This is a genomic window from Rhizobium pisi, from assembly GCF_003938655.1.
Lineage (GTDB): Bacteria > Pseudomonadota > Alphaproteobacteria > Rhizobiales > Rhizobiaceae > Rhizobium > Rhizobium pisi.
In genome coordinates this window covers 111003-167588 of the sequence record NZ_RJJT01000015.1, presented here as the reverse complement: position 1 = coordinate 167588, position 56586 = coordinate 111003, and the positions used below count along the sequence as shown (strand labels likewise).

Below are 56586 nucleotides of genomic sequence, written 5' to 3'. Positions count from 1 at the left end.
GCCAAACTCGAGGCCGGCAATCGCTATCGTGCCCGAATCGAGGAGAAGCTCGGCGAGATCATCCGCACGGGCATGGCAGAGGGATGTTATCATTGCAGCAATCCCGAGCGCGCAGCACATACCGTTGCCGACGTGCTCGCCTGCGTGCTGCATCCCATCCTCATTGCCCGCGACGACAAGGACACGCTCGTGCACCGCGCCGAAGAAATCGTGTGCCTGGTTGATGCCGCACTGCAAAATAAAGCTTGCTAAGTGACGGTTGCTGACTTACGTCACTTCGTAAAGCTTTTCTTAAATTCGGATCGTGGCATTTGAGGCCAAATCAATCCTGACGCTTATATAAGCCTGCGCTCGGCCCTGCCGAGCCCGTGGATCGAACGGCGATTGCCAACGCACAGGGATTCAGAATGATACGGCGTGCCCTCCTCATCTCCTCGGCCCTGGTGGTCGGCGCATTGCTTGGCGCCTGCAGCGACAACGCCGGCAAGCCTGCCGGCAACGCGGGCGCGGCGCAGCAGGCGGCCCCGGTCGGCGTGATCACGCTGAAGAAAGATAATTTCCCGATCACGACGATCCTTCCCGGCCGCGCCGAAACCTTCCAGACGGCCGACATCCGGCCGCAGGTGAGCGGCCTCATCCGCGAGATCGCCTTCAAGGAAGGCGGCGAGATCAAGAAGGGCGACCTTCTCTATCAGATCGAGGATGCGCCCTATATCGCTGCCGTCGAGCAGGCCAAGGCGGCAATCTCCAAGGCCGAGGCGAGCGTGCCGAGCGCTGAAAGCAATCTCGAACGATACCAGCGCCTCGTCGGCAGCGGCGCGACCCAGATCGAATTCGAAACGGCCAAGACGACACTGCTTCAGGCGAAGGCCGAAGTCGAATCGACAAAGGCAGCGCTTTCCGCCGCACAGATCGACCTCGACCATACGAGGATCATCGCCCCCTTCGACGGCGTTATCGACCAGACCGTCTATAATGTCGGCAACGTCGTCTCGGCCAACCAGTCGACGGCGCTGACGACGATCCGCCAGCTCGATCCGATCTATATCTCGCTGACCGAATCGAGCACCAATCTCCTCAAGCTGCGCGATGCGATGACTGCAGGCAACATCAAAGGCGCAGACAATGTCCCCTTCCACCTGATCCTGGAAGACGGCAAGGAATACAATCAGCAGGGCAAGCTCGACATGTCGAAGCAGGTGGTCAGTGAGACCACAGGCACCTTCATCATCCGCGTGCTCTTTCCCAATCCGGACCGTATCGTCCTGCCCGGCATGTATGTCCGCGCAACGGTCGAGCTTGGCGCCGAGGCTGGCTATGCGTTGCCGCAGCTGGCGACGAGCCGCGATGCCAACGGCCGGCTGACGGCGCAATTCGTGTCCGCCGACGGCAAGGTCGAAACCCGCGCCTTCGAGAACAGCTCGCCCTCCAACAATTCCTGGCTCGTGACCGAAGGCATCAAGGACGGCGATCAGTTGATCGTCAGCGGCCTGCAGTCGATCACATCAGGCATGCCGGTGAAGCCGGTTCCGATGAAGATCAATGACAACGGCGTGGTCGTGCCTGCCGAGCAGCCCGCGGCCGGTGACGGTGGGAAGCCCGCAGCGAAGTAATCGCTGAAGGCCCCGCATCGTTACCGTCTCAGCCGCACAGGAACAACCGATGGCCAAGTTTTTCATCCGACGTCCGATTTTCGCCTGGGTCATTGCGATCACCATCATGCTCGCCGGGCTCTTGGCGATCTTCACGCTGTCAATCTCGCAATATCCCGACATCGCGCCGACGACGGTCCGCATCAATGCCACCTATCGCGGCGCCAGCGCCGAGACGGTCGAGAAATCGGTCACGACGATCATCGAGGACGGCATGACCGGCCTTGACGACCTCACCTACATGACCTCGACCTCGTCAACCGGTTCAGCCAGCATCCAGCTCACCTTCGGAACGAGCGTCGATCCCGACATCGCCCAGGTGCAGGTGCAGAACAAGCTGCAGCTGGTACAGTCGCAGCTTCCAGGCGACGTCATCGATGCCGGCATCAGCGTGACGCGCTCGACCTCGAGCATCCTTCTCGTCGGCTCGCTGGTTTCAACCGACGGCAAGCGCAATTCGGTCGACCTCGGCAACATCATGTCGACCTCGATCGAGGATCAGATCCAGCGCCTGGAAGGCGTCGGCAGCATCAATGTCTTCGGCTCGGGATATGCCATGCGCGTCTGGCTCGATCCCTACAAGCTCCTGAAATACCAGCTGACCCCGAGCGACGTCACATCGGCGATCCAGGCGCAGAACACCCAGGTCTCCGTCGGCTCACTCGGGGCTCAGCCGACGATTCCCGGCCAGCAGATCAACGTCACCATCACCGCGCAAAGCCAGCTGACCACCGTCGCCGACTTCGAGCACATTATTCTGAAGGTCGAAAAAGACGGTGCGACAGTCCGCCTGAGCGACGTCTCGCGCATCGAGATCGGCCAGGAAAGCTACGGCGGCAGTTCACGCTACAACAGCCAGCCGTCGACCGGCTTCGCCGTCAATCTGGCGATCGGCGCCAACGCCATCGATACAGCCACCCGCGTGCGCTCCGCGCTTGAAGTCATCGGCCGCGGCCTGCCGGCGGGCGTCGAGATCACCTATCCCTACGACACGACGCCGTTCGTGGAACTGTCGATCGAGAAGGTCGTACATACGCTGATCGAGGCGATCGTCCTCGTCTTCGTGGTGCTGCTCGTCTTCCTGCAGAATCTGCGCGCAACGCTGATCCCGACGATCGCCGTTCCCGTGGTGTTGCTCGGCACTTTCGGAGTGCTCGCCATCACCGGCTACTCGATCAATACGTTGACGATGTTCGCCATGGTGCTGGCAATTGGCCTTCTCGTCGACGACGCGATCGTCGTCGTCGAAAACGTCGAGCGCATCATGTCCGAGGAAAAGCTGTCGCCGCTGGAGGCGACGGAAAAATCGATGGGCGAAATCACCGGCGCGATCGTCGGGATCGCGCTCGTGCTGACCGCCGTCTTCATTCCGATGGCTTTCTTCGGCGGTTCGACCGGCATCATCTATCGCCAGTTTTCGATCACCATCGTCTCGGCGATGCTGCTGTCGGCACTCGTCGCCATCGTGCTGACGCCCGCACTTTGCGCCAGCATGCTGAAACCGGTCAGCGAGCACAGGAAGCATCGCGTAGGCGACTGGTTCAATCGCAACTTCACGCGCTCGACCAAGGGCTATGTCAGGGCCATCGGCTATCTGCTGCAGCGTCCGATCCGCGTCATGCTGGTCTTTCTCCTCGTCGGTGCCGGCTGTGCCTATCTCTTCACCCGCTTGCCGAGCTCCTTCCTGCCGCAGGAAGACCAGGGCGTGCTGCTGACCATCGTCACCACGCCGCCGGGCTCGACCACCCAGCAGACCCAGGCGGTCGTCGAGAAAGTGGAGAAATATTATCGCGAGAATGAAAAGGACGCCGTCGAGTCCGTGTTCGGCGCGCTGGGCTTCGGCTTCAACGGTTCCGGCCAGAACAGCGCCATCGTCTTCACCAAGCTCAAGGATTTCTCAAAGCGCACCGATCCGCAGCTGAGCGCCCAATCGGTCGTCAACCGCGCGCTGCGCAGCTTCTTTGCGATGCGCGAAGCGCAAGTCTTCGCGCTCCTGCCGCCGGCGATCCAGGGTCTCGGCGTGTCGAGCGGCTTCTCCATGTATCTCGTCGACACCGGCGGCCATGGCAACGATGCGCTGACGGCGGCTTCCAAGCGGCTGATCCAGATGGGCAATACATCAGGCAAGATCGTGGCGCTGCGCAGCAGCAGCAAGGAAGTCGAGCCGCAGATGCGCATCGTGCTCGACCAGGAAAAGATCGGCGCCATGGGCGTCGATATCGCCTCGGTGAATTCGATGCTGTCGATCATCTTCACCGGCCGTGACGTCAACGACTTCACGCTGAACGGCGAGATCAAGCCGGTCTACGTCCAGGGCGATGCGCCCTTCCGCATGCAGCCTGATGATCTTGACCACTGGTATGCCCGCAACGCCACCGGCGAAATGGTGCCCTTCTCCGCCTTCACCAAAACCGAATGGGTGAAGGGCGCGCCTTCGCTTGCCCGCTTCAACGCCGTCAGCGCGATCCCGCTCGACGGCGCCTCCGCACCCGGCGTTTCCTCCGGCGATGCGATGAACGAGATGGAAGCGCTGACCGAGCAACTGGGCGGCGGCTACACGGTCGCCTGGCAGGGCATCTCCTATCAGGAGCGCCTTTCCGGTTCGCAGGCGCCGATGCTCTACGCGATCTCGGTTCTCGTTGTCTTCCTCTGCCTGGCAGCGCTTTACGAAAGCTGGTCGATCCCCTTCTCGGTGATCATGGCGGTGCCCGTCGGCATTCTCGGCGCGCTGACGGCGGCAACGTTTTTCGGCCAGGCGAACGACGTCTATTTCAAGGTGGGCTTGCTTACCACGATCGGGCTGGCGGCGAAGAACGCGATCCTGATCGTCGAATTCGCCAAGGACCGCATGGAAAGCGGCATGGGGCTCTACGAAGCAACGCTGGAAGCGGCGCGATTGCGCCTGCGGCCGATCATCATGACTTCGCTTGCGTTTATTCTCGGCGTCGTGCCGCTGGCGATCGCGACGGGCGCGGGCTCGGCGGCGCAGAATGCCATCGGCATTGGCGTTCTCGGCGGCATGCTGTCGGCGACGATGCTGGGAATTTTCTTCGTGCCGTCGTTTTTCGTCGTCATCCGACGCATCTTTGCCACACGCGGCAAAAATGCGGCAGGAGTGTGATATAAATGCACTGTGATAATGCTGTTCTCGTTGCTACATTGCGCCCGACTGCTTCGGTGTGTGTTTTTGTGGGACGAGGCGCGGCGGCCGATTGTGAAGCATGAAGCTTCGGACAAGAATTGACTTGCTCGAGTACAGGATGAAATGAATGGTATCTCTTCGTTTTGCCACACCGGCATTATTGTTATTGTTGTCGGGCTGCGTCGTAGGCCCTGATCATGTTCCTCCTGAAATGCCATTGCCCGCCAAATTTGGAGAGGGTGGGACCAAGAGTGATGGCGATGTTGCTACTGCCGCATGGTGGACCGCCTTCAAGGATTCAAGACTGAACGGCTACGTCAAGGCCGGCCTCGATCAGAACCTGACAGTTCAGCAGGCGATCGAAAGAATCAATGCAGCTTCCGCAAACGTCACCACCGCCGGCGCCGGCGGCCTGCCGAGCCTGACGGTCGGCGGCTCGCACACGGTCAGCGGCCAGAGGGGCGAGCTGCGCACGCAGCTCGACACGCGCAACACCAGTGCCGGCGACGTCCAGCTGAGCTGGCTGCTCGATCTCTTCGGGCTCTACAAGCGCAACACGGAGAGCGCGCTTGCTTCGCTCGATTCTGCTTACGCATCGGCTGACGTTGCCAGGCTGACCCTCGTACAGGACCTTGTCTCGAGCTATATCGACGTTCGCTTCTATCAGCAGCGCCTGGCGCTTTCGAAGGCCAACCTGAAGTCTCGCCAGGAAACCTACGAACTGACCAAGTTCCAGCTTGAAGCTGGCGCTGCTTCGCGTCTTGACGTCGTTCAGGCCGAAGGTCTCGTCCAGTCGACGCTCGCCGAAATTCCCGGCCTCGAAACCAATATCCGCATATCAGCCCATCACATCGCCACGCTGCTCGGCCTGCCGGCTTCGGCTCTTGTCGATGAATTGCTGAAGGGCTCCGGTCAGCCGGTATTCCGCGGCGGCATCACCTCCGGCATCCCGGCCGATCTGATCCGCAATCGTCCGGACATCCGCGTCGCGGAACGTGATCTTGCTGCAGCAACGGCCAATATCGGCGTTGCCCAGGCACAGCTTTATCCGAGCATCTCGCTTAGCGGCTCGATCTCGCCGTCCTACATCAACCAGCGTGGCATCCATGGCGGCCTGACGCCCTGGTCCTTCGGCCCGACGCTCAACCTGCCGATCTTCGATGGTGGCCGCCTTCGCGCCAACGTCAAGTCGGCACAGTCCAATGCCGCGACCGCCTATCTGAACTGGAAGTCGACGGTGCTGACTGCGGTCGAGCAGGTCGAAAACGCACTTTCGGCCGTCCGGCGTGACGCTCAAACGGTCGCGGCACTTCAGGCCCAGGTGAAGACCACGCAGGAAACGCTCGAACTTTCGACGGCGTCCTACAAGGACGGCGCCTCCTCGCTGCTCGACGTTCTCGACGCGCAGCGCCAGGTTTCGCTCGCCCAGGCAAGCCTTGCCCAGTCCGTCCAGCAGATGGCCAAGGACTATGTCTCGCTGAACATCGCGATCGGCGGCGGCTATGCTCCCGACGGCAAGATCGCTGCGCCAGTGAAGCCTGCGCCCGCAAAGCCCGCCAAGAGCTGATCGGCTTTGCCTTTCTGGAACATACAGAGCCCCGCGATCATCTCGCGGGGCTTTTTTCATACCGCTCCGCATTGGATAGTTGCGCACAAGAGGAATTTGGATTCGACAAGCGGTGGTGGCTGATATAAGCCTGATTAAACGATTAATCAAAACGCGCTAGATCATGGCTTCACCACGCCCGGGTCCGAACCTCAGCAAGATAGCGACGTCGCTCGGCGTCTCCGTCGCCACGGTTTCCAATGCGCTTTCCGGCAAGGGCCGGGTCTCCGGCCAGCTGGTCGAAAGAATCCGGGAACATGCCGCCGAATTGGGCTATGTCCCGAGCCAGGCCGGCCGGGCGCTCAGGACCGGCCGTAGCGGCGTTCTCGGCCTGGTCCTGCCCGATATCGCCAATCCGTTGTTTCCGAAGATCGCGCAGGCGATCGAATTCGCCGCCTCCGCCGCGGGTTACGGCGTGCTGATTGCCGATTCCCGCGGCGATGTCGCCACCCAGACCGAGGCGATCAATCGGCTGATCGAGCGCGGCGTCGACGGTATGGTCGTCATCCCCCGCCGCGCCACGCGCATTTCTTCCGCCGCCTGTCCGGTCGCCGTCATCGATACCCCCTCGACACCAGGCAATACCGTGGCCGCCGACCATTGGCAGGGCGGCCAAGCGATCGCCGAGCATCTCGCAGGGCTCGGCCACCGCCGCATCCTCATCATCGGCAACAATCAGGAATCCAACGTCCAGAACGATCGCGCCGGTGGCATCCGCTCCGGCATGCGCCCGGATATGCATTCCGAAACATTGTGGATCGAGAGGCTGGAGCAGAATATCGGCAGCGGCTGCCCGCTCGGCCTCGCCGAAAAAGTCAGGCAGGGCTTTACCGCCTTCGCAGCCCTGTCCGACCTGCAGGCGCTACGCGCGCTGACCGAGCTGCAGCAGGCCGGCATCACCGTCCCCGCGGATGTCAGCGTCACCGGCTTCGACGATCTCATCTGGTCGCCCGTCGTCACGCCGTCGCTGACGACGGTGCGGATGGACATGGACAGGATTGCCGGGATTGCCGTGTCAGCGCTGGTGGATACCATCAGAAGAAACAGCATCCGCGAGGGCATGCTCGTTACCGCAGAAACCGAGCGCGTCGCCATGCAGCTGATCGTCCGCCAATCATCCGGGCCTGCGAACCCGGCACCAAAAACCTCAGAGATGGAGAACATGTAAAATGAAAAAAATTCTCATCGCCTCGGTGGCGCTTGCCGCTCTATCCCCGCTCGGCGCAGCCGCGGCGGAGCGGACACTGACCATTTCCGTCTATGCCTTTGCCCAGGACGATTTCAAGACGCTGGTCTACGATCCCTTCGAAGCCCAATGCGGCTGCAAGCTGGTGGTCGAGACCGGCAACAGCGTCGAGCGCTTGGCCAAGATGGAGGCCAACAAGACCAGCCCCGTCGTCGATCTTGCCGCCGTTTCCATGGCCGATGCCTTGGCCGCATCGCGCGCCGGCCTGATCGACAAGATCGATACCGCCAAGCTCGCCAATTTCGCCAAGCTCTACGAGCTGGCCAGGGATCCGAATGGCGACGGCATGAGCGTCGGCTATACTTTCTATGCCACCTCGATCGCCTATCGCTCCGACAAGATGAAGATCGACTCCTGGGCCGATCTCCTGAAGCCGGAATATGTCGGCCACGTCGCCTTCCCTAATGTCACCACCAATCAAGGGCCGCCGGCCCTCTATATGCTCGGCCTGGCGCTCGGCAAGGACACGCCTGACCTGAAGGGCTCTATCGAGGCGGTAGGCGAGAAGAAGGACGACATCGTCACCTTCTACGAAAAATCCTCGCAGCTCGTGCAACTCATGCAGCAGGAGGAGATCTGGGCAGCACCGATCGGCCGCTTCTCCTGGGCTGGCTTCACCAAGCTCGACGTCCCCATTGCCTGGGCAACGCCGAAGGAGGGACAGACCGGTGGTATGAACGTGCTGGTGCTGACCAAGGGCTCCAAGAACCAGGATCTCGCCATGCAGTTCATGGATTTCTGGCTCTCGACCGAGATCCAGACCAAGCTCGCCGAAAAGCTGGTCGACAGCCCTGCCAATAGCGAGGTCAAGCTTTCCGAAGCCGCCGCCAACAACCTCACCTATGGCGAAGCAACGGCCAAGAGCCTCAAGCTGATCCCGTCTGCCATCGCCCTCGACAACCGCGCCGGCTGGCTGAAGACGTGGAACGAGAAGGTCGGCCAGTAAACGCCTCTTGAAAACCGGTCCCGGCGCCGGCCGGGACCTCCCTCCCCTCGTGTAAAGGCGCCTCATGTTCCAGAACCGCGCAGAAGCCCTGGCGCTTGCCTTGCCGGCAGCCGTCTTTGCGACGCTGGTCTTTCTGCTGCCTGTCGCAATCCTGCTGTCGGAGGGTTTTCGCGCCGGCGGCGCCTGGACGCTGTCGGCCTATACCCACTTCTTTTCCGAGACGCTGAACCGCACCGTTTTTCTGCGTTCCTTCCGCCTCGGTCTCGAAGTCACTGCCGTCTCGGCTGTTATCGGCTATGCCGCGGCCTTTGCCATCGTCAACCTGCCGCCAAATGGCAAGGGCCGGATGATCGGCCTCGTCACCCTGCCGCTGATGATCTCGCCGGTGGCCCGCACCTACGCCTGGATCGTCATTCTCGGCCGCACCGGCATCGTCAACCAGGCGATCACGGGTCTCGGCCTCAGCGCCGAGCCGGTGCGCCTGCTCTTCACCGAAACCGCCGTCTTCATCGGCCTCCTGCAGCTCTTCCTACCGCTGATGATCCTGTCGCTAATCAGCGCGCTCGAAAATATGCCGAGGGATGCGATCCCGGCTGCCCGCGTGCTCGGCGCCAACTGGTTTCAGGTTTTCTGGAAAGTCGTCCTGCCGCTGACCCGGGAAGGACTGGTCGTCGGCGGCACGCTTGTCTTCACCGGCTCGCTTACCGCTTACATCACCCCCGCCGTCCTTGGCGGCTCGAAAGTGCTGATGCTGGAAACACTGATGTATCAGCAGGTTTCCGTCGCCAATGATTTCGTCTCGGCAAGCGTCATCGCCTTCATCCTGATCGTCATGAGCTTTGCCGCCAATATCCTGCTGAAACGCCTTGCGACGGCGAGGAATCGCAGATGAGCATCCGTCTGTTTTCGCCTGTTGTCCTGTTCCTGCTGCTGGTCTTCCTGATCGGTCCGTTCCTGATCATCATCGCGGCTTCGCTTTCGGCGGGCGATACGCTGGCCTTCCCGCCGCAAGGCCTGTCGCTGCGCTGGGTCATGAAGGTCTTCACCGTCGAAAGTTTCCGCGACAGCTTCGCCATGTCGATGTTCCTCGCCGTCTTCGGAACGCTTGCAGCCCTCCTCCTCGGCATCCCCGCCGCTTACGCCCTGTCCCGCTACCGGCTGCCCGCGGCCGAGACCATCCGCACGATCGTCTCGCTGCCGATCATCGTTCCCGGCATCATCGTCGGCCTGGCATTGCTGCGTTATCTCGTCGTGCCCTTCGGCTTCAACATCACACTCGCCCTCTTCTTCGCCCATGCGGCCCTCGTGCTGCCCTATGCCGTGCGCGTCGTCTCAGCCAGCCTCGACAATTTGCGCTCCGATATCGAGGAAGCAGCCGTCCTGCTCGGCTCCTCGAGGTTCGGCGCCTTCTTCCGCGTGGTGATGCCGAATATCCGCGGCGGCATTCTTGCCGCCTTCATCCTCGGCTTCGTCACCAGCTTCAACCAGGTGCCGGTCTCGCTCTTCCTCTCCGGCCCGGGTGTGAGAACGCTGCCGATCGACATGCTGGGTTACATGGAAACCACCTACGATCCCTCCATTGCGGCGCTTTCCGCCCTTCTCGCCTTCCTCTCGATCGGCATCGTCTTCCTCGCCGAACGCTTCCTGGGATTTTCGCGTTATGTCTGATGCCTATCTTCAACTCGACAAGCTGACGCTTGCCTATGGCGATACGGTCGCGGTGAAAAACCTCGACCTTGCGATCGGCAAAGGCGAGCTCGTCGCTTTCCTCGGCCCCTCCGGCTGCGGCAAGACGACGACGATGCGCGCCATCGCCGGCTTGCTGACGCCGGCTTCCGGCCGCATCGGTCTCGACGGCGCCGATATCACCCGCGTCTCCGCCAACAAGCGCGCCGTCGGCCTCGTCTTCCAGTCCTACGCGCTCTTCCCGCATTTGACGGTCTACGAGAACGTCGCCTTCGGCCTGCGCCTCAAGGGGATCTCCGGCGCGGATCTCGATGCCCGCGTCGGCGCCGGCCTGAAATCGGTCGGCCTCTCGGCTTTCGCCGGCCGCAAGCCCGCTGAGCTCTCCGGCGGCCAGCAGCAGCGTGTGGCGCTTGCCCGCTCGATGGTCATGGAGCCGAAGGTGCTGCTGCTCGATGAGCCGCTTTCCAATCTCGACGCGCGCCTTCGTCTTGAAATGCGCGCCGAATTGCAGCGCGTGCAGAAGGAGACGGGCGTCACCATGATCTTTGTCACCCACGACCAGGTGGAGGCCCTGGCGCTCGCCGACCGCATCGTCGTGATGCTGAACGGCGGCATCGAGCAGATCGGCACGCCGGAGGAGATCTACAATAATCCCGTCTCATCTTTCGTTGCCGATTTCGTCGGTTTCGACAATGTCTTCGCGCTGAAGGAAGGAAAGCTTATGACGCCGAATGGCCCGATCGCGCTTTCCGGTCCCGCGCCGCAAGCTTCGGCGGGCCTGGCCTGGCGTCCGCGTGCAGTAACCCTCGGTGCTGGTCCGTTCCAAGGCACCGTGCGCGGCACATCTTTCGCCGGCAATAGCCGCGAATATCTCCTCGATACGCCGCTGGGAGCCATCAAGGCCGAGATCGATGCCAGCCTGCCGCCGCACGAGATCGGCAGCGCGCTCGCCTTCGATCTGCCGGTCGCCGGCGCGGCTAACCTCAAGCGCTTCGGGTGATATCATGGGCGTCTGGATCGATACCGATATGGGCTTTGACGATATCGCCGCCATTCTGGTGGTGGCGCAGTCGGAATATGAAATCGACGGCATATCGCTGGTTTTCGGCAATGCGCCGTTGCCGCAGGTGAGAATGAACGCCGCCGGGGCCGCCAGCGTCTTCGGCTGGGCGTTTCCCATCCATACCGGCCGCGCCGTGCCCGTTCTCGGCAGGCTCGAAACCGCCCAGGCGATCCTCGGCGAAACCGGCATCCCGACAACGGGCAAGAGCCTGCCGAAGGCCCCAGCCCTTGCCGAAAGCGATGCCTTCACCGCGCTCTGCCGGTGGCTGGAAAGTCAGGGCCCGCACCGCATCCTGGCGCTCGGCCCGCTCACCAATATCGCCGCCGTAGCGCTCGCCCGTCCGGATCTCGCGGCCCGCACCACCGAACTCGTCTGGATGGGCGGCGGCGTCACATCAGGCAACCATACGGCCTCTGCCGAGTTCAACGCGCTCGCCGATCCGGAGGCCCTGTCGATCATCATCGCCCATGGCCTGCCGCTGCGCATGGTCGATCTCGACCTCTGCCGCAAGGTGCTGGCTAGGCCGGAAGACGTCGAGCCGGTGCGCAATGCCGGCGGCGCCAATGCCGAGCTGATTGCCGATATGTTTTCCGGCTATATCAATATCGGCACCAGCCGCGGCCGCCCCGGCATGGCGGTCTACGACCCCTCCGCCGCCGTCGCCTTTATCGCACCCGATATCGTGAGCTTCCGCCCCGCGCGCATCGATGTCGAGCTGCAGGGCACATTCACCCGTGGCCGCACCGTCGTTGAGACCCGCGCGACGCACGCCACTTTCAATGCGCAATTCGCCGCCGATATCGATCCCGACATGGCGCGCGTCATCATTCTCGCCGCCCTGGTCAACGAGGCCCGCAAATGACCGTCATTCCTCGCCAGGAACCTTTCGATCTCAACGATCCCGTCTTGCGCGCCCGCGCTGTCACCGCCGCCCGCGGCGATGCACCCTTCGATATGCTGATTACCGGAGGACGGCTGCTCGATGCGGTGACGGGCCTGATCCGGGAGGCGGATATCGGCCTGGTCGGCGCGCTCATCGCAAGTGTTCATCCCCCGGCAAGCCGCACCGATGCCGTCGAGATCATCGATGCAACGGGCAGCATCCTGACGCCGGGTCTGATCGACACGCACATGCATGTCGAAAGTTCGATGGTGACCCCCGCCGAATACGCGAGCGCCGTATTGCCGCGCGGCGTCACCACTGTTGTCTGGGATCCCCATGAATTCGGCAATGTCCATGGCCTCGACGGTGTGCGCTGGGCGGTCGAGGCCGCCCGCACGCTGCCGCTGCGCATGATCCTGCTCGCACCCTCCTGCGTGCCATCGGCACCAGGTCTGGAATTGGCAGGCGCCGATTTCGATGCCTCTGTCATATCAGAGATGTTGCGCTCTCCCGCCGTTGGCGGCGTTGCCGAAGTCATGAACATGCGCGGAGTCATCGACGGCGATCCGCGCATGAGCGCCATCGTCAACTCAGGCCTTGCCTCCGGCAAGCTTGTTTGCGGCCATGCCCGCGGCCTGGAGGGCACCGATCTCAACGCCTTCATGGCAGCTGGCGTCACCTCCGACCATGAACTCACCTCAGGCGCCGACCTCGCCGCCAAACTTGCCGTCGGCCTGACCATCGAGTTGCGCGGCTCTCACGACCATCTGTTGCAGGAATTCGTCGAGATGCTGAACGGTCTCGGCCATCTGCCTGCAACCGTGACACTCTGCACCGACGACGTCTTTCCCGATGAACTCTATGAGAGTGGCGGTCTCGACGACGTTGCGCGCCGGCTGGTGCGCTACGGCATGAAACCGGACTGGGCATTGCGCGCCGCGACCTTCAACGCCGCTCAGCGGCTGAAGCGCTCCGATCTCGGCCTTGTCGCCGCCGGCCGCCGCGCCGACCTCGTTCTCTTCGAGGATCTTACAGAATTCCGGGCGCGGCTCGTCATATCGGGCGGCCGCATCGTCGCCCGCAACGGCAGAATCGAAGCGGCCATCCAGCCGCTCGACACAGTGCCGCTGCGCAATTCCGTGAAGTTGCCCCCATTCACCGAGAGTAATTTCCGCATCCCCGCGAAAGGCGAGCGCGTCCGCGTCGCCACCATCGACCGCCCCCGCTTCACGCAATGGGGCGAGGCCGAAACAGAGGTCAGGAACGGCTTCGTCGTACCGCCGGCCGGCAGCACGATGATTGCCGTCGCCCACCGCCACGGCAGGGCCGACGGTATCACACGCGTCGGGTTCCTCACCGGCTGGGGCGAGTGGCGCGGCGCCTTCTGCACCACAGTCTCGCATGACAGCCACAACCTCACTGTCTTCGGCGGCAATGAACGCGACATGGCGCTCGCTGCCAACGCCGTCATATCGGCAGGCGGCGGCATGGCGGTCGCCAAGGACGGCCGCATCGAAGCGATCCTGTCGCTGCCGCTCTCCGGCCTGGTGACCGACGCACCGCTGAAGGACACTGCTCTAGCCTTCGCCGCTATCCGCAAGGCCATGGAAAAGATCGTCGACTGGAAACCGCCCTACCGGGTCTTCAAGGCCTGCTTCGGCGCAACGCTCGCCTGCAATGTCGGCCCGCACCAGACGGACCGCGGAATTGCCGATGTGGTGACGGGGAAGGTACTGGAAAGCCCGGTGCTGGAGGTTTTGTAAGCCAGGACGCACAGATCGTGTGACGAAGGCAGTGCTGTGTAACCCCTCAAACTCCAGCTATACCTTCAACTCCCGCTCCACCAACGCCACCCAGTAAGCCGCCCCATAACCCAGCGCCTCGTCCTTGAAATCATAGGCCGTATTGTGATGCAGCGCCCCGTCCACCGCAGGCCCATTGCCGAGCCAAACATAACAACCCGGCGCATTCTCAGCGAAGAACGCGAAATCGTCTCCGGCCGTCGACGGTGGAAAGTTTGTCCGCACCTTCCCGCCGAACACCATGCCGGCTGCCGCGAGCGCCCGGGCGGTCGCGTCCGGATCGTTGACGACAGGCGGTATCCGCCGCTCGAAACGATAGTCGACAGCAACATCGTACATGGCAGCCGTTCCGCTTGCCAGTCGCCCGATCTCGGCCTCCAGCTGGTCGCGCACCTCGGGCGAATAGGCTCGCGCCGTTCCGCCGATCTCGACCGTATCGGGAATGACGTTCAGCGCCTTCGGGTCGCCCGCCTGCAGGAAACAGGCGCTGACGACGGCCGGCTGCAGCGGATCGACCACACGCCCGACGATCGTCTGCAGCGATGACAGGAAGGTGCCGGCCGCGGTGATCGGATCGCGGCCGAGATGCGGTTTGGCGCCATGCGTGCCGATCCCCCGAAAGGTGATCCGCCAGCTGTCGGAAGAGGCAAGCTGCGGCCCCTCGACCACAGCGATTTCGTCAACCGCAAGCCCCGGCATATTGTGCAGGCCAAAAACGGCATCGCAGGGGAAAAGCCGGAAGAGCCCCTCCTCCACCATGCGCTTCGCCCCACCACGGCCCTCTTCCGCCGGCTGGAAGATGAAGTGCACCGTACCGGAAAAATTCCGTGTCGCCGCAAGATGCCGCGCCGCGCCGAGAAGCATCGCGGTATGACCGTCATGGCCGCAGGCGTGCATCTTCCCCGGTATGGTCGATTTATAGGGCCTCTCCGCCATTTCAGGCATGGCGAGCGCATCCATGTCGGCCCTGAGCCCGATCCGGCGCGTGCCGTTGCCAAGCTGCAGCGTGCCGACCACGCCGGTGCCGGCGAGCCCGCGATGCACTGCGATCCCGGCCTCTTCCAGAAGCCCCGCGACGATGCCGGCCGTGCGCTCCTCCTCGAAACCGAGTTCGGGATGGGCGTGCAGATCGCGGCGCAAAGCGGTGAGGAACGGCAGATCGTCCTTGATCCGGGCGGGAATGCTCATGGGCCTGGATATCCCTTCATGCGAAACGGGCGCCCAAACGGCGCCCGCGTCAGATCATCCGTTGTTCATCAAACAGCCCATAAGTTCAACCCCTCAGGCCTCTTCCACGAACACCTCCTCGCGCTTCCTCCTGAAGCTCGGCAGGAAGAGACGATGAGGACGGCAAGTGCGATCGCCAGAAGCGCCGCTTTCGAAAGACAATTCTGCGACGGTGCGATGCAGCATGGGTCGATTTGGAAACAAACGGCTGATGCGATGGGTGGAAATCCACCCATCGTGCCGTGGTGACCTCCCTATTTTTTGGGCGGCAGCACCACCTCGCCGGTCTCGATCAGCGACTTGAGGTTGGAGAGAATGCGCGGCCAGCCGCCGGAGACGGCATTGATGAGCTTGGAATTCTCGACGGCGATGGAATGGGTGACCGTCAGCTTGGTGGCCGTTTCGGTCGCCGCCTCGATCTCCATCACGCATTGCGAATAGCCCTCCGCCTTCAGCTCAGGCATGAATTCGTTGCGCCACTTCAGAACGAGCCGTTTCGGCGGATCACATTCCAGGATTTCGCCGGTATCGGCGACTGATCCGTCCTCGAACAGAAGCTTCCAGGCAGCACCTGCCCGCCATTCGGTTTCGAAGTGGGCGCCGAGCCAGAACTTCTTCATGAACTCGGCTGTCGTCAACGCCGCCCAGAGCTGCTCCGGCGTCGTGCGGATAAAGGTGACGTAGTTATATGTACTGCCAGCCATGATGATACTCCTTTTGGCCAAGTGTCAGCACTCCTGATGGCAGGGCCGTCAGTTGCGGCCCTTGCCTTCGAGGGTTTCCTTCAGGTCGGCCAGCGCATTCAGGTGCTGCCGCTCGAATTTGCTGATCCAGCGCTGCGCGATCGCGTTGATCGGCACCGGATTGATGAAATGCAGCTTCTCCCGGCCCTGGCGCTCGGACGAAACCAGATTGGCCTCCTCCAGGATCGCGACATGTTTCGCCACCGCCTGGCGCGTCATGGCGAGCCCCTGGCAGAGTTCGCCCAGCGTCTGGCCGTTCCTCGCATGCAGCCGATCCAGCATCTGCCGGCGGCTCGCATCCGCCAAAGCGCGGAAAACCGCATCATCATCCATGTCTTTATACGGAACCATTTGGTTGCCTGTTACTCTATTTATAGGCAACCAAATGGTTGCATGTCAAGTCCGCAATTGCGGTTTGGGAAGCATCCGCAGAGGCGCTAGCTCTCGGTGATCAGCATCCGAGGCGGGCGAGGATTTCCAAGGGCCTGTCGAAACTTGACACCCGGTGGGGCCGGATGTCCTATTGCTGCACGGCAAGGAGACCACACATGAGCGACGACCAGACCCCGGCTGACAGCAAGCTCACCAGCTCCAAGCGCCGCTGGGCGGCAGAGGGAAAATTTCTGACCGGCCGCATCAGCCGGCCCGAGGCCGAGCGTCTGCCGCCCGGCCAGCACCTCGTCAAAAACTGGCCGGTGCTCGATCTCGGCCAGCAACCGGTCGTTTCCACAGACAGCTGGCGGCTTGAGGTGCGCGGCCTCGTCGAAACGCCGCTCACGCTCGCCTGGGGCGATTTTCAGGCGATCGAGCAGAGCACTGGGATGAGCGATATCCACTGCGTCACCACCTGGTCGCGCTACGACAACAAATGGAAGGGCGTTTCGACCCGCGATCTGCTCGATCTCGCCATGCCGAAATCGACGGCAGCGTACATCATGCTGACGAGCTACGACGGCTATACCACCAATTTGCCGCTCTCCGATTTCGCCGCCGAAGATGCGATCCTCGCGACCTCCTGGGAGGGCCTGCCGCTGACGCCGGATCACGGCGGCCCGATGCGCCTCGTCGTACCGCATCTCTATTTCTGGAAAAGCGCCAAATGGCTGCGCCGCATCGAGCTGATGCCCGACGACACGGCCGGTTTCTGGGAAAAGAACGGCTACCATATGTATGGCGATCCGTGGCGCGAGCAGCGCTATTCCGACGACTGAGCCCTCGGCCGCAGAAAGCGGCAAAGCGCAAAAGCCATAAGGCCGAGCAAGGAGGCAAGCCCCGTCAGCGACGCCATGCTGGCGGGATGAAGCGGCACCCTGCTCCAGTGCGGCTTGACGATATCGGCCGTGTTGAAGGCCTCGCCGCTGAAACGGCAAGTGATGAGCGCAAGCCCGCGGCCTGCCATCTCGGCATCGATGGCGGAGATGATTTCGCCAGCGGCAGGCGCCTCTCGCGGCATCTCCCGCATCGACATCAGCACCGCTTTGGTTGCCGCGAGATAGGCATGGGCGCATTCGTTGAACGGGCTTTCCTCATCCGTCACGCTGCCCGGCACCCTGCCCCACAGACAGTAGGAATACTGGATCTCGGCATAGTTCAGGACGCGGCGGAACGGCTCGTTCGTATCGATCGCCCGCGACGCGAGGTCGATAATCCCACTGCGATAGTCTGAAATGACAGCCATCTCGCCATGGGAGATTTCCGGAATATCGAGCCCGGCATGGCTGCCACCGGCGCTACGGGTGTGGGCAAGGGCGCTTCCGGCGACGAGGAAGAGCAAGCTAGCACTGAGGCCAAGAAAGGTAAGCAGTCGGCAGAGGTAGCGTGCCATCCCTCCAGCGTCCCACATTCCGGTCCTCGAGTTCCTGGTGGATGAGAGAGGAATGCGGCGTCGCCACACGTCCCTTCTCCCCGGCGGGGAGAAGATGCCGGCAGGCAGATGAGGGGGTGAGCAGCAAAGCTGCGAATGCACTGAGCGCAAACGAAGGGCAACATACAGGGCGTGCCGTGTGGCCCCCTCATCCGACCCTTCGGGCCACCTTCTCCCCGCTGGGGAGAAGGGGTAGCAAGCGGCAGCCTCGGTACGCCCGATCACCGAAACGCCGGCCGCAGCCCGCCCTTGACGACAAGCCGTCTTTCCGCCAGCGCGCCGAAGACAAGACCGAGCGCTGCCCAAAGGATCACGTGCATGCCGAGCGAGGTCGTGCGGAAACGCCAGAGCACCATCGCCGAGAAATTCTCGGGCACCTCGTTGATCGGCGGCAGCAGATAGAGCACGAAGCCGATGAAGACGAGATAGGCGATGCCGGCAATGATCGCGCCGTTCCAAGACCCGAAGCGCTCGGAAAGGCGACGCGAAAGCACCACCGCCGCAATCAGCGCGGCGAGCGATACGACGATCATCAGGAAGAAGAGCTCGGTCCTGACGCCGATCGTGTCGGGATTGCCGACTGCCGGCGGGTTGGCAGGATACTTGACGGCAGGAACGAGCACGATCGCCACGAAAGCGGCAATAGCGATGACGGCCGAGGTGCCGCGCGCCGAAAGGCTGCTGAAGCGACCGTGCACGAAGGCGAAGGCGAGCGCGAAAAGCCCGCCGACGGCAACGCTGTGGGCCATGACGCCGGTGAAAAGGCCGAGACCGGCCTGCGTGGCGCGGCTGACGATCTCAGGTTCGGCGGCTTCGCCCGCCGCCTGGGCGCTCGCCTCCTCGAAGGCAATCGCCGCGTCGACCAGCGGCTCGCCGAAGGTGTGGGCGAAAGCGAAAACGAGGATGCCAGCAATCAGGCCCGCGAGCATGCCGCGAAGCAAAAGGTTTCCAACCATGTCAGTATTCCCTTAGTGGCAGGGAAAGCCGAGGAGATGGCGGCCGTCGTGCACGAATTCATGTACGTACATGCCGTTGAAGAGCGCCATCGCGCCTTCCTCGGTGCCGACAAAATAAAGGGCGATGAGCATCAGCAGGCCGCCGAAAATCGCCCAGGGCAGGATTTCTCCTACGGGGATCGGTACCGGCACTGCTGCGGGCGCGAAAGTGGTGTCAGACATGTATTCCTCCGGGAATGACGCGTTCAGTCGAAAGAGTGTTTGTGCGGCTGGGTCTGACTTCCAACGCGAAGAGCTTTCGACACGCTGGTCACAGTGGCGCGACCGCGCCGGATTTCCACCGGCTTCCAAACCCGCAACAGCACGGTTATATCTGCACGCCGGAGAGACTGTCAACGAAACTTCACGAGCCGGCAAAGGGCCGTCCCCACCGGATTGCGGGAGACAAGAACAACTGTGAACACGCGCCTCACCTGGATCTGCCACGGCGCGACGGCGGCAAGCCGTAAAGCCCTGTTCCCGCTCGACGAACCGCTGGAAGACAAGGCGGTGGGGGAAGCGGCCGGAATGGCTGCTCCACCCCGCGCCGACCGCATTGCCGCAAGCCCCGCTCTGCGTGCCCGCCAGACGGCGCAGGCGCTTCGCCTCGACGCCCGGACTGACCCGGCGCTCCGCGACTGCGACCACGGCCGTTGGGCCGGCAGGCCGATCGCCGCGATAGAGGCCGAGGAGCCGGAAAACCTCATGGCCTGGATGAGCGATCCGCAAGCCGCCCCACACGGCGGCGAGAGCTTTGCCGATCTGCGCACGCGCGTCGCCGGCTGGATGGATGAGCAATCCCTGCTCGGCGGCCATGTGATCGCCGTCAGCCACGCAGCCGTCATCCGGGCAGCGGTCGCGCATGTGCTTCAGGCGCCGCTCTCCTCCTTCTGGCTGGTGGACGTCGAGCCGCTCGCAATCGTTCGCATGACCAGCAATGGGCGGCGCTGGTCGCTGCGCTTCAGTATTAGTGATCACTGATACAGCTTTACACAAGCAAATCGCGTCATCTCTATTGAACCCGGTTTCGCCGGGACTACTTCCTTGTCCCAAGGAGATGGAAGAAATGACATATGACTGGAGTGGGGAGCGTACGCGGCGCCTGCGTTTTATGCGTGTCGCCACGGTTACGGTTCTTGTCGGTCTCATCGTCAGCGTACCGCTGTTGATCGTCACCGCCTGAAATACGAGAAAAGGCGAGCGATGCGATTGCACGCTCGCCTTCGTTCTTCCCAAGGTCGTAGACAAAATGGATCGCAATCGGCCTTTCGCTCCATCGTCCGTCCTCACCGTTTCGCTACTGCCCGTATTGCGAGCATCCGGCGCCCTGCCGTCAAGCCTTTCGAGCTGCGACAATACGCCGGCGCTCCAATAATTCGCCTCCTGGTTTCAACGAACATTTCAGACTTTCATGATTACGTCGGCGCGGGCGGAGATGGAGAAGGCCAATGCCGGTGTTTTTCCAAAGCAGGGCCGGAAGGCAATGCGTGTCGATTGTGGCGTTCGGAGTAACCCTCTGGCTGCTCGGCACGCTGTTGCAATTCGACGACAGCATGATCTCCTTCATGATCGGTTTCAGCGAATACGGCGCCGACAAACTCATCCTGGCGCTGGGCATCGCCGGCGCCATGAGCTTCGTCTACTCGGTGCTGCGCATCGCCGATCTGCGCAAGGAAATGGAACTGCGCGCGACCGCACAGACAAAGGCCGACTGGACCGCCACCCACGATCACCTGACCAAGCTGCCAAACCGCTATGCCTTCGAGCGCAGGATCCTCTCACGGCCGATCAAGGACGACGAGACCGGGATCGAGGGGTCGGAAGGCAACGTCACCATCTTCTCCGTTGACCTCGACGGCTTCAAGAAGGTCAACGACCTCGTCGGCCACAAGGGTGGCGATGTGCTGTTGATCGAGGTTGCCAAACGCATCTGCGCGCTCGGCAATGCCGATTGCGTCTATCGCTTCGGCGGCGATGAATTCATCATCGTCGCCTTCGCCCTGACGGCGCAGTGCGAGGAGCGTTTTGCGAGGCTGCTGATCCAGGCCGTCACCCGGCCCATCCATATCGACGGTTTTGCCGTCGAGGTCGGCGCCAGCGTCGGCTACGCCCGCTGGGCCGAGGGGGCCGAGCCGTTGGAAGATGCCGCTCATCGCGCCGACCTTGCCATGTACGAGGCGAAATCGCGTGGACCTAACCACCATCTTGTCTTCGAAATGTCGATGCAGGACAAGGTGACGGAACGCGCTGCACTGGAAACCAGGCTTCGCGCCGCAATCGCCAAAAAGGCGATCAAACCCTTCTATCAGCCGCTGATCGATCTCAAGACCGGCCAACTCTGCGGCTTCGAGGCATTGGCGCGCTGGACCGATGACGACGGCGTCAACATCCCGCCGCCCCTCTTCATCGATATCGCCGAGGAAACCGGCATGATCACCGCTCTGTTCGAGGATCTTCTCGCGCAGGCCTGCGGCGACGCACTCACCTGGCCGGAACACGTGACCTTGTCCTTCAACGTCTCGCCGGTGCAGATGGAAGACAGGCTCCTGACGTCCCGCATCCTCAAGATTCTCTTGGCAAGCCGGCTGCCGCCGCAGCGCCTGGAAATCGAGATCACAGAAAATGCGCTGATCCAGGATCCCGCCGCCGCCGCTGTCGTTCTCGACGAACTGCACGCGGCCGGCATCCAGATCGCCCTTGACGATTTCGGCACGGGCTATTCGAGCCTCGCTCAGCTCGCCCGCTACCGTTTCGACAAGATCAAGATCGACAAGAGCTTCATCGCCACCTATCGCGACGACGAACGGCAGGAAAAGATCGTCCGCGCTATGCTCGGTCTCGGCAGGAGCCTCAACATCAAAACAACAGCGGAAGGCGTCGAAGAGCACGGCCAGCTCGCCTTCCTGCTGCAGCTCGGCTGCGACATCGGCCAGGGCTATCTTTTCGGCAAGGCGATGCCCGCCGCCGAGGCGGGCATCTTCATCAGCAATCGCAATTCCAGTCTGGCCTCTACGGCCTGACGGAATGCTGGCTTTTTGTTTTATGCATGTCGTTATCCCAGAACCGCTGCACTCTTCTGGGCGATATGCATCAGAAGACCTGGCGCAGGATCACGAAGAGCACGAAGGCGATCGCGATCGAGGCCGGCAGCGTCAGCACCCAGGCCATCAGCATGTTGCGCACAGTCGACCATCGCAGGCCGGAACCGTTCGCCGCCATCGTGCCGGCAACGCCTGACGACAGCACATGCGTGGTCGAGACCGGCAGGCCGAGATGGTCGGCTGAAGCGATGGTGATCATCGCCACGACTTCTGCTGCCGCGCCCTGCCCGTAGGTCAGATGCGTCTTGCCGATCTTTTCGCCGACAGTGACGACGATGCGCTTCCAGCCCACCATCGTGCCGAGACCGAGCGCGATCGCGACCGCCACCTTCACCCAGAGCGGGATGAACTTCGTCGCGTTGTCGACTGCCTTGTGGTAGTTCGTCACCGCGGTGAGGTCGTCGGCGTCCATCGACAGCAGCTTCTTCTTGTCGATCAGCTTCAGCGCCTCGCCGATCAGGTAGATGTCGTTGCGGACGTTGCCGACGAGATGAGTCGGCACCGCTTCTAGCGTCGGGAAGGCGGCGACTTCTGCGCTCGTCTGGTGGATATATTGCTGCAGGGCCGGTGTCGTCGCATCCGTCCAGGTCTTGTTCTTGACGGCGTTGCTGACTTCGGCCTTGTAGTCCGTGACGGTCACGCCGGGCTTCACATATTTGCCGAGCGCGGTTTCCACCTGGACCGATGCTGACTTGTAGGCTTCGAGATAATTGACGTCAGGCGTGCGGTTCAGCGCGAAAGCGGTCGGCACGAGGCCGATCAAGATCAGCATGATGAGGCCCATGCCCTTCTGGCCGTCGTTGGAACCGTGGGCGAAGCTGACGCCGGTGCAGGTGAAGATCAGGATCGCGCGGATCCAGAGCGGCGGCGGCTGGTTGCCCTTCGGTTCGGCATAGAGCTCCTTGTTACGCACCAGGACCTTCATAACAAGCAGAAGCACGGCGGAAAGACCGAAACCGATCAGCGGCGAGATCAAAAGCGACAGGCCGATATTGGTTGCCTGCGACCAGTCGACGCCGCTCGTTGCGGTGCCTGCCGGCGCCAGGAACTGATTGGCAAGGCCGACGCCGATGATCGATCCCACAAGCGTATGCGAGCTCGACGACGGCAGGCCGAGATACCAGGTGCCGAGGTTCCAGACGATCGCGGCAATCAGCAGCGCGAAGACCATAGCAAGGCCGGAGCCCGAGCCGACCTGCAGGATCAGTTCCACCGGCAGCAGTGCCAGAATGCCGAAAGCGACGGCGCCGCTCGAGGTCAGCACGCCGAGGAAGTTGAAGAAACCCGACCAGATGACGGCGAATTCCGCCGGCATGGAGCGGGTATAGATCACGGTGGCGACGGCATTGGCCGTATCGTGGAAACCGTTGACGAACTCAAAGCCTAGCGCGATCAGCAACGCAAGGCCGAGCAGAATCCAGGGAACGGCAACTGCGGCTGTCAGGTCGCGGGTGAGTGCATAGGCGACGTATCCGAGGCCGCAGACCAAAACGAGTGCGAATACCGGCAGGAACCATTTGCCGGCCGAATTCGAACTGTGCAGCGGGTGGGAAGTGTCGCTATGAACCTGGCTGGGGGCAATATCGGCCATGGCATAGTTCCTTATTCCGTTTGTAATTTTGCCTTTTGTTAATAATTCCGCAGCGTGAAGCTCTCATGACGCCCAGCCTGCCCCACCCCGTAAGGCACTGACATCAGGCAATATTAGCCGTCAGATGCCGTCCGACGCAGGGATGGAAATACCCTGTCGCAAATTCCGGCGGACCGAATGACCGGCTGCAGAGCAACAAAAACACGCGATCGGCGAACAAATGCCTTTCCGTCCGAAGCCGCGGCGCTAAGTTCGGCCATCATGACGCGGAGTCTTCGAAACATGCCATCGACCGACCTCCTCCTGACCTTCAACGCCGGCTCATCGACCATCAAGATCGGCATCTTCGCGATAGATGGCGCCAAGGCCCGGCGCATCGGCAAGGGCGTGATCGATTTTCGCGCCGAACCGCTTTCGCTCAGCCTGATCAAGGGATCGCAGACATTCGAGATGCCGCTGAGGGCCAAATTGACGGAAGACCTACACGATGTCATCGACGAGACTTTCGGGCGGCTTGGGGATCATTTCGATATCGCCGCCACGCGTGTCGCCGGCCACCGTGTCGTCCATGGCGGCGACCGCTTTACCGGGCCGACCACTCTCGACGCCGCCACCATCGATGCCGTCGATGCGCTGACCCCGCTTGCGCCCCTGCACCAGCCTCAGGCGCTGCGCTTCATCCGCGCGCTCCGGCGTCTGAAGCCGCATCTTGCTCAGACGGCCTCCTTCGATACGGCCTTCCATGCCACGCAGGACGATCTCGTTCGCCGCTTCGCCATTCCCCGAGCGCTGCATGACGAGGGCGTCAAGCGTTACGGCTTCCACGGGCTTTCTTATAAATTCATCGCCGGCGAACTCCGCCGCAGGGCGCCGCGCGCGGCAAAGACGGTGGTCGCCCATCTCGGCAGCGGCGCCAGCCTGTGCGCGCTGGATCAAGGCGTCAGCCGCGACTGCAGTATGGGTTTTTCGACGCTCGACGGCATTCCGATGGCGACGCGTCCAGGCTGGCTCGATCCCGGCGTGATCCTGCATCTGGCAGGCGAGAAGAAACAGTCCTTCAGCGAGATTGAGGATCTGCTCTATCACCGCTCCGGCCTGCTCGGCGCCTCAGGCATCAGCGCCGATACGCGCGAGCTGTTGAAGGACGGCCGGCCGGAGGCGCGTCAGGCGATCGACCTTTTGACACTGCGCATCGCCGGCGAAATTGGCCGCATGACGGCAACGCTCGGCGGCCTCGACGCCGTCATTTTCACCGCCGGCATCGGCGAGCATCAGCCGGAAATCCGTGCCGGCGTGGCGAAACGGCTGTCCTGGCTCGGCCTTGCGATCGATGAAAAGGCCAATGCCGCCAATGATTTCACGATCAGCACTGGGGAAAGCCGCATCGCGACCCATGTCATCGCGACAAATGAGGAACAGGTCATCGCCGACGAAGCGCTGTCTATTCTTCGCGGCGACTGATCCAGATCCATTGGGGAACGACACCAGGCCTGAACTTCATTTATGCGCATCTGAACCGCCTCATCCGCGCCCGCGACCTCGACATCATCTATATGTGCCGAACTGGACGTGGCAGGCCTCATGATGCAAAGACCATGAAAATCGCGCGGAGATGGTCCGCGCGATTTTTGTGTCGGCTGGGCGGCAGGGTTGCCGCTACTGCCCGCCGCCGGCGCCCGGCGTCTCGACGGCTTTCGGCGGAATCGTCGATCCGGAAGGTTCGGCTGTGGTCGGAGCAACAGGCGTCGTCGATGCGGTCGGAGTGGGATCGGTCGTCGTCTGCCTCGGCCACATGGCGACGCCAGCGCTTGCGATGAGAACGATGACGATGCCGGCACCGATCACATTCCATGCCGAGGAGACCTTCTGCTCGTCCACGATGATCTCTTCATCCTTGTCATCATCAGGCGTGTTCTCCAGCGGCAGGCCAGTCCTTTCATCCACGGGCAGATTATTGTGGTCATCAAGATATCGGCTCATGTGATGCCCTCCCATCCGTGCGGTGCGAACGTAGCACCTGGCAAAATGTTCCATTGGCCGGGTATCGAATGGAATGGGCGCAAAGATCCATGTCTTCATCGATTTCCGCGTGGAGATTATCCGCCGAAGCCATCGGCAAGCAAAGTCTAAAGTTGGTGAAAACCATCGGCGCGCCGTTCCCGGATGGGCGTATCGTCGGCTATGCATCTCGGACAGAGTTCAAGGTCCAACCGAGGAAACGACATGAAGGGCTTCGCAGCCACGCTCACCGCCGCCCGGCTTGAAAAGGCGCTCGCCTTCTACATGACGCCCGACGCCCGGCAAGATGGCGCAGCCGATACCCCCGAGTCAGCAAAACAACGCGACGAATACGAAACCCGGGCTGGCAAACGCAGCCGCAACACGGAAGACGGCGTCGAGGCCTGGTAGGCGGATCGCCACAAGGCGACGGCCCGTGAAGAAAACCTACGCGTCTTCAAGCCGGACCTTCTCCTTCACGCGCCAGACTCGCGGCGTTTCTCCGGTATATTTGAGGAAGAAACGCGAGAAATAGGCGGGATCGGCAAAACCGAGCCGAAATCCGATTTCCTGAACGCTGGCGAGCGTAAAAACGAGCTGACGTTTCGCCTCTTCGATGAGTTTGCCGGCGATCATTTCATGGGGCGTATTGCCGGTCATCGACCGGACGATCCGGGTAAGATGTGTCGGCGAAACCCCAAGTTCCCTGGCATAGAAGGAAGCGGGCTTGTGCGATCGAAAATGCTGCTGGATCAGTTCGCTCAGCATCTCCATTCGCCGCGCGTTCTCGTTTGACGGAAGCTCCTGCGCGTTCCCTTCCCGGGAAATCCTTGCTGTCAGCCGCAGCGCCAGGGAAACATAGGCGGCCAGCACTTCATTGCGGCCGCCGCGGCGGTTTTCGAATTCATCGCCCAACCGTCTCAACGTCTGCATGACATGAGCAGCCTCGGCATTATCAGCATCGAGCGGCGTCAGATGCGGCGTCGCCAGCCATTCGCCGAGATGGCTTCGCTCGCCCGGCGGATGGCTGAGGTGGGACTTCATGATGGTGATGACGAAGCCGTCGATATCGCGGGAAAAGCGAAAGCCGTGATTGAGCCCGGGGGGAACGGTGATGATCGCCGGCGGATAGATGGCATGGCTTTTCTCACCGAAGATCGCATCGCCCGAACCGGCCTCGATGTACAATATCTGAAAGAAACTCTCGTGGCGATGCAGGCGAATTTCCCATTGATGCAGGCTGCTGCGGGAGCGAATTGTTTCGCAATGCAACCAAAAATCCGGCTCTTGCCCGGTATTTTCGCCATAGAGCTCATAGGTCGGTACATGTCTGCTCATGGGGTTCCTCCCGCACGATGTTCGATTAGTGCAATTTTTAGGCGGGAATGTCCATTGTTGCGGCAGGGGCGACGCGGCAGAATCTTGCAAAACGCAAGAACGCAGGGAGGAAGCATTTGCGAACCCAGGTCGCCATCATCGGTTCGGGGCCATCCGGCCTGCTGCTCGGCCAGCTTCTGACCGAAGCCGGCATCGACAATGTCATCCTCGACCGCGTGAACAAAGACTATATCCTCGGCCGGGTCCGCGCCGGCGTCCTGGAGCAAGGCACCGTCGGCTTGCTGGATCAGGCCAAGGCAGGAGCACGCCTGCATGCCGAAGGCCTGCCGCATGACGGTTTCTCACTCGCCTTCGACGGACGCGACCATCGCATTGACTTACACGAATTGACCGGCGGCAGGCGCGTCACCGTCTACGGACAGACTGAGGTGACGCGCGATCTGATGGAGCGGCGCGAAATGAGCGGCGCCCTGTCGATCTATGACGCCGCGGATGTCACACCACATGATTTCGACGGTCGCTCTCCCTTCGTCACCTACGCAAAGGGCGGCATTGTCAATCGCATCGATTGCGACTTCATCGCCGGCTGCGACGGCTTTCATGGAGCAAGCCGCAAGGCCGTCCCCGAGCGGGCAATCAGGATTTTCGAGAAGGTCTATCCTTTCGGCTGGCTGGGCTTGCTGGCCGACGTGGCTCCTGTCAGCCATGAACTGATCTACGCCAACCACCCAAGGGGCTTTGCGCTCTGTTCGATGCGCTCGGCCACGCGCAGCCGGTACTACATACAGTGCCCGCTCGACGAAAAGGTCGAGGACTGGAGCGACGACCGCTTTTGGGACGAGTTGAGGCGCCGCCTGCCGGCACATCACGCAGAGGCGCTAACGACAGCGCCGTCCTTCGAGAAATCGATCGCGCCGCTTCGCTCCTTCGTCGCCGAGCCGATGCGCTTCGGCAGGCTTTTCCTTGTCGGCGACGCCGCCCATATCGTGCCGCCCACCGGCGCCAAGGGGCTGAACCTCGCAGCCAGCGACGTCCACTACCTTTTCTGCGGGCTCCTTGAACATTACCAGGAACGCTCGAATGGCGGCATCGACGCCTATTCGCAAAGGGCGCTCGCCCGCGTGTGGAAAGCCGTACGGTTCTCCTGGTGGATGACGACGATGATGCACCGCTTTCCCGATACCGGCGATTTCGACCAGAAGATCCAGGAAGCGGAACTCGACTTTCTCACGCATTCCCGTGCAGCCTCGACGGCGCTCGCAGAAAACTACGTCGGATTGCCGTTCTGAGACGGAGATCGTTCCCCGACGCGCAATCATAAGCACACGGTGATGGATTATGCGCCCTCATTTTCGTTGCCAGATACCCGATAGGGTTGCATACTCGGACAACACAGCAAACGGGGGATGGAAATGGCAAACCACAAGCCGGTCGCAGGTGACGTATACCAGCCTATTTTCAACATCGACAACCCGATCGACGGCAACATCCTGGACAACACCAGTTCCACGGATACCGACGGAGATCGGGTGCGCCTCAACTTCATCAACGGACAGCGAATTTCGCAACCGGCCGATCCGGATGGACCCGCCACGACGACGACAATCGCGGGAAAATACGGCACGCTGACGGTCTATTCCAACGGCAACTACACCTATGAACTCGATCACTCCAACCCGGTGGTATCAGCGCTTGGCCCCGGAGATCAGCTTACCGATCAGTTCAATTTCAAGATCTCGGACGGCAAAGGCGCGACCGATTTCGGCTTGCTTAATATCGCCGTCGACCTGCCGGAGCGTGGCGACGTCTTCGTCAATTTCGAGGATGTCGGCAAGCACGACTTCCCCACCGGCTACAAGGGTTTCGATTGGGGCGCCTGGCGAGACGGCGACGACGCGACAGTGCAGAAAGAGGCCGATGGCAACCACTTTCTGTCGGGCGGCGTGTTCTGGACACCCATCTACTCGGCGGATGGCGGCCCATTCCAGGTGAAACAATTCGACGTTGCCAACGGCACATCCGACTATGACAACGTCCTGACGATCGAAGGCCGGCTGAACGACAATATCGTATTCTCGACCACCGTGACGATAACCGCTGACAGCATCGACCATCCCCAGCTGATCGATCTCAGCGCCTACGGCCCGATCGACTATCTTCTGCTCGATAGCGAACCGATCGTCACCGAAACGAGCGGTCCCGACTATTTTGGTGCGCAATACGACAATTTTCATTTCCTCGTTTGATCGACGAATGAGGGGCGGCAATCCCTCCGGGACATCGGAGGGAGGAGGCTGGCGCCTTGGCCGCCTCCCGCTGTGCAATGATGATTTGGAAAACATGCAACTGTCGTATCGCAGTGCAGGCCCACCGGCCTGCACTGCGAGAAGGTAATTGTGTTTGCTTCTGCTATGCGTCTATGTTGCCGCATCTTTGTCTCGGAGGACCGCGCCATGGAATATCGTCGTCTTGGAAAATCCGGCCTGCAGGTCAGTGAATTTTCGTTCGGATCATGGGTTACGTTCGGCAGGCAGGTCGATGGCAGCGATGCCGTCAGTCTGATGACCCGCGCCTATGACAGCGGCATCAACTTCTTCGACAATGCCGAAGGCTATGAAAGCGGAAAATCCGAGATCGTCATGGGCCAAGCCCTGAAAACCTTGGGCTGGAGCCGGGACAGCTTCATTGTATCAAGCAAAGTGTTCTGGGGCGGCAGCAAGCCGACGCAGCGCGGGCTGTCGCGCAAGCACGTCACCGACGCCGCGCATGCGGCGCTCAGGCGCCTGCAGGTGGACTATCTCGATCTCTATTTCTGCCACCGTCCCGATATCGATACGCCGATCGAGGAAACGGTTCGTGCCATGCACGACCTCGTTGCCCAGGGTAAAGTCCTCTACTGGGGCACGTCGGAATGGTCGGCACAGCAATTGACGGAAGCCTATGCGGTGGCGCGCGATCTGCGGATCACGCCTCCGACGATGGAGCAGCCGCAGTACAATGTTTTCGAACGCCAGAAGGTCGAGGCCGACTACCTGCCGCTCTACGATCTGATCGGGCTCGGCACCACGATCTGGTCGCCGCTTGCATCGGGCGTCCTGACCGGCAAGTACAACAACGGCGTACCCGACGACAGCCGCATGAACCTGCCGGGTTATGAATGGCTGAAAGAGAAATGGACCAGCGACGCCGGCCGCGCGCAGCTTGCCCAGGTCGCAAAGCTGGCCGATCTCGCCGGGCAGATCGGCATTTCGATTACCCACCTTGCTCTGCTCTGGTGCCTCTCCAACCGCAACGTCTCGACGGTGATCCTTGGAGCCTCGCGGATGAGCCAGCTGGAGGACAATCTTTCTGCGCTTGCCCACAAGGACAAGCTTACCCCCGATGTGCTGGACCGCATCGACGCCATCGTCGGAAACAAGCCGGCCGCTCCACGACGGTTTTGACGAGGCCAGGCGACCGTCGGACGCCGTTTTCGAAGATTCCTTCGAAAGCAAATGGTCACTTCGGAACGAATCGCCTCGACATTTGTTGAGTCGCGGATTTGTGATTCGTGAGGTGCTGTAATGTCCGATTTGACTGACCCGTCACCCATCCCGATCAAAATGATATCCGCTCAAATCCAAGGTGTCGGCAGCTATCGAAGCGCCCGCACCGTCGCTGATCTGGCCGGAATGCTGATATCCGATGACTGGCCCAAGAAAGCCGGGGATCCGATATTCCAACGAGCGTTGGTTGCGTGCCTGACCGCTCTCACAGATCAGTCGGGCGGTAGTCGAGCCCGCAAGGCTTTCATCGCCGCAGCGAGAGCCGCCGGCATTACCCTTCTTCCGGATGATGCGCCGGATCTGATCGACGGCCGCATATCCAAGGCGCCGCGCGGCAAAGGCCGCACCGCCAGCCGCCCGCCAGATCTTCACCATTGGCAATAACGACGGGCGTTTGCAGCGCGAGGCAAGCCCATGAAAATGCTGATGGCAATCATCATCGGAGCAATGATAGCGTCGATCCTCGGCATCCTCGTGATCAAGCCATTCGATCGAGGCAGCGGGAAGAGCGAAACACCGCCGCCAGTTATACAGCAGCCAGAGCCGAAGTGACGACGTCTAAAGCGGAAATAAATGAAAAGGACGCGGATCTGACCGGTCGCGAATGAACAAAATGCCTTACGGCTTAACTGTGGGCCTCGTCGCAAGGCCGAACGACCGCAGATACCGCCACATTCTGTCACCAAATGTCGGCGACATGCCCATGACTTCGCGGCCTGCTGCTGTCAACTCGAAATACAGGCCGACGCTACCAAGTTGCCGCTTTATGAGGCCGCTCTCCTCCCCCCGCGAGATTCCGGGAAATTCTTCGTCGGGATCGCAGTTTTCGAATACAAAAACGGAGCCCTCCTCCTTGATCAGGGAGAGAACGCGGCGGAGCTGTGGGTCTATCATGAGTGATCTCAGGGCGAGGAGCTTGTTCGAAACTACTTACCTGAGATTTTCAACCATGCCTAGAGGATACCATCCACAGTCGTGAGGTTAGACGTTGCCCCAACGTGGCTTGGGGTCGCCCGCCTCGATGAGGCCCGAGCCGTGCACCTTGACGACGATCGGCGCCGCACCCGCGGCGAAGGCTTCCGCCCCGAGCAGGCGCAGGATAAGCGGCATTCTCGGCCCGGCGTTGGACGCTGACATGAAGGTCGGATCGCTCTCAAGATAGAAAAGCTTGGCGACACCATTGGACTTGCTAGGTCCGTTCCGCCAGCTCGTCACAGCGGTAGTTGTCTATCCTACTGAAATCGGTGAGGTTTATGAGGTCGGGATAAAAGGCTACCTGTCTAGCCTGATCGACACCGGATTGTCGGTGATAAGATGGTAGCGGAGGAGGGATTTGAACCCCCGACACAAGGATTATGATTCCTCTGCTCTGACCTACTGAGCTACTCCGCCACTGGTCAAACGATACCTGCTCGCGAAGCGCTGCGGGCTCGTGGGATGAGCGGCTTATAAGGTGCGCTTCGGCTTTGTGTCAAGCGCATGATCGAGAAAAACGGTGGGCTTTGCCGGATGCCGTTTCCCGCCCGCTTCAGGCGGCGACGGGGCCGGCCAGCAGGGCCTTTAGCGAGGCTTCCGCCGAAGGTTCGCGCTCGGAGCGCTCGATGAAGCCGCCGCCGAAGACGCGGGCATCATCGCCGGGGGCGGAATAAAGCGCGCAGGCCTGGCCGGGCGCAATGCCCGCCTCACCGACCGTCAAATCGACATAGGTGCCGGTGGCATCGACATGCAGCACGGCGGGCGCCGGCGCCCGTGTCGAGCGCACCTTGGCGTAGCAGGCGAAGCCTTCGCCGGAAGCGGCTTCCTCGAGCGTCTCGTCGCCCAGCCAATTGACGTCGCGCAGATAGACGCGGTGTGTTTCCAGCGCCTCCTTCGGTCCGACGATGACACGGCGCGAGCGGGCGTCGAGAAAGACGACATAGAGCGGCTCGCCCGTGGCGATGCCGATGCCGCGACGCTGGCCGATCGTGAAGTGCAAGATGCCTTCATGGGTTCCGAGCACACGGCCGTCGAGATGGACGATCTCGCCGGCAAGCGCCGCATTCGGCTTCAGCTTGGTGATGATGTCGGAATATTTGCCCTGCGGCACAAAACAGATGTCCTGGCTGTCGGCCTTCTTGGCGACGACGAGGCCCATCTCTTCGGCGAGCCTGCGGGTCTCGGCCTTCGGCAGGCCGCCCAGGGGAAAGCGAAGATAATCGATCTGTTCCTGCGTCGTCGCGAAGAGGAAATAGCTCTGGTCGCGGTCGGCATCGGCCGGACGAAAAAGCGCGCGGCGGCCGGGATTTTCGGGCGAAGGGTTCGTTCGCGAGCGGATATAGTGGCCGGTCGCCAGCGCATCGGCGCCAAGCTCCTTGGCGGTCGCCAGGAGATCGGCAAACTTGACGGTCTGGTTGCAGGATACGCAGGGGATCGGCGTTTCGCCCGCCACATAACTCTCGGCGAAAGGATTGATCACCGTTTCGCGAAAGCGCTTCTCGTAGTCGAGCACGTAATGCGGGATGCCGAGGGTTTCGCAGACGCGGCGCGCATCGTCGATATCCTGGCCGGCGCAGCAGGAGCCGGCGCGGTGAACGGCCGCGCCGTGATCGTAAAGCTGCAGCGTGATGCCGAGCACATCGTAACCTTGCTGTTTGAGAAGGCCGGCGACAACGGATGAATCGACGCCGCCCGACATGGCGACGACGACACGGGTCTCTTCCGGCTTCTTGTCAAAATCCAGTGTGTTCAACGATGGTGCCAATTCTACGTGGGTCACGATCCGCCATTGCACTGCAATTGTGGCGGATTGCCGATATCAGGCGGGATCGGCCGCCTCGATGAGCGACCGATATAGAAAGGATTGCCCTTGGGCGCAAGAGGGGGCCTCTGACACCCGGATTGTTTCATGTGCCGCGAAAGGAAGGCACGGCCGAAGCCGCGCCTCGAGCGGGGGTGCGGCTCAGGTGCCGATCAGCTTGTTGCAGGCGAATGCGATGCCCGGATTGGCGATAATGACGGTCAAAATCGCCAGCCCGATTATCGAGAATGAATAGCGTTTCATAGACATCCTCCTTCCAGCCCGAGGGAAGTATGAGGGCTCGGCCGCCATTCTCAAAATGACGAATGCTTGATGGTATCACGCAGCCACAGCAAGCTCCCTTGCCAAGGCCTCCATCAGTTCGCGGCAGCCGATTTCGCGGTTGGCGCCCGCTGAGGCATCGTCGAAATAGACGCCCTGCTCTGTATAGGTCAGGACGGTGCCCTTGCCGGAGGGACTGAATTCGATGGTCGCCAGAGAGACCGAGATCGGTGCCCCAGCCACCGCCATCCGGTAGGTGATGACGATGCGCTCGTTCGTCACGATGTTCTGATACTGCGTGTCGTTGGTGATCTCAGGCCCGTCGCCGAAGCGGAAGCGCGAAAACTCCGAGCCGCCGACGCTGAAATCCGAGGTGAATTCCAGCACCACCCACCCTTCGCCCTCGGCGAACCAGCGCCGCTTGCTGTCAAGATTGGAAAAGGCGAAGAAGACGCGCTCGGGTGGAACAGGATAGGCGCGCTCGACGGCGAAGGTGGCGTGGGAAACGGCCGGCTGGGTGGCCGCTGACTTCGTGGACTGTTCGTTCATCACTCTTTCTCCTCTTGCTGTTTATCGATCTGGTTATTGACGTCCGGCTGCGAAAGCATCTCGCCCAAGCGATCGAACCGCCGCTCCATCAGGCTTCTGCGTTCGGCTACCCAACCGGCGATCCGGTCGAGACCTGATGGTTCGATGCGGCAGGTGCGCACCCGTCCGATCTTTTCGCTGCGGATGAGGCCGCTTTCCTCCAGCACCTGCAAATGCTGGACGATTGCCGCAAGCGACATATCGAAGGGGCGCGCCAGCTCGCTGACACTGGCCGGGCCGCGGCTCAACCGCTCCACGATTTGCCGCCGCGTCGGCTCGACCAGGGCCTTCAGAATATCGTCGATGTCTGAATAGTTAAGCATGGACTTGAGTATTGCCTCACGACGCTCGATTGTCAAGCCGCCACTTAACTATTTATGCAGACGCTGGCCCACGCCCTTTCGAGCGCGACCAGGGTGCAATGTCGCGGTGTCACAGGCGCCTACTCGGAAATGTCACTTATTGTGACGAGGCGGCCTTCAGGGCACTGCCATAAATCAGCGCCTCCGCCTCATGCCGCGGCATCGGCCTGCCGAGCAGATAACCCTGCACTTCGCGGAAACCTTCGGCGCGCAGCTTCTGCAACTGCTCTTCCGTCTCGATCCCCTCGGCCAGCGTCGTCGCGTTGAAACCGGAGCCGATACCGACGACGGCGCGCACGATGGCAAGATTGCCGGCATCCGTCTCGATGCCCGAAACGAAGCTGCGGTCGAGCTTGATCTTGTCGAAGGGGAACGACCTGAGATAGCTCAACGAAGAATAACCCGTGCCGAAATCGTCGATGGCGATGCGGATGCCGAGCTCCTTCAGCGCACGCAGCAGCGGCAGGCTTTGATCGGCATCGGTCAGGAACACGGACTCGGTGATTTCGATTTCAAGCCGGTCGGCATTGAGGCCCGTCTGGTCGAGGGCCGCGACCACTGTTGAAAGCAGGCTCGCGTGCCTGAACTGGCTGACGGAGAGATTGACGGCGATCCTCAAGTGCTCAGGCCAGCCCGCGGCTGCGCGGCAGGCTTCCCGGATCACCCAGTCGCCGATCGGCACGATGAGGCCGGTTTCCTCGGCAAGCGGGATGAACTCCATCGGTGCGACGAGGCCGCGCTTGGGATGGCGCCAGCGGATCAGCGCTTCGAAGCCGGCGATGCCGTCATCGTCGAGCTGCACGATCGGCTGGTAATGCAGTTCGAACTGGCGCTTCTCCAGCGCCTCCCACAGCTCGGCGGTCATCACGTGGCGGCGCTCGGCGGCAAGCCGCATCTCCGCCTCATAGAAACGATAGGTCGAGCGCCCGCTCTCCTTGGCGGCATAGAGTGCCAGATCCGCGTGCCGCATCAACACATCGGCGTCGACGGCATGGTCCGGCGCCAATGCGATGCCGATGCTGCAGGTGACATGCTCCCGGGTACCGTCGAGATCGAAGGCACGGCCAAGCGCCTGCAACAGCCGCTCAGCGAAGCGCCCGCACCGTTCCGGCTCGTCGAGCTGCAATACGACAGCGAATTCGTCGCCACCGAGACGGGCGACGAGATCGCCCTCCTCCGCCAACCGCATCAGACGCTGCGACACCTGGCAAAGCAGCGCGTCCCCGGCGGCATGCCCCTTGCTATCGTTGATGTGCTTGAAATGATCGACGTCGATATAGAGCAGCGCGATCGGGCTCTCTGCGGTTGCTTCGGCGATGCGTGCAGCAATATGCCTGGAAAAGGCCGCCCGGTTCGGCAGGCCCGTGAGGGAATCGTGCATGGCGAGATGGGCAAGCTTTGCCTCGACCGCACGCTCTTCAGTCACGTCCTGCGAAATGCCGAGCAGATAGCGCGGCGCATGACCTTCCGGCGCCGGCAGGGCGCGCTTGACGGTGCGCAGGATACGCTGCGCGCCATCCGGGCGCAGCATCGTCTCTTCGAAGCTGATCGCAGCATCCGCCTCGAAGGCCTGGCGATCCTGGTCGCGGAAGGCATCCGTCTGGCCGCCGGCAAACAGCGCCCGGTCGGTTCGACCAACGATGTCCCGAGCCTTCATGCCCACGATATCGCCGCAGGCCTCGTTGAAGAGGATGTAGAGCCCGTCCGCTTCCATGTCTTTGACGAAGACGCCGACCGGCAGATTGTCAACGATACTGTCGAGAAGCGAGCGCGTATCGCTGATCTGACGCTTGATGGCATTAACCTCGCTGCGGTCCTGCACGATCGCCAGGATCGCGGCCTGACCCTCGAAGCGCACCTCGCGGCCATAGGTCAGGACTTCGAAGGTCTCGCCGCTCGCCTTGACATGAATCCAGCGCTCCGCCTTTTCCATGTCGGTGCGGCCATTGACGGCATCGACCATTCGCTTGCGCTCGTGCTCGGGACGAATGTCCAGGACCGTCATGTCAGGGTATTCGTCTGCGCCGTAGCCGTAAAGTGCTGCCGCCGCCTCGTTGACGATGAGAAAACGCAGCGTTACCGGATCATAGACCCACATCGGCGATGGATGCATCGCAAACAATGTCCGGAAGTCGTCGTTCGGTGCCTCGGCCTGCTCGGTCTTCGTCAAGGGTGCCATGGAGTTCGCGCGGGTTGATGCAGATCTCAGCCGTATATCGATAGAAGTTAAATAAAATCAGAATCATACATGGCTTGAACTTGGGCTCGCTCGATAGAATGAGCAAAGACGGACTTTCTGAAAAATAATCTGACCGCCATGGAACAATTCCGCCTATCACGCGTTGCAGGCCATCGATGTCGCAATCGAATTGCTGAGGAGGGTTTCATGGGCAGGTTCAGCACGACGACCGATTACAACAAGATCAGACATTGGATCGAGCAACGCGGCGGCCATCCCGCCCGTGTCGAGAACGCAAAAGATAGCGAAACCGTCCGTGTCGATTTTTCCTCGGAACCGCAGGACGAGATCTCCTGGGACGAATTCTTCCGCGGCCTCGACGACAGCAGGCTCGCCTTCCTTCATCGCACGAAGGCTGAAGACGATGTCGCCCGCTTCGGCAAGATGGTCCGCCGCAAACGCCGACACCACTGAAAATCACCATCCCTGACGCAGAAAACCCGGCGCGATTTCCCGCGCCGGGTTTTCTCTTTTTGCTTGGGAGGAGCAAAGTCAGTCGATGTTGAAGGTCAGCAGCTTTGCCTGGCGGATCGCCTGGTGCGCCGTCAGCTGTGCGAGCACGGCATCTTCCACCTCGCCGTCGACATAGAGCAGCGCGATGGCGTCGCCACCCTGCTTGTCGCGGCCGAGCTGGAAGTTGGCGATGTTGACGCCGGCGGCACCGAGCGTCGTGCCGATGAAACCGATCATGCCGGGAACGTCGGTATTAGTGATGTAGATCATGTGCGAGCCGACATCCGCATCGAGGTTGATGCCCTTGATCTGGATGAAGCGCGGCTTGCCGTCCGAAAACACCGTGCCGGCGACCGAGCGCGTCATGCTTTCGGTCGTCACCGTCAGTTTGATATAGCCGTCGAAGACGCCTGTCTTGTCACGCTTGACCTCGGAAAGCACGACGCCCTTTTCCTTGACCATGATCGGCGCCGAAACCATGTTGACGTCGGCGACCTGCGGGCGGATGAGGCCGGCGAGAACCGCGCTCGTCAGCGCCCGTGTGTTCATGCCGGCGGTGACGCCGTCATAGAGGATCTCGATTTCCTTGATCGGCTCCTCGGTGACCTGCCCGACGAAGGCGCCGAGAACATCGGCGAGACGGATGAAGGGCTTCAGGATCGGCGCTTCTTCAGCGGTGATCGACGGCATGTTGATGGCATTGGAGACGGCACCCTTGACGAGGTAGTCCGACATTTGTTCGGCGACCTGCAGTGCGACGTTTTCCTGGGCTTCCGTCGTCGAAGCGCCGAGATGCGGCGTGCAGACGACGTTCGGCAGGCCGAAAAGCGGGCTTTCCTTGGCAGGCTCGACCTCGAACACGTCGAAGGCGGCACCGGCGACGTGGCCGGACTTGATGGCTTCGGCAAGGGCTGCCTCATCGACCAGGCCGCCACGGGCGCAGTTGATGATGCGCACGCCGGGCTTGGTCTTTGCCAGCGCTTCCTTGTTGAGGATGCCGCGCGTCTTGTCGGTCATCGGTACGTGCAGCGTGATGAAATCGGCCTTCGCGAAAAGCTCGTCGAGCTCGACCTTAGTGACGCCCATCTCCTCGGCGCGCTCCTTGGAGAGGAATGGATCATAGGCGAGGACGTGCATCTTGAGGCCAATGGCGCGGGCGCAGACGATCGAGCCGATATTGCCGGCGCCGATGACGCCGAGCGTCTTGCCGGTGATCTCGACACCCATGAATTTCGACTTCTCCCACTTGCCGGCCTGCGTCGAGGTATCGGCTGCCGGAAGCTGGCGGGCGACGGCGAACATCAGCGCGATCGCATGCTCGGCCGTGGTGATCGAGTTGCCGAAGGGCGTGTTCATGACGATGATGCCGCGGCGCGAGGCGGCCGGGATATCGACATTGTCGACGCCGATGCCGGCGCGGCCGACGACCTTGAGGTTCTTCGCCCCTTCGATGATCTTTTCCGTCACCTTGGTGGCGGAGCGGATGGCGAGACCATCATACTTACCGATGACTTCGAGCAGACGGTCCTTGTCCTTGCCGAGCTGCGGTTCGAAATCGACTTCGACGCCGCGGTCGCGGAAGATCTGGACGGCGGTTTCCGACAATTCGTCGGATACGAGAACGCGAGGTGCCATTGTGGCCTCCTTCAAAAGTGTTCAGCGATGAATGAATGGGGATGCTGGGCTCCGCCAGTGGCGGAGCCGGATGCGATCACATCAGGCTGCGGCCTGAGAAAGCTGGGCTTTCTGCGTTTCGAAGGCCCAGGAAAGCCAAGGCATCAGCTTCTGCATGTCTGATGCTTCGATCGTGGCACCCGCCCAGATACGCAGGCCGGACGGTGCGTCGCGGTAGTGGCCGACATCGAAGGCAACGCCTTCCTTTTCAAGGAGGCCGACGAGACCCTTGGCGAAATTCGCCTGGCCGTCGTCATCGAGGGCCGTGATGTCCTTGTCGACGATCTTCAGGCAGACGGAGGTATTGGAGGCCGTTTCCGCCTTGACGGCGAGATTGGCGATCCAGTCGTTTGCCGCGACGAAATCGTGAATGACCTTGGCATTGGCGTCGGCGCGCGCAATCAGCGCCTTGAGGCCGCCGAGGCCCTTGGCCCAGACCAGCGCGTCGATATAGTCCTCGACGCAAAGCATCGACGGCGTGTTGATCGTCTCGCCCTGGAAGATGCCTTCCGTCAGCTTGCCGCCCGAAGTCATGCGGAAGATCTTCGGCAGCGGCCAGGCCGGCGTATAAGTGACCAGACGCTCGACGGCGCGCGGCGAAAGAATGATGACGCCATGCGCGCCCTCGCCGCCCAGAACCTTCTGCCAGGAGAAGGTGACGACGTCGAGCTTGGCGAAATCGAGTTCCTGCGCAAAGGCGGCCGAAGTCGCGTCGCAGATCGTCAGGCCCTTGCGGTCGGCCGGGATGAAATCGGCGTTCGGCACGCGCACGCCCGAGGTGGTGCCGTTCCAGGTGAAGACGACATCGCGGTCGAAATCCACGGTCGAGAGGTCGGGGAGTTCGCCGTAGCCGGCTTCAAGCCTGCGCACGTCCTTGAGCTTCAGCTGCTTGACGACATCGGTGACCCAGCCGGCGCCGAAGCTTTCCCAGGCGAGCATGTCGACGCCGCGTTCGCCGAGCAGCGACCAGAGCGCCATTTCGACGGCGCCGGTGTCGGACGCCGGAACGATGCCGATGCGGTAATCCGCCGGCACCTGAAGAATTTCACGGGTAAGGTCAATGGCCTGCTTGAGCTTGGCCTTGCCGACCTTCGCGCGGTGTGAACGGCCGAGAGCCGCGCCGGAAAGGGCGTCGAGCGACCAACCGGGGCGCTTCGAGCAGGGGCCAGAAGAAAAATGAGTATTTTGCGGACGGATGTCCGGCTTTGCGGTCTTCGCCATGATGCTATCCTCTCAGATAGAAAGCCCTTCGTTGGGGAAGGGTGTCCCGCCGCCGTGTTTATGGATCGGACGCTTCATAGTCAACATCGAAGTGTCGCAAGCGGAAGATATTTTGACGCAGGCGAGGTGGCCGAAACGAAAAAAGCCGCCCTGGGTCGGGCGGCTTTCTGATTGCAAGAGATTGAATTACTTGTAGACCGGCTGCTGCAGCGGGATTGCCGGCGGCTCGTAGGCGACCGGCTGGGCACAACCACCGAAGAGGTAGCGCGCGCCGATGCGGGCTTCGTGGGCGCTGAGACCCTTGTCGCGGCCGGGGCCGCCATTTTCGGCGTAGCCGAACATGTTGCCGCCGTCGATATGCAGGTAGCGATAGCCGACATCGGCCTTGATGTTGCAGGTCACGTCGATCGAGGCGCCGGCCATGAGGGCGTAGGTAAAGCGCCAGTTGCCCTTGCCGCCATGGGTGACCTCGTCGTCGCAGAAGCTGCCGTCATCGGCGCAGGCGACGTTCTTCAGGTTCTTCCACTTTACGTAGGAACCACCGATACCGGCGCCGACATAAGGCGTGACGTAGCCATAAGTGCCGAGATCGACATAGGCGTTGGCAAGCAGCGTGTAGGCGGTGAGCGAGGAGGAGTCACGCGAGGTGCAATCCACCAGCGGGAAGCCGCACTGGCCAACCGTGGAGCCATGGAAATCCGCCTGTGTGAGATAGTCGAAGGTCAGATCGGTGCGCAGGTAGCTGTTGATCTGGTAACCAACACCGCCGCCGACGGTCCAAGCGTCATCGAGGTCCGAGCGGTCGAAATCGACTTCCGTGGCGTTGCTGCCCTGGAAATAGCGGGCGCCGCGCAGATCGGTGAAGGCATAGCCGACATCGCCGCGCAGGTACCAGCCGGTTGCTTCAGTGACCGTCACCTCAGGCGGCTGTTCCGGGATCGGCTCGGCAGGAGCGAGGTCCGCGGAATAGGCGTTTGTCGCGATCAACAATGCGGCGAAGATGCCGGACAAGCTTCTTTTCATGGATCCCACTCCAAAATCCCGTTGCGTCGGCAGGTTCAGTCGCTGCCAATCTGGTACGCTTTGGATGGATAATGGATTGGAAACGTTAAAACCTGCTTAACCACGATTATTTACCTTGACGCCTAGGCATCTCAGCGGCCTGCAACAAAGGCTCTGAGCCCGGCAGAAGATCGCGGCGGCCAGCAGGCGCAATAAAAAAGCCGGCGCTTGCGCACCGGCTTTCGATAATCTGCCATCACAGGGATCAGGCGGCGGTGCGGACGTTCGAGATCGTGCCGATCAGCTCGTTGACGATGCGCTCGATCTGGGAGCGGTCGTCGCCTTCGGCCATGACGCGGATCAGCGGCTCGGTGCCCGATGGTCGAATGACGAGGCGGCCGTTCCTGGCGAGTTCGGCTTCGGCATCGGCGATCGCCTTCTGCACCTGGATATCCTCCAGCGGCTTGCCGCCGCTAATGCGGACATTGCGCAGGAGCTGCGGCACCGGCTCGAAACGGCGGCAGACCTCACTGACGGTGCGGCCAGTGCGCTTGACCGCGGCAAGGATCTGCAGCGCTGCAACGAGCCCGTCGCCGGTCGTGCCGTAATCCGAGAGCACGATATGGCCGGACTGTTCACCGCCGACATTGTAATTGTGCTGGCGCATATGCTCGACGACGTAACGGTCGCCGACTTTCGTGCGGGCAAGTCCCATGCCGCGCCCTTCGAGGAAACGCTCCAGACCGAGATTGGACATCACGGTCGCGACGATCCCGTTGCCCCGCAGCTGCTGGCTTTCGGCCCAGCTCTCGGCAATGACGGCCATCAGCTGGTCGCCGTCGACGATCGAACCGTTCTCGTCGACGATGATGACGCGGTCTGCGTCGCCGTCGAGGGCGATGCCGATATCGGCGCGCACTTCGTCGACCTTCTTCTGCAGCGCGACGGGGCTGGTGGAGCCGCAATTGAGATTGATGTTGGTGCCGTTCGGCTCGTTGCCGATGGTGACGACGTCAGCACCGAGCTCCCAGAGCACGGCAGGCGCCACCTTGTAGGCAGCGCCATTGGCGCAGTCGATCGCAATCCTCAGACCCTGCAATGTCACGTCGCGCGGCAGCGTGCGCTTGGCATGTTCGATATAACGGTCATGCACGCCATCGACGCGCTTGGCGCGGCCGATATCGTCGGATTTGGCGAGCTGTTGGTTCAGGTCTTTTTCGAGCAGGTCCTCGATCTCGGCCTCGATGTCGTCGGAAAGCTTGTAACCGTCGGGGCCGAAGAGCTTGATGCCGTTATCCTCGTAAGGATTGTGCGAAGCGGAGATCATCACGCCGATATCGCAGCGCAGTGAGCGCGTCAGCATGGCGACGGCAGGCGTCGGGATCGGGCCGAGAATGAAGGCATCGAGGCCGGCGGCCGTGAAGCCCGCGACCATGGCATTCTCCAGCATATAGCCGGAAAGACGGGTATCCTTGCCGATGACGACGCGGTGGCGGTGGTTGCCGCGGCGGAAAATCGTGCCGGCGGCAATGCCGACCCGCATGGCGAGATCCGGCGTCATCGGGAAGACGTTGGATTGGCCGCGAATGCCGTCGGTCCCGAAATAGCGTCTTTTCATCTGCACTCCTGCGCTTTTCGCGCGCCATTCAAGGCCGCGCATCGTTCCAAGCGATCTGGCTTCCATGGAATGTCGCCAATCCAGAAGCGTGATTCATGCTTGCCTCAATTCAGCGGAATGCCACAAAATGCGGCGATCGGCACGTAAATTAGCAAGAAAAATGATTATATCCCGTTACCAATGAAAAAGGCCGGATCTCCCGCTTTGGAAATCCGGCCTTGTTCGAGTTGGTTGGCGCCGTTCAATGCGGCTGTGGTTCGAGGCCGCCTTCGGGCTCGTCGCCCTTGGTGGCGGGCCGTGCGCCGGCCTTCGGAACGGCCGAACCGCGACTTGGCGGCGAATCATCGCCGAGATCGCGAGACGGCTTCTCGCCGCGGATCAGCGCCTTGATCTCTTCGCCGGTCAGGGTCTCGTATTCAAGCAGACCTTCGGCAAGGGCGACGAATTCGTCGTGCTTTTCCGTCAGGATCGTGCGGGCCTGCGTATAGGCTTCGTCGATCAGGCGGCGCACTTCGTTGTCGATCTTCTGCGCGGTCGCTTCCGAAACGTTCTTCGATTGCGACACCGAGTGGCCGAGGAAGACTTCCTGCTGGTTCTCGCCATAGGCGACCTGACCGAGCTGATCGGAGAAGCCCCACTGCGTGACCATGGCACGGGCAAGCTTGGTGGCCTGCTCGATGTCGGAGGAAGCGCCCGAGGTGATGTTCTCCTTGCCGAAGGTGAGTTCTTCGGCAACACGGCCGCCCATCATGATGCAGAGGCGCGAAACCATCCACTTGTAGCTCATCGAGTAGCGGTCGCCCTCGGGAAGCTGCATGACCATGCCGAGTGCACGGCCGCGCGGAATGATCGTCGCCTTGTGCAGCGGATCGGCAACGGCGACGTTGAGCGCGGTAATTGCATGACCGGCTTCATGGTAGGCGGTGAGCTTCTTTTCCGCCTCGGTCATGGCCGAGGAACGACGCTCGGCGCCCATCATGATCTTGTCCTTGGCGTCCTCGAATTCCTGCATGGTGACGACGCGCTTGTTGCGGCGGGCGGCCATGAGGGCAGCTTCGTTGACGAGGTTCATCAGGTCAGCGCCGGAGAAACCGGGCGTGCCACGGGCGAGAACCTTGAGATCGACATTCGGCGCCAGCGGAACGTTGCGGGCATGCACCTTGAGGATACGCTCGCGGCCGACGATGTCGGGGTTCGGCACCACGACCTGGCGGTCGAAACGGCCGGGACGCAGCAGCGCAGGGTCGAGAACGTCGGGACGGTTGGTGGCGGCGATCAGGATCACGCCCTCATTGGCTTCGAAGCCGTCCATCTCGACCAGCAACTGGTTCAGCGTCTGCTCGCGTTCGTCGTTGCCGCCGCCGAGACCGGCGCCGCGATGGCGACCGACGGCGTCGATTTCGTCGATAAAGATGATGCAAGGCGCATTCTTCTTCGCTTGCTCGAACATGTCGCGCACGCGGCTTGCGCCGACGCCGACGAACATTTCGACGAAGTCGGAGCCCGAAATGGTGAAGAAGGGAACGTTGGCCTCACCGGCAACCGAGCGGGCAAGCAGCGTCTTGCCGGTGCCCGGAGGACCGACGAGCAGCACGCCGCGCGGAATCTTGCCGCCGAGACGCTGGAACTTCTGCGGGTCACGCAGAAATTCGACGATTTCCTCGAGATCCTGCTTGGCCTCGTCGACGCCGGCGACATCATCAAAGGTCACGCGGCCATGCGCTTCGGTGAGCAGCTTGGCCTTGGATTTGCCGAAGCCCATCGCGCCACGCGAGCCACCCTGCATCTGCCGCATGAAGAACAGCCAGACGCCGAGAATCAGAAGCATCGGCAACAGCGTGCCGAGATAGCTCAAAAACCCCGAAGACCCGTCTGTTTCAGGACGGGCGGAAACCAGGACATTCTTCTGCTGCAGGCGATCGAGCAGGCTGTCGTCGATGACAGGCGAATAGGTCTGGAAGGTGGTGCCATTTTCAACATAGCTTCCGGAGACACGGTTGCCCGTGACCACGACTTCCTTCACACGGCCCGCATCCACCTCACGCAGAAACTGCGAATAAGGGATTTCACGGGAGCCTGTCTGCGCCGGCGCCGTCTGGAACATACTGAAAAGGGCGATCAGCAGAAGCGCTATGATCGCCCACAAGGCGAAATTACGTAAGTTAGGGTTCATCGAACTCCCCAGCACTGGAACAGCCGCCTCATGGCGACCGTCTTATTCTTCTCTAACATAGGGTTGCGCCGCGCTGTTGCCAAGGCGATCCCCCAGGTCAGATGGTTTTTCCGTCAATACTTCTTAAAGGCAGCCCCGCATAGGGCGCCGTTGCGAAAACAGCCGAAAGCCTGTTGGCAAAGATGAAATCAAATCGTGTCAAAAAGCGGTCGAAGGGCGCGAAATAGGGCGTCAGCTCGACCATCCGGACAGATTCCTCGGATAAAGGGGCTCCTCCGGCGAATAAAGCCGGCGCCGAAGCGATGGCGCGCTTCCATGCTGCCTTGGGAAGGCCCCCGCCTACTCCCTCATTCCTGTGCTCGTCACAGGAATCCAGTGCGCCCAAGTCCTTGGGCGCGGGAGACGCATCACGCATCGTTGAATCAATCACCGCGCCGACGCGCGGTGGCTGGATTCCTGTGACAAGCACAGGAATGAGGGAGGAACGAGGTTGCGCCGTCATGCCCGCCGCCTCTATCTTCACGTCGAATGGCAGGTCGTTCGCAACCTCGAACCTGCCATCCCAAACCCCAGCCTCTCCTGGCTGCAATACCAGAGGCAATATCCCCCGGCTTTCCCGCACCAGGTAAAGCCCATCACGCCGCAGATCGAACACCACCCCCCCCGCGGTCATTCGCCCGGGTTCACCGCCGGCGGCGAAAGCAAGAACGCGCTCCATCTGCGCCCTCCCCGGCGCAAACGGCTGCCCGCCGAAGACAGCCGCCAGACGGCCGAGTGCATAATCGACGAGTGCGCGATCCTCACTCAGGCCTTCAGGCATCACGTGCCCAAGCAGGCCGCCGTGAAGCCGGAAATGCCGATCCAGCCATTCGCCCCCCCGGGACGAAAGAGCCAGCCGCTCTTCCCAGGTCGGGCGAACATCCATCCCTGCCGCAAGGTCGGCGGAAAGCTGTCGGCGCATGCGCACGCGCTCGTACTTCGCATCCTCGTTGCTCGGGTCGTCGATCCACGGTACGCCGCGCTCTTCCAGGAAGGTGCGGATATCTGCTCGGGTAGAAAACAGAAGCGGTCGCAATATCCAGACGCGGCGATCGAAGTGGACCGCATCGGCAATACCTGATGAAACCTGCTCCGTTCGCATCCCGCGCATCCGCAGTGTTTCATGCTGGTCGTCGAAGGTATGGCCGGTGACGATGAGATTGGCGCCGAGCGCTTCCGCTGCCTCGGCCAAAAGGCTGTAGCGGGCCTCCCGGGCGGCCGCCATGATGCCGGTTTTCGGCTTGTCGCCCTGCCAGATCGCGACAGTATGGGGGATGCCGAGCGATGCGCAGAGGGCAGCGACCTCACGCGCCTCGTCTGCGGAGCCGGCGCGCAGCGCGTGGTCGACGGTTGCGGCGCAAAGGGAAATCTTGAGGTGGGGTGCGGCCTTCACGGCTTCGTCGAGGAGAAGAAGCAGGCCGATGGAATCGCTGCCGCCCGATACCGCGACGAGAATGCGCGCTGGGCATTGGAGCGAGAGGAGAAACTGGCGAATCGCCAGTCGAGGCGATGACGTGCCTTCGGCGGACATGCCGGCAGGCCTAGCAGGCGAGGCGTTTCTGTTCGCTCGCAACCTTGGTTATGACGGCGCGTGAGGCCTTCGGATAACGCTTCGAGACTTCGCGCAGCGTCGCGCAGGCCGTCTCGGTATTGTCGAGGGCAGCAAGCGACATGCCGAGCTTCAGCAGCATTTCCGGCGCCTTCTCCGATGTGCTGTATTTCTGATGCGCATTGAGGAAGGTCTTTGCCGCCTCATTGTACTTGCCCTGCGAATAGAGCGCTTCGCCGAGCCAGAAATTGGCGTCCGCCGCCCGCGCGCTGCTCGGGTAACGGGTGATGTACTGCGTGAATTCCTGCTCGGCCGTGCCGTAGTCGCCGGAAAGCACATGACCGTAGGCGGACTTGTACTGATCGGCCTCGCTGCCGAGCGAAGCGGTCTGTTGCGGCGTTCCGCTATTGGCATCAGGAATCGGCCCGGAGCCGATTGTGGCATTGTCGTCGACGGATCCACCGATCGGATTGCCATTTTTGTCGAATTCGATCGAGCCAAGCTCCTTCGGCGGCTGGCCGAGGCCGTTATTGTCCGGCACCTTGGTGGAGGGAGCCGTTTCGGCTCCCTGTGGTGCTTGGATCACCTTGGCGATGTCGTCGCTGCCGGAGGCTGCCGGAGCGGGATCGGTTTCGCTTTTCTTGACGGGTGCCTTGGCCGCACCGCCGCCGGTGCCTGTCTTTTCGAGCTGCTGGAAGCGGAATTCATTGTCTTCCTGCTGCTTGCGGATCGTCTCCTGCATCTGGAGAAGCTGAAAGCTCATCTCCTCGATCCGGCCGTTCAGCTGCCGCATCTGGTCCTCGAGCTGCTGTACGCGGACCTCCGCATCGCCGCTCTGCACCTTGACAACAGGCGGCGCCGACTGATTTTCCGCCGGCCGCCCGCCGAGATGCAGCCCGAAGAACGAAGCGGAATAGGCCGCCCTTTCGCTCCCGGTCACAGCCGCGAGGCACAGCATGCCTGCCACGACAAGTTTCTTCATATGTATCGTCCTGTCCCAGTGATTCTTCGCGCCTCGATGGCACGAACAGGAGATTTTTCCAATTGCTGTCAAAAAGCAACGGAGTCTGGCCAAAGTGTGGTCAAAAAGAAAAGGCGGCCCCGCGGGACCGCCTTTGAAAAACCGGGCATTGCCTGGAGATTACGAGCCGGCGCCGCCGAGTACGGTGACTGCGCGGCGGTTCTGCGACCAGCAGGAAATATCGTCGCAGACGGCGACCGGACGTTCCTTGCCGTAGGAAATCGTCTTCATGCGCTGTGCGGGAACGCCGCGCGAAGCAAGGTAATCCTTGGCGGCAGAAGCACGGCGGGCGCCGAGCGCCAGGTTGTATTCGCGGGTACCGCGTTCGTCGGCGTGGCCTTCGACGGTGATCTGGTAGTTCGGATAGCGGGCGAGCCACTGAGCCTGACGGTCGAGCGTCTGGGAGGCATCGGCGCGGATCGACGAGGAGTCGGTATCGAAGAAGATGCGGTCGCCGACATTGACCGTGAAGTCCTGGGCCGAGCCCGGCGTTGCTGCACCGGCGCCGAGGCCCATATCGCCGGCGCTGTTCGGCATGCCGCCGTTCTTCTTTGCGCAGCTTGCAAGCGCGAGACCGGCGACAAGCGCGATCATGACAGGGTTGCGGGCGAAATTCTGCATGCGGCTCATTGCCGGGGTGTGAATTCGGCTCATGGCCGGGTCTCCTTGCGATTTCAGGGTTTCCGGACAGTAACCGCACTCGGTTAACCGCCCCTCAAAGATTATGGTTAACAATTTACTGATTTGTCCCGTAGCCGCCCGGTTTTCATGATTCTGGGGCGACATAAAGGCATTGCCGCGCCTGCTACTCCAGAAGCGGTGACCAGGCCGGGTCGGAACCGTAGCTCGGCGTCTTGACGAGCTGTTCATTGTAACCGGTCAGATCAATCGAATAGAGCTGCGGACCGCCCGCCCCCGCTGCCTGGCGGAAGAACATCAGCACGCGGCCATTCGGCGCCCAGGTCGGACCCTCGTTGTGGAAGCCGGTCGTCAGGATGCGCTCGCCCGAACCATCCGGCTTCATCACGCCGATCGAGAACTTGCCGCCGGCCTGCTTGGTGAAGGCGATCAGATCGCCGCGCGGCGACCAGACCGGCGTCGAATAGGAGCCGTCGCCGAAGGAAATGCGGGTCTGGCCCGAGCCGTCGGCATTCATCACATAGATCTGCGGCTTTCCACCACGGTCGCTTTCGAAGCTGACACGCGCGCCGTCAGGCGAATAGGAAGGCGAAGTGTCGATCGCAGCCGTCGAAGTCAGCCGCGTCGTCGTGCGCGAACGCAGGTCCATCGTGTAGATGTTGGAATTGCCTTCCTGCTGCAAGCTCATGATCACCTTCTGGCCATCAGGAGAAAAGCGCGGCGAGAAGGTCATGCCCGGGAAGTTGCCGACGACTTCGCGCTGCCCGGTTTCGAGCTGCAGCAGATAGACGCGCGGCTGCTGGTTGGCAAAGGACATGTAGGTGACTTCCTGCCGGCTCGGCGAGAAGCGCGGCGTCAGCACGAGATCGCTGCCGTCCGTCAGCATCCGGATATTGAAACCGTCCTGATCCATGATCGCCAGCTGACGCTTGCGCTGCTGCTTGGTGCCGGATTCGGAAACGAAGACGACACGGGTATCGAAATAGCCCTCTTCACCAGTGATCTGCTTGTAGATCGCGTCGGCGATGATGTGAGCGACGCGGCGCCAGTTCTCCGGCTGCGTATAGAATTGCTGACCGGTCATCTGCTGGCCGGCGAAGGGATCCCAGAGACGGAATTCGGCGCGAAGACGGCCATCGGCCTCCTGCGTCACGCGACCGGTGACCAACGCCTGTGCGTTGATGACCTTCCAGTCCTCGAAGCGCGGCGCGGCATCCGGATTGGAGATCTTCTCAATGAAGGCGCTCTTGTTAATCGGCGCGAAAAGGCCGGAGCGCTGCAGGTCGGCGGCGATCACCTGCGAAACCTGCGCGCCCATATCGCCCTGCAGGAAGTCGGTTACCGCAATAGGCAGCGGCTGAATATTGCCCTTCCGAAGATCGAGGGTGAGTACCGCGTTTGCCGGAGTCGTAAACGCTGCGACCCCAATCAGGCCTGCAATGACCATTAGAGCGCGGATGAGGGAACACTTGACCATATCAAAACAAGCCTTTCAGCACTTCATCGGTTCAATTGGCTGGCGTCGAAGTTCAAAATAACTTCCTTCCAAGCATCGTATTTGTCTTTTGGGAGCATCGTGTAAGGCGCTAGATTCCCAAGCTGCTCGCATCGAAGTTGAGAACGACCTCACTCCAAGCGTCATATTTGTCCATCGGAAGGGTCGAGGAAAAAGAAGGCGCGGATTTCATCACGGCGCGGTAAGCAGCGCTTTCCAGCGCACGGCGCGTAGAGTCACTGCTGCTTCCGCCAGACGATTCCACATCCGGCTGACCAATAATGCTACCGTCTTTACCCAGCTTGAAATGCACCGTAATCACCAGGCCGGACAGCCCTTCCATTCCGGGCGTGACCAGCCAATTGCTCTCGATCAAGCTGCGCATAGCATCTTCTTCGCTCTGGCTGAGTTTCGAGCCACCATTGCTCTTCTTCGCACCGAGCGATGCCTCTTGCGTCGAGCGCTTGGCTCCGCCAGCGGAAGGATCGGTCTTGTTCAGCAAGGCTGAAATCTGGTCGGCATTGAAGTCGCTCTTCATCGACGAGGCTGATTTCGCGACTTCCTGCTTCTTGTCGGCCTTTTTCTTGTCCGTCGGTTTTTCGGCAGCCTTCGGCTCGTCCGGTGTCTTTTCCGGCGGCTTTTCGGCGGGCTTCTGCGGCTCCGGCGGCTTTACCTGCGGCTTGACGACCGGCGTCGGCACCTTGTCCGGCAACGCTTCCGCATCCGGCTTCGGCGGCTCTTCAGGCTTGGCCTGTTCTTCCGGCGGTTTCTCTTCCGGCTTCGGCGGCGTTACCTCGACCGGCTTCGGCGGCGGAATTGAAGCAACTTCCTTCGGCTGCTCGACCTCGGTCTCTTCCTTACTGACTTCCTTGACGTCGTTCGGCTTGGGATCGACCTGCGGCAGCGGCTTTTCGGTTGAATTCGCCGCGGCGGCTTCGCTATTGCTCGGCTTGGCGTTCGGGACCGGCGGCGTCTTCAGATCGGCATTGTTGTCGCCGGCATTCTCCGCCGGCTGAGCGATCGGCGGGCGCGTCGTCGGTACGGGCGCGGAAGTCTCCTTCTTCGGAGCCTTCTTGTCGCCCTGCTGCATCTGGGTAATGGATTCCACCGGCACGAGATCGACCGGCATCGCCTCGAAATCCTCCACCTTGAAGGATTCCGGGGCGCTGAGCGACACCATCGCCCAGGTAAGCACCAGGCAGTGCAGAACAGCAGATGTGACGACACTGGCCTTCATTTTGAGCGCTATTGGTCCTTCTTCTGCTGCGTCACGAGGCCGATGTTCTTGAAGCCGGCCCCCTGGATGCGAGCCATGACGTCGGCGATGACGCCATAGGGCGCCGTCGCGTCGCCACGCACGAAGATGCGTTCGTTATAACCGGTGGTCGCGATCGCCTCGAGCTTTGCAGCAATCTCTTCGGCCGGGATCGGCGTTTCCTGCAGATAGACTTCGCCGCTGTTCTTGACCGAGATCGTGATCGGCTGCGTCTCGGAATTCAGCGCCTTGGCCTGCGTTTCCGGCAGGTCGATCGGCACGCCGACGGTCATCATCGGTGCCGCGACCATGAAGATGATCAAAAGCACGAGCATGACGTCGACGAGCGGCGTCACGTTGATTTCGGAAATCACGGCCCTGTTGCGACCGCCACGACGGCGGCGTCCGCCACCTCCGCCATTGCCTCCTACAGCCATACCCATGGTCGTCGCTCCGTCGGTTACTGCGCAGCCTGGCGCGGCTGCAACTTCTCATCGATCTGGCGCGAAAGAATGGCGGAGAATTCGTCCGCAAAACCTTCCATGCGCGCCGAGAGCTTGCCGGCGTCGGCGGAGAACTTGTTGTAGGCAATAACGGCCGGGATAGCGGCGACCAGACCGATGGCGGTTGCAAGAAGCGCTTCGGCGATACCGGGCGCCACGACCGCAAGGTTGGTGGACTTCGACCCGGCAATTGCCTGGAACGAGGTCATGATACCGACGACCGTGCCGAAAAGGCCGATGAACGGACCGGCCGAACCGATGGTTGCGAGCGATCCGAGGCGGGCGCCGAGAAATTCGGTTTCACGGGCGAGCGTCACGTCCATCGCCCGGTCGATACGCATCTGCAGGCCGATCGGCGAGCGGGCGCCGCGTTCGAACGACTTCTTCCACTCGCGCATGGCGGCGACGAAGATCGACGCCAGACCCGTATTGTTGCGTTCCGACAGCGAGCGGTAGAGTTCTTCCAGCGACTGGCCCGACCAGAAAACCTGCTCGAACTTGTCGAACTGGCGCCGTGCGCGGCCATAGGCCAGGTATTTGTCAATGACGATCGCCCACGTCCATACCGAGGCTGCGATGAGCCCGAGCATGACGAGCTTGACGACGATGCCGGCCTGCATGAATAGCGACCAGAGGCTGACGTCCGTCGTGGCTGCTGCCAATCCTACTTGTTCCATTGATTCAAAATCCCCGAATCCAAACGCCCGGTGCAGGACCGGGCGGCACAAAGTGATCTCGCAAGAAGTGTCTGGCGGCCGCTGCCCAAAGCCCTGGTCAAGCTTCCAAGCTCTTCTTCCGCCTTCTTGCCGTCAAATTTGGTCAAAGGAAGGCGTGCACCGCACAAACTCCGACTTTCCCAGTAAGACACTATTATGGTTAATAGATCGTTAGTGCCGGACTGTGACAGTAAGCCTGGGTTCGGGAGAATTTGTTCCATGGATTACTTGACCGGAGCAAAGTCCGGCCGCCGAAGAGCGTCCATCCTGCGGCGCGCGAATTCCTTCACATAAAACTCAAGTTTTGACAAGCGCGTCGCTACGGATTTCAGGCGATTCGGATTACAGCGGTTTGCTGCCTTCCAGGAATTTGATCGCCAGCGTTTCCGGCAGCCGTCTCGGCCGTCCCTTGGCGTTGATGACGGCGATAATCACCTTGGCGGCGATCAGCAGCGTCTCGCCCGAACGAATCTGCTGGTTGAGCACCATCTTGGCGCCGCCGGCTTTTTCCGTGTGCGTCAGGATAGTCAGCACGTCGTCCATCCGCGCCGGGCTCTTGAAGTCGATCTCCATGCGGTGGACGACGAAAACCAGCCCTTCCTCGTCGGCGCCGACAAGCTCACGCTGCTCGACGCCGAGACAGCGCAGATAATCGGTACGGCCGCGCTCGAGGAAATGCAGGTAGCGGGCGTGATAGACCAGGCCGGAGAAATCCGTATCTTCATAATAGACCCGCTGGACGAGGCGGTGTCCCGCCTCCGTCAGCTCTCCCGAAATGGAAAAAGGGCGTTCCGTCATAATTTTCTCCAAACTGAGGTGCCCTCTTTGGCGCAACGCTTCCCGTCAGGCAAGCGTTGAATGATTGTCATAATTCCTAACTATTCCCGATAATAAGCGACCGATCAGGAGACGATGCGATGAAGATTGCGGTTATGGGCGGAGACGGTTTCATTGGTTGGCCCACCTCGCTCCACCTTTCCGATGCCGGTCACGACATCCATATCCTCGACAATCTCTCGCGCCGCTGGATCGACACCGAACTTGGCGTTCAGTCGCTGACGCCGATGGATTCGATCCAGGAGCGCGCCCGCATCTGGCATGCGGAAACCGGACGCCGCATCCACTTCAATCTGATCGATCTCGCCAAGGATTATGAACTCCTGAAGAAGTGGCTTGCCGAAAACCGCCCCGATGCCGTCATCCATTTCGCCGAACAGCGCGCCGCGCCCTATTCGATGAAGAGCGACCGCCACAAGAACTACACTGTGAACAACAATGTCAGCGCCACGCATAACCTCCTGAACGCGCTGACCGAACTCAATCTCGACGCCCACCTCATCCATCTCGGCACCATGGGCGTCTATGGTTACTCGACCGTCGGCGCCGCCATTCCCGAAGGTTATCTGCCCGTCGGCATCGAAACCGCGGGCGGCGAGACGGTCAGCCAGGAGATCCTCTACCCATCCAATCCGGGCTCGATCTACCATATGACCAAGTGCCTGGATCAGCTTCTCTTTCAGTTCTATGCAAAGAACGATGGGCTCAGGATCACCGATCTGCACCAGGGTATCGTCTGGGGCACGCACACCGAGCAGACGCGCCGCCACGCGCAGCTCATCAACCGGTTCGACTATGATGGCGACTACGGCACGGTGCTGAATCGCTTCCTCATCCAGGCGGCAATCGGTTATCCTCTGACGGTACACGGAACCGGCGGCCAGACTCGCGCCTTCATCCACATCCAGGATTCGGTCCGCTGCATCGAGCTGGCGCTGGAGAACCCGCCTGCCCGCGGCGCGCGCGTCGAGATCTTCAATCAGATGACGGAAACCCACCGGGTGCGCGACCTCGCCGAGATGATCGCCAGGATGACCGGCTCCAAGATCGCCTGGCTGCCCAACCCGCGCAAGGAAGCCGCCGAGAACGAACTGATCGTCAGGAACGAAAAGTTCCGCGATCTCGGCCTCGCCCCGATCACCCTGGAAGCAGCCCTGCTCGACGAGATCGTCGATGTGGCGAAGAAATTCGCCTATCGCGTCGATCGCTCGCGCGTGCCGGCCGTTTCCGCCTGGACCAAGGACATCGCCGCGACGATCAATCACGATCCGGAAGGCAAGCGGCTGAAGTCCGTGTCGTGAGCGACATGCCGAGCGCCAGCGGCCGTTTTGCCTACGTCACGCTCGTGACCAATTCCGACTACGCCATGGGCGCAACCGCGCTTGCCCGTTCCCTGCGCCGAACCGGCACTGCGGCCGATATCGTCGTCCTTCACACCGGCGGAGTCGATACGGCTGCCCTCGCCCCTCTGAAAGAGCTGGACTGCCGCCTGATCGAGGTCGAGCATCTGCCGCTGTCCGATGTCTTCAACGATCGCCACGCTCGCGGCAGCCTCCATTCCGCGGCTCCTTTTACCAAAGGCCGCAAGCCGGATTTCCATTCGCCGCTCGACAATTTCTGCAAGCTCAGGCTCTGGCAGCTCGTTGACTACGAGCGTTGCGTCTTTATCGACGCCGACGCCCTCGTGCTGAAAAACATCGACAGGCTCTTTCTCTATCCGGAATTTTCCGCTGCTCCCAATGTCTACGAAAGCCTTGCCGACTTCCATCGCATGAATTCCGGCGTCTTCGTCGCAACACCGTCTGATGACACATTCCGGCGCATGCTTGAGAGGCTCGACAGGCCCAACGCCTTCTGGCGACGCACCGATCAGACGTTTCTCGAGGCTTTCTTCTCGGATTGGCACGGCCTGCCGGTCTATTTCAACATGCTGCAATATGTATGGTTCACCATGCCTGAGCTTTGGGACTGGAAGAGCATTTCGATCCTGCATTACCAGTATGAAAAACCGTGGGAAAAAGATCATCCCAAAGCAGCGCGGCTACAACCCTTGATCGATCTATGGCACCGTTTCCATGATGATGGCGAGGTGCCCGAGATCGCGGCGCTGGCCAATCCGGAAGGGACGGCATGAAAGTATTGGTGTCTGGCGGAACGGGCCTCGTCGGCCGGTATGTCGTCGAGGAGCTGCTGGCCGCCGGATACCAGGTGATCGTCGGCGGACGCCGGGCGCCGCTGCCCCGCCTCTTCTCCCGCCCGGTGGAATTCGCGGCACTTTCGCTTGATCCCGACAAGGATCAGATCGACATCTTCGACGACGCCTATTTCTTCGTCCACGCCGCCTTCAGCCATGTCCCGGGCAAATATCGCGGCGGCGAAGGTGACGATCCCAAGACCTTCCACAGGTTGAACCTCGACGGCACCGTCCAGCTTTTCGAAGCCGCCAAACGCGCCGGCACACGCCGCTGCGTCTTCCTGTCCAGCCGTGCAGCCTACGGCGAGTATCCGCCGGGCACCGAGCTGGCTGAGACAATGCTGGCCGAGCCGGAAACGCTCTACGGCAGGGTGAAGCTCGACGCCGAACGCGCTCTTGTCGACCTCACAGCGCCCGGTTTTGCCGGCGCAAGCCTGAGAGCGACCGGCGTCTACGGCGATCTCTTTCCAAACAAATGGGACGGCCTGATCGCGGATTACCTCTCCGGCCGGCCGATTGCTGCCCGCGCGGGAACGGAGGTTCATGGCCGCGACCTCGCACGCGCGGCGCGGCTGATGCTGGAAACGGAAAGCACCCGCATTTCCGGCGAAGTCTTCAACGTCTCGGACATATCAGTAGACACGAAGGATATCCTTTCGCCCATTCAACGCGTGACGGGCTGTCGACACGCGCTGCCCGCCCCTGCCGACAAGGCGGCGCTCAATCCCATGAGCACGGCAAAAATCGACGCCCTCGGCTGGGTGCCCGGCGGGGCCACTCTGTTCGAGGAGACGATGCAGCGGCTGGCCGCCGCGCTGCAGCAATCCCCAGGACACAGGTCCACGCAAGGCTGACATTGCAGGATGCGCCCGAATTGCAATCGGGGGCCCGATTAAAATCGGGAGATTGTCCATGCAGGTCGCAACCACATCTGCTTCCATCATCTTGCGCGGGACGTCTTCGGCAGCGGGTACATCTGCCACGGGAAACGAGGCCGGCCGGGATGTGCTGAGGCTGCAGCGCACCAACCAGGCGCAGCAGCAGATTCGGCAGACCTTGGCGAACTCGGGGGACGAAGCCAAGGCGAAGGCGCAACGCAAGCTCGAAGAGGCAAAGCAGGAGTTGGAGATGCTGAAGAGCTCCAACATGCCTCCGGAGGTGGTCGCGCGCCTGGCCTCCGAATTGGCCCGCAAGGTCGGCACCGCCGCGTCAGAATTCGCATCGTCGGTCGCCACCGGCAGCCCGGCAACCGCCGTTCCGGCGAATACAACCGTGGATCTGGCGGCTGCAGCGACGAGCAGCACCGATGCTGCGCTGACGGATACCGCGGGAGATACCGGCGCCCCGGAGCCGACCGACGCCGCTGAGGCTCGCAAGGCCTATGAGAGCGTCGCCGAGGACACTCCTAAATTTTCAGGCATTTCCGCCGATGATCGCGAGGCGATGGAAGGGTTCAAGAGCGCCGTGCGCGAACTCAAGCAACTCCTCGAAAAGGCGATGCGCGAACTGCGCCAGCAGGCCA

At 61.5% G+C, this 56586-nt stretch carries 54 protein-coding genes, 1 tRNA gene and 1 pseudogene (2 of these 56 running past the window's edge); 27 read left to right on the top strand and 29 right to left on the bottom strand.

The window, feature by feature from the left end:
* From EFD55_RS21725 to EFD55_RS21675, 11 genes are all read left to right on the top strand, one after another.
* On the top strand, positions 1 to 252 hold the 3' end of the coding sequence (locus EFD55_RS21725) for a TetR/AcrR family transcriptional regulator (RefSeq protein ID WP_125847226.1). 351 nt of this gene lie to the left of the window's left edge; 252 of the gene's 603 nt are visible here — the last part of the coding sequence; its start codon lies off the left edge, out of view; its stop codon occupies positions 250 to 252.
* A 155-nt stretch (positions 253 to 407) separates the two neighbouring features.
* A complete protein-coding gene (locus EFD55_RS21720; RefSeq protein ID WP_125847224.1) occupies positions 408 to 1613 on the top strand; it encodes an efflux RND transporter periplasmic adaptor subunit in 1206 nt (401 codons plus the stop codon).
* 49 nt (positions 1614 to 1662) lie between these two features.
* Complete coding sequence (locus EFD55_RS21715; protein WP_125847222.1) at positions 1663 to 4773, top strand: efflux RND transporter permease subunit; 3111 nt, start codon at positions 1663 to 1665, stop codon at positions 4771 to 4773.
* Positions 4774 to 4921: 148 nt separating this feature from the next.
* Positions 4922 to 6361 (top strand): efflux transporter outer membrane subunit, encoded by a 1440-nt coding sequence (locus tag EFD55_RS21710; protein WP_125847220.1) that lies wholly within the window; start codon positions 4922 to 4924, stop codon positions 6359 to 6361.
* 163 nt (positions 6362 to 6524) lie between these two features.
* Entirely contained in the window at positions 6525 to 7568 is a 1044-nt protein-coding gene (locus tag EFD55_RS21705) for a LacI family DNA-binding transcriptional regulator (RefSeq protein ID WP_125847218.1), read from the top strand.
* 1 nt (position 7569) lies between these two features.
* On the top strand, positions 7570 to 8592 hold the full coding sequence (locus EFD55_RS21700) for an ABC transporter substrate-binding protein (protein WP_125847216.1): 1023 nt from the start codon (positions 7570 to 7572) through the stop codon (positions 8590 to 8592).
* Positions 8593 to 8656: 64 nt separating this feature from the next.
* Positions 8657 to 9484 carry an ABC transporter permease gene (locus tag EFD55_RS21695; protein WP_125847214.1) on the top strand — a complete coding sequence of 276 codons (828 nt, stop codon included), beginning with the start codon at positions 8657 to 8659 and terminating at the stop codon, positions 9482 to 9484.
* Positions 9481 to 10260 (top strand): ABC transporter permease, encoded by a 780-nt coding sequence (locus tag EFD55_RS21690; RefSeq protein WP_125847212.1) that lies wholly within the window; start codon positions 9481 to 9483, stop codon positions 10258 to 10260. Before EFD55_RS21695 ends, EFD55_RS21690 begins: the two co-directional genes overlap by 4 nt.
* Entirely contained in the window at positions 10253 to 11278 is a 1026-nt protein-coding gene (locus EFD55_RS21685; protein ID WP_125847210.1) for an ABC transporter ATP-binding protein, read from the top strand. The genes EFD55_RS21690 and EFD55_RS21685 overlap by 8 nt, the downstream gene beginning before the upstream one ends.
* A gap of 4 nt (positions 11279 to 11282) precedes the next feature.
* Positions 11283 to 12203, top strand: coding sequence for a nucleoside hydrolase (locus EFD55_RS21680; protein ID WP_125847208.1), 921 nt, complete (start codon positions 11283 to 11285; stop codon positions 12201 to 12203).
* Positions 12200 to 13987 carry an adenine deaminase gene (locus tag EFD55_RS21675; RefSeq protein ID WP_125847206.1) on the top strand — a complete coding sequence of 596 codons (1788 nt, stop codon included), beginning with the start codon at positions 12200 to 12202 and terminating at the stop codon, positions 13985 to 13987. Before EFD55_RS21680 ends, EFD55_RS21675 begins: the two co-directional genes overlap by 4 nt.
* A gap of 57 nt (positions 13988 to 14044) precedes the next feature.
* Here the strand turns inward: EFD55_RS21675 and EFD55_RS21670 are convergent, their stop codons facing one another.
* The 3 genes from EFD55_RS21670 to EFD55_RS21660 form a co-directional block, all read right to left on the bottom strand.
* Positions 14045 to 15214 carry a M20 aminoacylase family protein gene (locus EFD55_RS21670; protein ID WP_125847204.1) on the bottom strand — a complete coding sequence of 390 codons (1170 nt, stop codon included), beginning with the start codon at positions 15212 to 15214 and terminating at the stop codon, positions 14045 to 14047.
* 293 nt (positions 15215 to 15507) lie between these two features.
* A complete protein-coding gene (locus tag EFD55_RS21665; protein WP_125847202.1) occupies positions 15508 to 15957 on the bottom strand; it encodes an SRPBCC family protein in 450 nt (149 codons plus the stop codon).
* Positions 15958 to 16005: 48 nt separating this feature from the next.
* On the bottom strand, positions 16006 to 16329 hold the full coding sequence (locus tag EFD55_RS21660; RefSeq protein WP_125847251.1) for an ArsR/SmtB family transcription factor: 324 nt from the start codon (positions 16327 to 16329) through the stop codon (positions 16006 to 16008).
* 215 nt (positions 16330 to 16544) lie between these two features.
* Between EFD55_RS21660 and EFD55_RS21655 the strand changes: the two genes are divergently transcribed.
* Positions 16545 to 17207, top strand: coding sequence for a sulfite oxidase-like oxidoreductase (locus EFD55_RS21655; RefSeq protein WP_125847200.1), 663 nt, complete (start codon positions 16545 to 16547; stop codon positions 17205 to 17207).
* Here EFD55_RS21655 and EFD55_RS21650 read toward each other — a convergent pair.
* The 3 genes from EFD55_RS21650 to EFD55_RS21640 all read right to left on the bottom strand — a co-directional run bounded on the left by EFD55_RS21650 (position 17192) and on the right by EFD55_RS21640 (position 19038).
* Positions 17192 to 17821, bottom strand: a complete 630-nt coding sequence (locus EFD55_RS21650) for a hypothetical protein (protein ID WP_125847198.1) — start codon at positions 17819 to 17821, stop codon at positions 17192 to 17194. The two genes, EFD55_RS21655 and EFD55_RS21650, sit on opposite strands and share 16 nt — an antisense overlap.
* A 260-nt stretch (positions 17822 to 18081) precedes the next feature.
* Positions 18082 to 18816, bottom strand: a complete 735-nt coding sequence (locus EFD55_RS21645) for a CbtA family protein (protein WP_125847197.1) — start codon at positions 18814 to 18816, stop codon at positions 18082 to 18084.
* A gap of 12 nt (positions 18817 to 18828) precedes the next feature.
* A complete protein-coding gene (locus tag EFD55_RS21640) occupies positions 18829 to 19038 on the bottom strand; it encodes a CbtB domain-containing protein (RefSeq protein WP_125847195.1) in 210 nt (69 codons plus the stop codon).
* A gap of 234 nt (positions 19039 to 19272) precedes the next feature.
* On the opposite strand from EFD55_RS21640, the gene EFD55_RS21635 reads away from it, so the two are divergent.
* Positions 19273 to 19836, top strand: a complete 564-nt coding sequence (locus EFD55_RS21635; protein ID WP_125847193.1) for a histidine phosphatase family protein — start codon at positions 19273 to 19275, stop codon at positions 19834 to 19836.
* A gap of 467 nt (positions 19837 to 20303) precedes the next feature.
* The gene (locus tag EFD55_RS21625) at positions 20304 to 21875 is read left to right on the top strand and encodes a putative bifunctional diguanylate cyclase/phosphodiesterase (RefSeq protein ID WP_125847189.1); all 1572 of its coding nucleotides are present in this window, start codon (positions 20304 to 20306) and stop codon (positions 21873 to 21875) included.
* A gap of 70 nt (positions 21876 to 21945) precedes the next feature.
* Here the strand turns inward: EFD55_RS21625 and EFD55_RS21620 are convergent, their stop codons facing one another.
* Positions 21946 to 23547, bottom strand: coding sequence for an inorganic phosphate transporter (locus EFD55_RS21620; RefSeq protein ID WP_125847187.1), 1602 nt, complete (start codon positions 23545 to 23547; stop codon positions 21946 to 21948).
* Between the two features lie 282 nt (positions 23548 to 23829).
* Here EFD55_RS21620 and EFD55_RS21615 point away from each other — a divergent pair, with 282 nt between their 5' ends.
* Positions 23830 to 25008, top strand: a complete 1179-nt coding sequence (locus tag EFD55_RS21615) for an acetate/propionate family kinase (RefSeq protein ID WP_125847185.1) — start codon at positions 23830 to 23832, stop codon at positions 25006 to 25008.
* Positions 25009 to 25016: 8 nt separating this feature from the next.
* Positions 25017 to 25127, top strand: a pseudogene (locus tag EFD55_RS34340) (phosphoketolase family protein); the annotation flags it as partial.
* A gap of 76 nt (positions 25128 to 25203) precedes the next feature.
* On the opposite strand, the gene EFD55_RS33850 reads toward EFD55_RS34340, so the two are convergent.
* The gene (locus tag EFD55_RS33850; RefSeq protein WP_245438517.1) at positions 25204 to 25527 is read right to left on the bottom strand and encodes a hypothetical protein; all 324 of its coding nucleotides are present in this window, start codon (positions 25525 to 25527) and stop codon (positions 25204 to 25206) included.
* Between the two features lie 243 nt (positions 25528 to 25770).
* Between EFD55_RS33850 and EFD55_RS21605 the strand changes: the two genes are divergently transcribed.
* Positions 25771 to 25956 (top strand): hypothetical protein, encoded by a 186-nt coding sequence (locus EFD55_RS21605; RefSeq protein ID WP_125847183.1) that lies wholly within the window; start codon positions 25771 to 25773, stop codon positions 25954 to 25956.
* Positions 25957 to 25992: 36 nt separating this feature from the next.
* On the opposite strand, the gene EFD55_RS21600 is transcribed toward EFD55_RS21605, so the two are convergent.
* Entirely contained in the window at positions 25993 to 26883 is an 891-nt protein-coding gene (locus EFD55_RS21600) for a helix-turn-helix domain-containing protein (RefSeq protein WP_125847181.1), read from the bottom strand.
* 116 nt (positions 26884 to 26999) lie between these two features.
* Between EFD55_RS21600 and pobA the strand changes: the two genes are divergently transcribed.
* From pobA to EFD55_RS33265, 5 genes are all read left to right on the top strand, one after another.
* Positions 27000 to 28172: a 4-hydroxybenzoate 3-monooxygenase gene (pobA, locus tag EFD55_RS21595; protein ID WP_125847179.1), complete on the top strand. Its 1173-nt coding sequence runs from the start codon at positions 27000 to 27002 to the stop codon at positions 28170 to 28172.
* A gap of 123 nt (positions 28173 to 28295) precedes the next feature.
* Positions 28296 to 29129, top strand: coding sequence for a VCBS domain-containing protein (locus EFD55_RS21590; protein ID WP_125847177.1), 834 nt, complete (start codon positions 28296 to 28298; stop codon positions 29127 to 29129).
* 207 nt (positions 29130 to 29336) lie between these two features.
* Positions 29337 to 30326 (top strand): potassium channel beta subunit family protein, encoded by a 990-nt coding sequence (locus EFD55_RS21585; RefSeq protein ID WP_125847175.1) that lies wholly within the window; start codon positions 29337 to 29339, stop codon positions 30324 to 30326.
* Between the two features lie 120 nt (positions 30327 to 30446).
* The gene (locus tag EFD55_RS21580; RefSeq protein ID WP_125847173.1) at positions 30447 to 30812 is read left to right on the top strand and encodes a DUF982 domain-containing protein; all 366 of its coding nucleotides are present in this window, start codon (positions 30447 to 30449) and stop codon (positions 30810 to 30812) included.
* 30 nt (positions 30813 to 30842) lie between these two features.
* On the top strand, positions 30843 to 30980 hold the full coding sequence (locus EFD55_RS33265; protein WP_164737537.1) for a hypothetical protein: 138 nt from the start codon (positions 30843 to 30845) through the stop codon (positions 30978 to 30980).
* Positions 30981 to 31046: 66 nt separating this feature from the next.
* Here EFD55_RS33265 and EFD55_RS21575 read toward each other — a convergent pair whose 3' ends face one another.
* The 7 genes from EFD55_RS21575 to EFD55_RS21550 all read right to left on the bottom strand — a co-directional run bounded on the left by EFD55_RS21575 (position 31047) and on the right by EFD55_RS21550 (position 36615).
* Entirely contained in the window at positions 31047 to 31322 is a 276-nt protein-coding gene (locus tag EFD55_RS21575) for a hypothetical protein (RefSeq protein WP_125847171.1), read from the bottom strand.
* 87 nt (positions 31323 to 31409) lie between these two features.
* Entirely contained in the window at positions 31410 to 31643 is a 234-nt protein-coding gene (locus tag EFD55_RS32965; RefSeq protein ID WP_131588438.1) for a hypothetical protein, read from the bottom strand.
* 100 nt (positions 31644 to 31743) lie between these two features.
* Positions 31744 to 31820: transfer RNA gene (locus EFD55_RS21570), tRNA-Met, on the bottom strand.
* Between the two features lie 136 nt (positions 31821 to 31956).
* Positions 31957 to 33156, bottom strand: coding sequence for a tRNA 2-thiouridine(34) synthase MnmA (mnmA, locus tag EFD55_RS21565; protein WP_125847169.1), 1200 nt, complete (start codon positions 33154 to 33156; stop codon positions 31957 to 31959).
* Positions 33157 to 33543: 387 nt separating this feature from the next.
* A complete protein-coding gene (locus EFD55_RS21560; RefSeq protein WP_125847167.1) occupies positions 33544 to 34035 on the bottom strand; it encodes an SRPBCC family protein in 492 nt (163 codons plus the stop codon).
* Complete coding sequence (locus tag EFD55_RS21555) at positions 34035 to 34397, bottom strand: ArsR/SmtB family transcription factor (RefSeq protein WP_125847247.1); 363 nt, start codon at positions 34395 to 34397, stop codon at positions 34035 to 34037. The genes EFD55_RS21560 and EFD55_RS21555 overlap by 1 nt, the downstream gene beginning before the upstream one ends.
* 136 nt (positions 34398 to 34533) lie before the next feature.
* Entirely contained in the window at positions 34534 to 36615 is a 2082-nt protein-coding gene (locus EFD55_RS21550; RefSeq protein WP_125847165.1) for a putative bifunctional diguanylate cyclase/phosphodiesterase, read from the bottom strand.
* A 207-nt stretch (positions 36616 to 36822) separates the two neighbouring features.
* Here EFD55_RS21550 and EFD55_RS21545 point away from each other — a divergent pair, with 207 nt between their 5' ends.
* Entirely contained in the window at positions 36823 to 37089 is a 267-nt protein-coding gene (locus EFD55_RS21545; RefSeq protein WP_125847163.1) for a hypothetical protein, read from the top strand.
* Between the two features lie 78 nt (positions 37090 to 37167).
* Here EFD55_RS21545 and serA read toward each other — a convergent pair whose 3' ends face one another.
* The 13 genes from serA to ybgC all read right to left on the bottom strand — a co-directional run bounded on the left by serA (position 37168) and on the right by ybgC (position 52831).
* Positions 37168 to 38763: a phosphoglycerate dehydrogenase gene (serA, locus tag EFD55_RS21540; RefSeq protein WP_125847161.1), complete on the bottom strand. Its 1596-nt coding sequence runs from the start codon at positions 38761 to 38763 to the stop codon at positions 37168 to 37170.
* Between the two features lie 81 nt (positions 38764 to 38844).
* Positions 38845 to 40023 (bottom strand): phosphoserine transaminase, encoded by a 1179-nt coding sequence (locus tag EFD55_RS21535; RefSeq protein ID WP_125847159.1) that lies wholly within the window; start codon positions 40021 to 40023, stop codon positions 38845 to 38847.
* 186 nt (positions 40024 to 40209) lie between these two features.
* The gene (locus EFD55_RS21525; RefSeq protein WP_125847155.1) at positions 40210 to 41046 is read right to left on the bottom strand and encodes an outer membrane protein; all 837 of its coding nucleotides are present in this window, start codon (positions 41044 to 41046) and stop codon (positions 40210 to 40212) included.
* Between the two features lie 244 nt (positions 41047 to 41290).
* On the bottom strand, positions 41291 to 42643 hold the full coding sequence (glmM, locus tag EFD55_RS21520; RefSeq protein ID WP_125847153.1) for a phosphoglucosamine mutase: 1353 nt from the start codon (positions 42641 to 42643) through the stop codon (positions 41291 to 41293).
* Between the two features lie 241 nt (positions 42644 to 42884).
* Positions 42885 to 44816 carry an ATP-dependent zinc metalloprotease FtsH gene (gene ftsH / locus EFD55_RS21515; protein ID WP_125847151.1) on the bottom strand — a complete coding sequence of 644 codons (1932 nt, stop codon included), beginning with the start codon at positions 44814 to 44816 and terminating at the stop codon, positions 42885 to 42887.
* A 97-nt stretch (positions 44817 to 44913) separates the two neighbouring features.
* Positions 44914 to 46386: a tRNA lysidine(34) synthetase TilS gene (gene tilS, locus EFD55_RS21510; RefSeq protein ID WP_125847149.1), complete on the bottom strand. Its 1473-nt coding sequence runs from the start codon at positions 46384 to 46386 to the stop codon at positions 44914 to 44916.
* A 10-nt stretch (positions 46387 to 46396) separates the two neighbouring features.
* Positions 46397 to 47386 (bottom strand): tol-pal system protein YbgF, encoded by a 990-nt coding sequence (gene ybgF / locus EFD55_RS21505; protein ID WP_125847147.1) that lies wholly within the window; start codon positions 47384 to 47386, stop codon positions 46397 to 46399.
* 159 nt (positions 47387 to 47545) lie between these two features.
* Positions 47546 to 48079: a peptidoglycan-associated lipoprotein Pal gene (pal, locus tag EFD55_RS21500; protein ID WP_125847145.1), complete on the bottom strand. Its 534-nt coding sequence runs from the start codon at positions 48077 to 48079 to the stop codon at positions 47546 to 47548.
* A gap of 151 nt (positions 48080 to 48230) precedes the next feature.
* Positions 48231 to 49541 (bottom strand): Tol-Pal system beta propeller repeat protein TolB, encoded by a 1311-nt coding sequence (gene tolB, locus EFD55_RS21495; protein WP_125847143.1) that lies wholly within the window; start codon positions 49539 to 49541, stop codon positions 48231 to 48233.
* Between the two features lie 109 nt (positions 49542 to 49650).
* Positions 49651 to 50796 (bottom strand): cell envelope integrity protein TolA, encoded by a 1146-nt coding sequence (tolA, locus tag EFD55_RS21490; RefSeq protein ID WP_125847141.1) that lies wholly within the window; start codon positions 50794 to 50796, stop codon positions 49651 to 49653.
* An 8-nt stretch (positions 50797 to 50804) separates the two neighbouring features.
* Complete coding sequence (gene tolR, locus EFD55_RS21485) at positions 50805 to 51257, bottom strand: protein TolR (protein WP_125847139.1); 453 nt, start codon at positions 51255 to 51257, stop codon at positions 50805 to 50807.
* Between the two features lie 17 nt (positions 51258 to 51274).
* Positions 51275 to 51994, bottom strand: a complete 720-nt coding sequence (gene tolQ / locus EFD55_RS21480; RefSeq protein ID WP_125847137.1) for a protein TolQ — start codon at positions 51992 to 51994, stop codon at positions 51275 to 51277.
* Between the two features lie 381 nt (positions 51995 to 52375).
* Complete coding sequence (gene ybgC / locus EFD55_RS21475) at positions 52376 to 52831, bottom strand: tol-pal system-associated acyl-CoA thioesterase (protein ID WP_125847135.1); 456 nt, start codon at positions 52829 to 52831, stop codon at positions 52376 to 52378.
* A gap of 119 nt (positions 52832 to 52950) precedes the next feature.
* Here ybgC and EFD55_RS21470 point away from each other — a divergent pair, with 119 nt between their 5' ends.
* The 4 genes in view from EFD55_RS21470 to EFD55_RS21455 are tightly spaced (at most 58 nt apart) and all read left to right on the top strand, a layout consistent with a single transcriptional unit that may run on beyond the window.
* A complete protein-coding gene (locus EFD55_RS21470; RefSeq protein WP_125847133.1) occupies positions 52951 to 54171 on the top strand; it encodes an NAD-dependent epimerase/dehydratase family protein in 1221 nt (406 codons plus the stop codon).
* A 5-nt stretch (positions 54172 to 54176) separates the two neighbouring features.
* Positions 54177 to 55004, top strand: a complete 828-nt coding sequence (locus tag EFD55_RS21465; RefSeq protein WP_125847245.1) for a glycosyltransferase — start codon at positions 54177 to 54179, stop codon at positions 55002 to 55004.
* Positions 55001 to 55918: an NAD-dependent epimerase/dehydratase family protein gene (locus tag EFD55_RS21460; RefSeq protein WP_125847131.1), complete on the top strand. Its 918-nt coding sequence runs from the start codon at positions 55001 to 55003 to the stop codon at positions 55916 to 55918. The genes EFD55_RS21465 and EFD55_RS21460 overlap by 4 nt, the downstream gene beginning before the upstream one ends.
* Positions 55919 to 55976: 58 nt before the next feature.
* Positions 55977 to 56586, top strand: the 5' portion of a protein-coding gene (locus EFD55_RS21455) for a hypothetical protein (protein WP_125847129.1). 74 nt of this gene lie beyond the right edge of the window; only the first 610 of its 684 coding nucleotides appear in the window; the start codon lies at positions 55977 to 55979; its stop codon lies beyond the right edge, outside the window.

Bases quoted from the DNA above. Each gene is read 5' to 3' on its own strand.
- EFD55_RS21720 (WP_125847224.1), top strand. From the start codon at position 408: ATGATACGGCGTGCCCTCCTCATCTCCTCGGCCCTGGTGGTCGGCGCA.
- EFD55_RS21715 (WP_125847222.1), top strand. From the start codon at position 1,663: ATGGCCAAGTTTTTCATCCGACGTCCGATTTTCGCCTGGGTCATTGCG.
- EFD55_RS21710 (WP_125847220.1), top strand. From the start codon at position 4,922: ATGGTATCTCTTCGTTTTGCCACACCGGCATTATTGTTATTGTTGTCG.
- EFD55_RS21705 (WP_125847218.1), top strand. From the start codon at position 6,525: ATGGCTTCACCACGCCCGGGTCCGAACCTCAGCAAGATAGCGACGTCG.
- EFD55_RS21700 (WP_125847216.1), top strand. From the start codon at position 7,570: ATGAAAAAAATTCTCATCGCCTCGGTGGCGCTTGCCGCTCTATCCCCG.
- EFD55_RS21695 (WP_125847214.1), top strand. From the start codon at position 8,657: ATGTTCCAGAACCGCGCAGAAGCCCTGGCGCTTGCCTTGCCGGCAGCC.
- EFD55_RS21690 (WP_125847212.1), top strand. From the start codon at position 9,481: ATGAGCATCCGTCTGTTTTCGCCTGTTGTCCTGTTCCTGCTGCTGGTC.
- EFD55_RS21685 (WP_125847210.1), top strand. From the start codon at position 10,253: ATGTCTGATGCCTATCTTCAACTCGACAAGCTGACGCTTGCCTATGGC.
- EFD55_RS21680 (WP_125847208.1), top strand. From the start codon at position 11,283: ATGGGCGTCTGGATCGATACCGATATGGGCTTTGACGATATCGCCGCC.
- EFD55_RS21675 (WP_125847206.1), top strand. From the start codon at position 12,200: ATGACCGTCATTCCTCGCCAGGAACCTTTCGATCTCAACGATCCCGTC.
- EFD55_RS21670 (WP_125847204.1), bottom strand. From the start codon at position 15,214: ATGAGCATTCCCGCCCGGATCAAGGACGATCTGCCGTTCCTCACCGCT.
- EFD55_RS21665 (WP_125847202.1), bottom strand. From the start codon at position 15,957: ATGGCTGGCAGTACATATAACTACGTCACCTTTATCCGCACGACGCCG.
- EFD55_RS21660 (WP_125847251.1), bottom strand. From the start codon at position 16,329: ATGGATGATGATGCGGTTTTCCGCGCTTTGGCGGATGCGAGCCGCCGG.
- EFD55_RS21655 (WP_125847200.1), top strand. From the start codon at position 16,545: ATGAGCGACGACCAGACCCCGGCTGACAGCAAGCTCACCAGCTCCAAG.
- EFD55_RS21650 (WP_125847198.1), bottom strand. From the start codon at position 17,821: ATGGCACGCTACCTCTGCCGACTGCTTACCTTTCTTGGCCTCAGTGCT.
- EFD55_RS21645 (WP_125847197.1), bottom strand. From the start codon at position 18,816: ATGGTTGGAAACCTTTTGCTTCGCGGCATGCTCGCGGGCCTGATTGCT.
- EFD55_RS21640 (WP_125847195.1), bottom strand. From the start codon at position 19,038: ATGTCTGACACCACTTTCGCGCCCGCAGCAGTGCCGGTACCGATCCCC.
- EFD55_RS21625 (WP_125847189.1), top strand. From the start codon at position 20,304: ATGCCGGTGTTTTTCCAAAGCAGGGCCGGAAGGCAATGCGTGTCGATT.
- EFD55_RS21620 (WP_125847187.1), bottom strand. From the start codon at position 23,547: ATGGCCGATATTGCCCCCAGCCAGGTTCATAGCGACACTTCCCACCCG.
- EFD55_RS21615 (WP_125847185.1), top strand. From the start codon at position 23,830: ATGCCATCGACCGACCTCCTCCTGACCTTCAACGCCGGCTCATCGACC.
- EFD55_RS33850 (WP_245438517.1), bottom strand. From the start codon at position 25,527: ATGAGCCGATATCTTGATGACCACAATAATCTGCCCGTGGATGAAAGG.
- EFD55_RS21605 (WP_125847183.1), top strand. From the start codon at position 25,771: ATGAAGGGCTTCGCAGCCACGCTCACCGCCGCCCGGCTTGAAAAGGCG.
- EFD55_RS21600 (WP_125847181.1), bottom strand. From the start codon at position 26,883: ATGAGCAGACATGTACCGACCTATGAGCTCTATGGCGAAAATACCGGG.
- EFD55_RS21590 (WP_125847177.1), top strand. From the start codon at position 28,296: ATGGCAAACCACAAGCCGGTCGCAGGTGACGTATACCAGCCTATTTTC.
- EFD55_RS21585 (WP_125847175.1), top strand. From the start codon at position 29,337: ATGGAATATCGTCGTCTTGGAAAATCCGGCCTGCAGGTCAGTGAATTT.
- EFD55_RS21580 (WP_125847173.1), top strand. From the start codon at position 30,447: ATGTCCGATTTGACTGACCCGTCACCCATCCCGATCAAAATGATATCC.
- EFD55_RS33265 (WP_164737537.1), top strand. From the start codon at position 30,843: ATGAAAATGCTGATGGCAATCATCATCGGAGCAATGATAGCGTCGATC.
- EFD55_RS21575 (WP_125847171.1), bottom strand. From the start codon at position 31,322: ATGATAGACCCACAGCTCCGCCGCGTTCTCTCCCTGATCAAGGAGGAG.
- EFD55_RS21560 (WP_125847167.1), bottom strand. From the start codon at position 34,035: ATGAACGAACAGTCCACGAAGTCAGCGGCCACCCAGCCGGCCGTTTCC.
- EFD55_RS21555 (WP_125847247.1), bottom strand. From the start codon at position 34,397: ATGCTTAACTATTCAGACATCGACGATATTCTGAAGGCCCTGGTCGAG.
- EFD55_RS21550 (WP_125847165.1), bottom strand. From the start codon at position 36,615: ATGGCACCCTTGACGAAGACCGAGCAGGCCGAGGCACCGAACGACGAC.
- EFD55_RS21545 (WP_125847163.1), top strand. From the start codon at position 36,823: ATGGGCAGGTTCAGCACGACGACCGATTACAACAAGATCAGACATTGG.
- serA (WP_125847161.1), bottom strand. From the start codon at position 38,763: ATGGCACCTCGCGTTCTCGTATCCGACGAATTGTCGGAAACCGCCGTC.
- EFD55_RS21535 (WP_125847159.1), bottom strand. From the start codon at position 40,023: ATGGCGAAGACCGCAAAGCCGGACATCCGTCCGCAAAATACTCATTTT.
- EFD55_RS21525 (WP_125847155.1), bottom strand. From the start codon at position 41,046: ATGAAAAGAAGCTTGTCCGGCATCTTCGCCGCATTGTTGATCGCGACA.
- glmM (WP_125847153.1), bottom strand. From the start codon at position 42,643: ATGAAAAGACGCTATTTCGGGACCGACGGCATTCGCGGCCAATCCAAC.
- ftsH (WP_125847151.1), bottom strand. From the start codon at position 44,816: ATGAACCCTAACTTACGTAATTTCGCCTTGTGGGCGATCATAGCGCTT.
- tilS (WP_125847149.1), bottom strand. From the start codon at position 46,386: ATGTCCGCCGAAGGCACGTCATCGCCTCGACTGGCGATTCGCCAGTTT.
- ybgF (WP_125847147.1), bottom strand. From the start codon at position 47,386: ATGAAGAAACTTGTCGTGGCAGGCATGCTGTGCCTCGCGGCTGTGACC.
- pal (WP_125847145.1), bottom strand. From the start codon at position 48,079: ATGAGCCGAATTCACACCCCGGCAATGAGCCGCATGCAGAATTTCGCC.
- tolB (WP_125847143.1), bottom strand. From the start codon at position 49,541: ATGGTCAAGTGTTCCCTCATCCGCGCTCTAATGGTCATTGCAGGCCTG.
- tolA (WP_125847141.1), bottom strand. From the start codon at position 50,796: ATGAAGGCCAGTGTCGTCACATCTGCTGTTCTGCACTGCCTGGTGCTT.
- tolR (WP_125847139.1), bottom strand. From the start codon at position 51,257: ATGGGTATGGCTGTAGGAGGCAATGGCGGAGGTGGCGGACGCCGCCGT.
- tolQ (WP_125847137.1), bottom strand. From the start codon at position 51,994: ATGGAACAAGTAGGATTGGCAGCAGCCACGACGGACGTCAGCCTCTGG.
- ybgC (WP_125847135.1), bottom strand. From the start codon at position 52,831: ATGACGGAACGCCCTTTTTCCATTTCGGGAGAGCTGACGGAGGCGGGA.
- EFD55_RS21470 (WP_125847133.1), top strand. From the start codon at position 52,951: ATGAAGATTGCGGTTATGGGCGGAGACGGTTTCATTGGTTGGCCCACC.
- EFD55_RS21465 (WP_125847245.1), top strand. From the start codon at position 54,177: ATGCCGAGCGCCAGCGGCCGTTTTGCCTACGTCACGCTCGTGACCAAT.
- EFD55_RS21460 (WP_125847131.1), top strand. From the start codon at position 55,001: ATGAAAGTATTGGTGTCTGGCGGAACGGGCCTCGTCGGCCGGTATGTC.